The sequence below is a fragment of the Nocardiopsis endophytica genome (assembly GCF_027706725.1).
In the GTDB taxonomy this organism is placed as follows: domain Bacteria; phylum Actinomycetota; class Actinomycetes; order Streptosporangiales; family Streptosporangiaceae; genus Nocardiopsis_A; species Nocardiopsis_A endophytica.
Window position 1 is genome coordinate 1 of sequence record NZ_JAQFWQ010000026.1, and the last position, 57,671, is coordinate 57,671.

44 protein-coding genes and 2 tRNA genes (1 of these 46 running past the window's edge) are annotated in these 57,671 nt (G+C 73.9%); 27 read left to right on the forward strand and 19 right to left on the reverse strand.

Going from position 1 to position 57,671, the window contains the following annotated elements; genetic code table 11:
• Window positions 1-628 precede the first annotated feature (628 nt).
• On the reverse strand, window positions 629-2,596 hold the full coding sequence (locus O4J56_RS11305) for a serine/threonine-protein kinase (protein WP_270685680.1): 1,968 nt from the start codon (window positions 2,594-2,596) through the stop codon (window positions 629-631).
• 232 nt (window positions 2,597-2,828) lie between these two features.
• Here O4J56_RS11305 and O4J56_RS11310 point away from each other — a divergent pair, with 232 nt between their 5' ends.
• A complete protein-coding gene (locus tag O4J56_RS11310) occupies window positions 2,829-3,791 on the forward strand; it encodes a 4-(cytidine 5'-diphospho)-2-C-methyl-D-erythritol kinase (protein ID WP_270685681.1) in 963 nt (320 codons plus the stop codon).
• On the opposite strand, the gene soxR is transcribed toward O4J56_RS11310, so the two are convergent.
• Window positions 3,788-4,249, reverse strand: coding sequence for a redox-sensitive transcriptional activator SoxR (soxR, locus tag O4J56_RS11315; protein ID WP_270685682.1), 462 nt, complete (start codon window positions 4,247-4,249; stop codon window positions 3,788-3,790). The two genes, O4J56_RS11310 and soxR, sit on opposite strands and share 4 nt — an antisense overlap.
• Before the next feature lie 74 nt (window positions 4,250-4,323).
• Here soxR and O4J56_RS11320 point away from each other — a divergent pair, with 74 nt between their 5' ends.
• From O4J56_RS11320 to O4J56_RS11330, 3 genes are all read left to right on the forward strand, one after another.
• Window positions 4,324-5,016: a thiamine pyrophosphate-dependent enzyme gene (locus O4J56_RS11320; RefSeq protein ID WP_270685683.1), complete on the forward strand. Its 693-nt coding sequence runs from the start codon at window positions 4,324-4,326 to the stop codon at window positions 5,014-5,016.
• Window positions 5,017-5,111: 95 nt separating this feature from the next.
• Window positions 5,112-6,011: a transketolase family protein gene (locus O4J56_RS11325; RefSeq protein ID WP_270685732.1), complete on the forward strand. Its 900-nt coding sequence runs from the start codon at window positions 5,112-5,114 to the stop codon at window positions 6,009-6,011.
• 107 nt (window positions 6,012-6,118) lie between these two features.
• Window positions 6,119-7,930, forward strand: coding sequence for an ABC-F family ATP-binding cassette domain-containing protein (locus O4J56_RS11330; RefSeq protein ID WP_270685684.1), 1,812 nt, complete (start codon window positions 6,119-6,121; stop codon window positions 7,928-7,930).
• Between the two features lie 88 nt (window positions 7,931-8,018).
• Here the strand turns inward: O4J56_RS11330 and O4J56_RS11335 are convergent, their stop codons facing one another.
• The 4 genes from O4J56_RS11335 to O4J56_RS11350 all read right to left on the reverse strand — a co-directional run bounded on the left by O4J56_RS11335 (window position 8,019) and on the right by O4J56_RS11350 (window position 11,438).
• The gene (locus O4J56_RS11335; protein WP_270685685.1) at window positions 8,019-9,092 is read right to left on the reverse strand and encodes an SGNH/GDSL hydrolase family protein; all 1,074 of its coding nucleotides are present in this window, start codon (window positions 9,090-9,092) and stop codon (window positions 8,019-8,021) included.
• A gap of 161 nt (window positions 9,093-9,253) precedes the next feature.
• Complete coding sequence (locus tag O4J56_RS11340; protein ID WP_270685686.1) at window positions 9,254-9,742, reverse strand: MarR family winged helix-turn-helix transcriptional regulator; 489 nt, start codon at window positions 9,740-9,742, stop codon at window positions 9,254-9,256.
• A 71-nt stretch (window positions 9,743-9,813) separates the two neighbouring features.
• Window positions 9,814-10,473, reverse strand: coding sequence for a TetR/AcrR family transcriptional regulator (locus O4J56_RS11345; protein ID WP_270685687.1), 660 nt, complete (start codon window positions 10,471-10,473; stop codon window positions 9,814-9,816).
• A gap of 14 nt (window positions 10,474-10,487) precedes the next feature.
• Window positions 10,488-11,438 (reverse strand): acyl-CoA desaturase, encoded by a 951-nt coding sequence (locus O4J56_RS11350; protein ID WP_270685688.1) that lies wholly within the window; start codon window positions 11,436-11,438, stop codon window positions 10,488-10,490.
• Between the two features lie 323 nt (window positions 11,439-11,761).
• Here O4J56_RS11350 and O4J56_RS11355 point away from each other — a divergent pair.
• From O4J56_RS11355 to O4J56_RS11405, 11 genes are all read left to right on the forward strand, one after another.
• A tRNA-Gln gene (locus O4J56_RS11355) sits at window positions 11,762-11,832 on the forward strand.
• Window positions 11,833-12,142: 310 nt separating this feature from the next.
• Window positions 12,143-13,618, forward strand: coding sequence for a bifunctional UDP-N-acetylglucosamine diphosphorylase/glucosamine-1-phosphate N-acetyltransferase GlmU (glmU, locus tag O4J56_RS11360; protein ID WP_270685689.1), 1,476 nt, complete (start codon window positions 12,143-12,145; stop codon window positions 13,616-13,618).
• 25 nt (window positions 13,619-13,643) lie between these two features.
• The gene (locus tag O4J56_RS11365) at window positions 13,644-14,615 is read left to right on the forward strand and encodes a ribose-phosphate diphosphokinase (protein ID WP_270685690.1); all 972 of its coding nucleotides are present in this window, start codon (window positions 13,644-13,646) and stop codon (window positions 14,613-14,615) included.
• 293 nt (window positions 14,616-14,908) lie between these two features.
• Entirely contained in the window at window positions 14,909-15,523 is a 615-nt protein-coding gene (locus O4J56_RS11370) for a 50S ribosomal protein L25/general stress protein Ctc (protein ID WP_270685691.1), read from the forward strand.
• A gap of 17 nt (window positions 15,524-15,540) precedes the next feature.
• The gene (pth, locus tag O4J56_RS11375; protein ID WP_408639103.1) at window positions 15,541-16,215 is read left to right on the forward strand and encodes an aminoacyl-tRNA hydrolase; all 675 of its coding nucleotides are present in this window, start codon (window positions 15,541-15,543) and stop codon (window positions 16,213-16,215) included.
• Between the two features lie 227 nt (window positions 16,216-16,442).
• The gene (locus O4J56_RS11380) at window positions 16,443-17,909 is read left to right on the forward strand and encodes a sugar transferase (protein WP_270685693.1); all 1,467 of its coding nucleotides are present in this window, start codon (window positions 16,443-16,445) and stop codon (window positions 17,907-17,909) included.
• Window positions 17,910-17,914: 5 nt separating this feature from the next.
• Entirely contained in the window at window positions 17,915-18,706 is a 792-nt protein-coding gene (locus O4J56_RS11385; RefSeq protein ID WP_270685694.1) for a 3'(2'),5'-bisphosphate nucleotidase CysQ, read from the forward strand.
• Window positions 18,707-18,757: 51 nt separating this feature from the next.
• Window positions 18,758-19,684: a sulfate adenylyltransferase subunit CysD gene (cysD, locus tag O4J56_RS11390; RefSeq protein WP_270685695.1), complete on the forward strand. Its 927-nt coding sequence runs from the start codon at window positions 18,758-18,760 to the stop codon at window positions 19,682-19,684.
• 40 nt (window positions 19,685-19,724) lie between these two features.
• Window positions 19,725-20,993, forward strand: coding sequence for a sulfate adenylyltransferase subunit CysN (cysN, locus tag O4J56_RS11395; RefSeq protein WP_270685696.1), 1,269 nt, complete (start codon window positions 19,725-19,727; stop codon window positions 20,991-20,993).
• 103 nt (window positions 20,994-21,096) lie between these two features.
• Window positions 21,097-22,005, forward strand: a complete 909-nt coding sequence (locus O4J56_RS11400) for a sulfotransferase (RefSeq protein ID WP_270685733.1) — start codon at window positions 21,097-21,099, stop codon at window positions 22,003-22,005.
• Window positions 22,006-22,599: 594 nt separating this feature from the next.
• Window positions 22,600-23,697, forward strand: a complete 1,098-nt coding sequence (locus O4J56_RS11405) for a glycoside hydrolase family 26 protein (RefSeq protein ID WP_408639104.1) — start codon at window positions 22,600-22,602, stop codon at window positions 23,695-23,697.
• Between the two features lie 221 nt (window positions 23,698-23,918).
• Here the strand turns inward: O4J56_RS11405 and O4J56_RS11410 are convergent, their stop codons facing one another.
• The 8 genes from O4J56_RS11410 to mfd form a co-directional block, all read right to left on the reverse strand.
• Complete coding sequence (locus O4J56_RS11410) at window positions 23,919-25,415, reverse strand: glycosyltransferase (RefSeq protein WP_270685697.1); 1,497 nt, start codon at window positions 25,413-25,415, stop codon at window positions 23,919-23,921.
• Window positions 25,412-25,813: a glycosyltransferase family protein gene (locus O4J56_RS11415; protein WP_270685735.1), complete on the reverse strand. Its 402-nt coding sequence runs from the start codon at window positions 25,811-25,813 to the stop codon at window positions 25,412-25,414. The genes O4J56_RS11410 and O4J56_RS11415 overlap by 4 nt, the downstream gene beginning before the upstream one ends.
• Before the next feature lie 1,728 nt (window positions 25,814-27,541).
• Window positions 27,542-29,134 carry a lipopolysaccharide biosynthesis protein gene (locus O4J56_RS11420; RefSeq protein ID WP_270685698.1) on the reverse strand — a complete coding sequence of 531 codons (1,593 nt, stop codon included), beginning with the start codon at window positions 29,132-29,134 and terminating at the stop codon, window positions 27,542-27,544.
• 76 nt (window positions 29,135-29,210) lie between these two features.
• The gene (locus O4J56_RS11425) at window positions 29,211-30,278 is read right to left on the reverse strand and encodes a sulfotransferase family protein (RefSeq protein ID WP_408639105.1); all 1,068 of its coding nucleotides are present in this window, start codon (window positions 30,276-30,278) and stop codon (window positions 29,211-29,213) included.
• A gap of 126 nt (window positions 30,279-30,404) precedes the next feature.
• Window positions 30,405-31,643: an aminoglycoside phosphotransferase gene (locus O4J56_RS11430; protein ID WP_270685699.1), complete on the reverse strand. Its 1,239-nt coding sequence runs from the start codon at window positions 31,641-31,643 to the stop codon at window positions 30,405-30,407.
• On the reverse strand, window positions 31,640-33,073 hold the full coding sequence (locus tag O4J56_RS11435) for a ligase (protein WP_270685700.1): 1,434 nt from the start codon (window positions 33,071-33,073) through the stop codon (window positions 31,640-31,642). The genes O4J56_RS11430 and O4J56_RS11435 overlap by 4 nt, the downstream gene beginning before the upstream one ends.
• Complete coding sequence (locus O4J56_RS11440; protein ID WP_270685701.1) at window positions 33,073-34,116, reverse strand: Wzz/FepE/Etk N-terminal domain-containing protein; 1,044 nt, start codon at window positions 34,114-34,116, stop codon at window positions 33,073-33,075. The genes O4J56_RS11435 and O4J56_RS11440 overlap by 1 nt, the downstream gene beginning before the upstream one ends.
• 266 nt (window positions 34,117-34,382) lie before the next feature.
• On the reverse strand, window positions 34,383-37,955 hold the full coding sequence (gene mfd, locus O4J56_RS11445; protein WP_270685702.1) for a transcription-repair coupling factor: 3,573 nt from the start codon (window positions 37,953-37,955) through the stop codon (window positions 34,383-34,385).
• 334 nt (window positions 37,956-38,289) lie between these two features.
• On the opposite strand from mfd, the gene cysC reads away from it, so the two are divergent.
• Entirely contained in the window at window positions 38,290-39,804 is a 1,515-nt protein-coding gene (cysC, locus tag O4J56_RS11450; RefSeq protein ID WP_270685703.1) for an adenylyl-sulfate kinase, read from the forward strand.
• A gap of 19 nt (window positions 39,805-39,823) precedes the next feature.
• Window positions 39,824-40,573 carry a nucleoside triphosphate pyrophosphohydrolase gene (gene mazG / locus O4J56_RS11455; protein WP_270685704.1) on the forward strand — a complete coding sequence of 250 codons (750 nt, stop codon included), beginning with the start codon at window positions 39,824-39,826 and terminating at the stop codon, window positions 40,571-40,573.
• Here the strand turns inward: mazG and O4J56_RS11460 are convergent.
• Together O4J56_RS11460 and O4J56_RS11465 are read right to left on the reverse strand one after the other, a co-directional pair.
• Window positions 40,539-41,990 carry an FtsW/RodA/SpoVE family cell cycle protein gene (locus tag O4J56_RS11460; RefSeq protein ID WP_408639106.1) on the reverse strand — a complete coding sequence of 484 codons (1,452 nt, stop codon included), beginning with the start codon at window positions 41,988-41,990 and terminating at the stop codon, window positions 40,539-40,541. The two genes, mazG and O4J56_RS11460, sit on opposite strands and share 35 nt — an antisense overlap.
• A gap of 122 nt (window positions 41,991-42,112) precedes the next feature.
• Window positions 42,113-43,339, reverse strand: coding sequence for an FAD-dependent monooxygenase (locus O4J56_RS11465; protein WP_270685705.1), 1,227 nt, complete (start codon window positions 43,337-43,339; stop codon window positions 42,113-42,115).
• A 256-nt stretch (window positions 43,340-43,595) separates the two neighbouring features.
• Between O4J56_RS11465 and O4J56_RS11470 the strand changes: the two genes are divergently transcribed.
• On the forward strand, window positions 43,596-44,165 hold the full coding sequence (locus O4J56_RS11470; RefSeq protein ID WP_270685706.1) for a TetR/AcrR family transcriptional regulator: 570 nt from the start codon (window positions 43,596-43,598) through the stop codon (window positions 44,163-44,165).
• 73 nt (window positions 44,166-44,238) lie between these two features.
• On the opposite strand, the gene O4J56_RS11475 is transcribed toward O4J56_RS11470, so the two are convergent.
• Window positions 44,239-45,144, reverse strand: a complete 906-nt coding sequence (locus O4J56_RS11475; RefSeq protein WP_270685707.1) for a sulfite exporter TauE/SafE family protein — start codon at window positions 45,142-45,144, stop codon at window positions 44,239-44,241.
• Between the two features lie 240 nt (window positions 45,145-45,384).
• Here O4J56_RS11475 and eno point away from each other — a divergent pair, with 240 nt between their 5' ends.
• The 6 genes from eno to O4J56_RS11505 all read left to right on the forward strand — a co-directional run bounded on the left by eno (window position 45,385) and on the right by O4J56_RS11505 (window position 51,188).
• Window positions 45,385-46,668, forward strand: coding sequence for a phosphopyruvate hydratase (gene eno, locus O4J56_RS11480; protein ID WP_270685708.1), 1,284 nt, complete (start codon window positions 45,385-45,387; stop codon window positions 46,666-46,668).
• 11 nt (window positions 46,669-46,679) lie between these two features.
• The gene (locus tag O4J56_RS11485; protein ID WP_270685709.1) at window positions 46,680-47,507 is read left to right on the forward strand and encodes an FtsB family cell division protein; all 828 of its coding nucleotides are present in this window, start codon (window positions 46,680-46,682) and stop codon (window positions 47,505-47,507) included.
• A gap of 119 nt (window positions 47,508-47,626) precedes the next feature.
• A complete protein-coding gene (locus O4J56_RS11490; protein ID WP_270685710.1) occupies window positions 47,627-48,238 on the forward strand; it encodes a DUF501 domain-containing protein in 612 nt (203 codons plus the stop codon).
• Window positions 48,235-49,251 (forward strand): Ppx/GppA phosphatase family protein, encoded by a 1,017-nt coding sequence (locus O4J56_RS11495; protein ID WP_270685711.1) that lies wholly within the window; start codon window positions 48,235-48,237, stop codon window positions 49,249-49,251. Before O4J56_RS11490 ends, O4J56_RS11495 begins: the two co-directional genes overlap by 4 nt.
• Before the next feature lie 343 nt (window positions 49,252-49,594).
• Window positions 49,595-50,977, forward strand: a complete 1,383-nt coding sequence (locus tag O4J56_RS11500) for an NAD(P)/FAD-dependent oxidoreductase (RefSeq protein WP_270685712.1) — start codon at window positions 49,595-49,597, stop codon at window positions 50,975-50,977.
• Window positions 50,978-51,114: 137 nt separating this feature from the next.
• Window positions 51,115-51,188 (forward strand) — tRNA-Leu (locus O4J56_RS11505).
• Window positions 51,189-51,205: 17 nt separating this feature from the next.
• Here O4J56_RS11505 and O4J56_RS11510 read toward each other — a convergent pair.
• Entirely contained in the window at window positions 51,206-52,972 is a 1,767-nt protein-coding gene (locus tag O4J56_RS11510) for a PucR family transcriptional regulator (RefSeq protein WP_408639107.1), read from the reverse strand.
• A 135-nt stretch (window positions 52,973-53,107) separates the two neighbouring features.
• Between O4J56_RS11510 and pruA the strand changes: the two genes are divergently transcribed.
• Together pruA and O4J56_RS11520 are read left to right on the forward strand one after the other, a co-directional pair.
• Window positions 53,108-54,733: an L-glutamate gamma-semialdehyde dehydrogenase gene (gene pruA, locus O4J56_RS11515; RefSeq protein ID WP_270685714.1), complete on the forward strand. Its 1,626-nt coding sequence runs from the start codon at window positions 53,108-53,110 to the stop codon at window positions 54,731-54,733.
• 134 nt (window positions 54,734-54,867) lie between these two features.
• Window positions 54,868-55,794 (forward strand): proline dehydrogenase family protein, encoded by a 927-nt coding sequence (locus tag O4J56_RS11520; RefSeq protein WP_270685715.1) that lies wholly within the window; start codon window positions 54,868-54,870, stop codon window positions 55,792-55,794.
• A gap of 170 nt (window positions 55,795-55,964) precedes the next feature.
• Here the strand turns inward: O4J56_RS11520 and O4J56_RS11525 are convergent, their stop codons facing one another.
• A complete protein-coding gene (locus tag O4J56_RS11525) occupies window positions 55,965-56,921 on the reverse strand; it encodes a LysR family transcriptional regulator (protein ID WP_270685716.1) in 957 nt (318 codons plus the stop codon).
• Window positions 56,922-56,992: 71 nt separating this feature from the next.
• On the opposite strand from O4J56_RS11525, the gene O4J56_RS11530 reads away from it, so the two are divergent.
• Window positions 56,993-57,671: the 5' portion of a dihydrodipicolinate synthase family protein gene (locus O4J56_RS11530; RefSeq protein WP_270685717.1), read on the forward strand. The gene runs 242 nt beyond the window's last position; the window shows 679 of its 921 coding nt (coding positions 1-679); the start codon lies at window positions 56,993-56,995; the stop codon falls past the right edge of the window.

A 57,671-nucleotide genomic window follows, 5' to 3' on the forward strand; every position in this document is an offset into this window, starting at 1 on the left:
GTTCTGGTGTCGCCGTGTTCGTCGCCGCGGGGTCTTGGCGGGTGTCGCGGAGGGCATTTCTCGCCCCTCCGCGCCCCTAACGCGGAGTGTTCGCCCAGGTCATAGCCGTGCTGGGGGTTGCCGTGCGGGACCGCCGACCGCCACCGGCGCGGGAGAGCGCGAACCTCGCCCACCGCCCCGCTCGCCCGGACCATCCGGGGCCTGCCGGACGGCCGACAGGGCCGGGGAACCGGCAGGCGTCCCGCCGTCGCTGCCATTCACGGTGACTGCGCACACGCCGGACGGCCGACAGTGCTGCTGGAAGGGGCGCCGGCCTCTCTTCGTCGCCGCCCTCCACCTCACACTCCGGCGGGCCGCCGGCCGGCTGGGGCCCTCAAGTGGGGGACCTGCGCAGCCGCCCGCCCACCCGGACCGCGAGGGGCCGGACGGACGGCAGGCAGGGCCCGGGAACCGCCCCGCTTGTGCCGTCGCTGCCATCCCCGGTGACCACGCACACGCGCCGCGGCCGACGGCGCTGTGGTACGGGCCGCCGGCCTTCGTCGCCGAGCTCGACCCGGCGCTCCGGTGGCCTGCCGCTCGGGCGGGGTCCGGGAGCGGGGGACCCGCCCAACCGCCTGCCGCCCCGCCCTCAGTTGGACTCGGTGAACTCCTCGATCGGGAGTTCGGCGTCGTCGCCCCGGTCGTTGCTGGTCAGCATCAGGACGCCGCCGCGCACCCGCTCCGCGTCGGGGACCGTGAACACCAGCTCGCCGCGTGCGCTCTCGCCCGGGGCGACCGGGTCCCACAGCGGGGCCTCCGCCTCCAGGTCGGACGGGCGCTCGGCGATCACCTCGCCCACGCCCGGCGCGCTCAGGCGCTGGCGGCGGTGGTCCAGCCGCACCGGCTCGTCGCCGCCGTTGAACAGCTCCAGCTCGAACACGCAGTAGGTGCCGTTCTCCACCCGCAGGTGCCGTCCTTCGACGCGGTCGGAGCAGCGGTAGTCCCCGGCGGTGAACGCCGACAGGCCGTCATCGGCCACGCCGGGGTCGCCCGAGTCCGGGGCGTCGGCCTCCGTGTCACCGGCTCCGCCCGCTCCGTCCTGGCCCTCCGGCTCCTTCTGCGCTCCTTCGCCGGCGTTCTGGTCCCGGCCCTGGTCCGCCGCCGCGTCGGCGTCGTCGCGGCCGCCCCAGGGCACGGGCAGACCCGATCCGCTGAGCAGGGTCAGCACCGCCACCAGCAGCACCACCAGGAGCACCGCCACAGCGGCGGTGATCGCGACCCACTTCATCCTGCCCTTGGAGGGCTGCAGCGGGCGGTGCGGCGGGGGCGGCGCCGGGGGCACGTAGGGCTGCGCCTGCTGCTCCTGCGGGGGCAGCGGGATCGGCCCGGTCTGCTGCGGTCCGGGGGGACCCGGCGGGGGCATGGGGCCGCCCTGCTGGGCGAACTGGCCGGTCTGCCCCGCGGGCGCCTGCTGGGCCACCCCGGCCGGGCGCTGGATCGGCTGGCTCGTGTGCGGGCCCGGGGGAGGCGGCGGCGGGCCCTGGGGGCCGTTCGGTGGGCCTGCGTGGGGGCCGGGCGGGGGACCGCCCGGCGGGGGGTACGGCCCCGGCGGCGGGCCCTGCGGGGGCCCCTGGGGGACCATGTTGGTCATGTTCGGGTTGGGGCCCGGGTGCGGGGGCATGGGCGGCCCGGGCGGCGGCATCGGCGGCAGGTTGGGCCGCCACGACTGGTGCAGCGCGTGGCTCACCATGTCGTTGGGGTCGTTGGCGCTGCCGCCGGTGTCCTCGCCCCCGGCCAGCTCCAGCAGGAGGTCCTGGGCCTTGGGGCGGCGCTCGGGCTCCTTGGCCAGCGCGCGGGCCACCAGGCGGTCCAGCGGGCTGTCGAGGTCGCCGATCTGCGGCTCGGCGAACAGCACCCGCTTGCCGAGGGTCATCGCGTCGCCGTTGCCGAAGGGGTGCGTGCCGTTGCCCGCGAAGGCGACCAGGCACCCCCAGGCGAAGATGTCCGCGGCGGTGGTCACCTTCTCCTCGAGGAGCTGCTCGGGCGCCATCCACCCCGGGCTGCCCATGACGATGCCCGTCTGGGTGTGGTTGGTGGCGGTGTTGATCGCCCGCGCGATGCCGAAGTCGATCACCCGGGGCCCAGACAGCGACAGCAGCACGTTGGCCGGCTTGAGGTCGCGGTGGACCAGCCCCGCCCTGTGGATGGCGGCCAGCGCCGCGGCCACCCCGAGGGCGAAGCCGTGCAGCGTGCTGGAGTCCAGCGGCCCGTGCTGGGAGATGTGCTCGGCCAGCGCGGTCCCGGAGATGTACTCGGTGACCATGTACGGCCGGTTCTCGAAGGTGCCGTGGTCGAGCACCTTGGCCGTGCAGAAGGAGGCGACCCGGCGGGCGTTCTCCATCTCGTCGTGGAACCGCGCCCGGGTGGCCTCGTCGAAGGCCAGCTCCGGGCGGATCACCTTGATCGCGACCTGGGCACCCTTCTCAGGGGCGCGGCCCAGGTAGACCGTGCCCATCCCCCCGCTGCCCAGCCGTCCGGCCAGCACGTAGGGACCGATGGTCGCCGGATCTCCGGCGGCCAGCGGTTCCAGGTCCTTTGGGAGCCCATCCGACGGCAAGCGACCCTCCCCGACGGTGTCCACACTCCGTCTGGCCCCAAGGTAGCGGGGATCGCGGCCCTATACCCACCCGCGCAGGCCAAAGCGGCCCAGAGCAGACCACTCTGGGTGACCGGTGCGGAAGGGATCGGTGAGGGAACGCCCCGGGTGCCGGGGCGCATGCGGGGCGCGGATGGCCTCGCTTCGGCGTCCGGGCTCACTGGCAGGGGGGTTCCTCTATGATCTAGGGCTCATGACCGCTGTTACCGCCGTGACCGTACGGGCGCCCGCGAAGGTCAACCTGCTACTGGCGGTGGGGCCGGTACGCGAGGATGGATACCACGATCTCGTGAACGTGTTCCACGCTGTCTCACTGTTCGACGAGGTTACCGTCCGTCGGGCCGACCCGGGCCCGGCAGGGGCCGGTGAACCGGTGATCGACGTGCACGCGGCGGCCGGCGGCCTGGACGCGCACCTGGCCGGAGTGCCCCGCGACGGCGACAACCTGGCGGCCCGGGCCGCCCGATTGGTGGCCCGCGAGGCGGGGCTGTCCGAGGAGCGGGCGCGGGTGCGCATCCGCATCGACAAGGCGATCCCCGTCGCCGGGGGCATGGCCGGGGGCAGCGCCGACGCGGCCGCCGCCCTGCTGGCCTGCGACGCCCTGTTCGGCGCGGGCCTGGACGCCGCGGCCCTGCAGGCGCTCGCCGCCGAACTCGGCAGCGACGTCCCCTTCCCGCTGCTGGGCGGCACCGCCGTCGGCACCGGCCGGGGCGAGGTCCTGGAGCCGGTCCCGTCCCGGGGCCGCTTCCACTGGGTGTTCGCGCTGTCCGAACGCGGCCTGTCCACCCCCGCGGTGTTCGGCGAGTACGACCGGCTCCGCCCGGACGCGCCTCAGCCGCGCGGAGACGCCGCGCTGACGGCGGCCCTGGGGGCCGGTGACCCCCCGGCGCTCGCGGCGGCCCTGCGCAACGATCTGGAGCCTGCGGCGCTGTCCCTGCGGCCGGACCTGGCCCGGACCCTGGACGCGGGCCGCGAGGCGGGCGCCCTGGCGGGCATCGTCTCCGGCTCGGGCCCCACCTGCGCGTTCCTGGCGCCCGATGCGGACGGTGCCGCCGAGGTCGCCGAGGCCCTGGAGAAGTCCGGGACGTGCGAGCGCGCGCTCACCGCCCACGGCGACGTCCCCGGCGCGGAGACCGTCACGCCCGCGGTCTCCTAGAGCCCGCCCTCGCGTGCGGGCTTCAGGCCCGGCGCGCCGGGCCCCTGGGAGGCCAGGACGTCGTCGTGGTTGTTCAGGTGGCAGTCCTTCAGGGACAGGCACCCGCACCCGATGCACGAGGTCAGGCGGTCCCTCAGGCGCTGCAGCGCGTCGATGCGCGCCTCCAGCTCGTTCCGCCACTCCTCGGACAGGCGCGCCCAGTCGCTCACCGTCGGCGTGCGGTTGTCGGGCAGCGTGCTGAGCGCATCCTGGATCTGCCCGAGCGACAGCCCCACCCGCTGGGCCGTGGCGATGAACGCCAGGCGCCGCAGCGTGTTCCTGTGGTACCGGCGCTGGTTGCCCGAGGTCCTCTCCGAGTGGATGAGCCCCCGTTCCTCGTAGAAGCGGAGCGTCGTGCGGGCGATCCCGCTGCGCTCCGACACCTGGCCGATGGTGAGCCTGACCGGCAAGTGGGCCATGTCACATCCCCTTCGCGTCGACGGCGTCCGCGGACGGTTGACCTCAAGTTAACTCGAGCTTACAGACTAGCGCCATGACGACGACGGCACTGAGCCGGTACGCCGACCTCCCCGCGCTGGTCGGCCTGATGACCGGTGACGAAAAGCACCGCGCGGCCGCCGAGTCCACGCTGGACGTGCTCTGGGTCCTCTACGACCGCGTCCTGCGGGTCTCGCCGGAGACCGCCGACGCCCCCGACCGCGACCGCTTCCTGCTCTCCAAGGGCCACGGCCCCGCCGCCTACTACGCCGTGCTCGCCGCCAAGGGCTTCCTGAGCGTCGCCGACCTGCGCTCATGGACCCGGTTCGACTCCCCGCTGGGCCACCACCCCGACCGGGTGCTGGTCCCCGGCGCCGAGATCGGCAGCGGCTCCCTCGGCCACGGCCTGGGCCTGGCCGTCGGCACCGCCCTGGGCCTGCGCGCCCAGGGCCGCACCGGGCCCCGCGTGGTGGTGCTGGCCGGCGACGCCGAACTCGACGAGGGCAGCAACCACGAGGCCATCGCCGCCGCCGCGCGGCTGGGCCTGGGATCGGTCACCGCCGTGGTGATCGACAACCGGTCGGCCACCCACGGCTGGCCCGGCGGCATCGCCGCCCGCTTCGAACAGGAGGGGTGGACCACCCGGACGGTGTGGGGGCGCGACCACGACGCCCTCGCCGACGCCTTCTCGGTCCGCGACCCCCGCACCCCGCACGCCGTGATCGCCCGCGTCCAGCCCAAGGAGTGAGTCCCATGACCGCGACCGCCACCGAGGCCCCCCGGGGCACGGCCGCCCGGGGCGCCACCGCCGCCCGCCCGGTCCCCGCCGTCACCCCGCAGCCGATGCGCGACGCCTTCACCCGCGCCGTCACCGAGTCCATGGACGCCGACCCGCGCCTGACCGTGGTCCTCGCCGACATCTCCACCGACCGCTTCGCCGCCGCGGCGGCCCGCCACCCCGGCCGGGTCGTCAACGTCGGCATCCGCGAGCAGCTCCAGATCGGCGTCGCCGGGGGCCTGGCCCTGACCGGCCAGCGCCCGGTGGTGCACACCTTCTCCTCGTTCCTCGTGGAGCGGCCGTTCGAGCAGGTCAAGCTCGACCTGGGCCACCAGGGCGCGGGGGCGGTGCTGGCCGGCATCGGCGCCTCCTACGACTACGCCGGCGCCGGACGCACCCACATGGCCCCCGGTGACGTCGCCCTGCTGGACACGCTGCCCGGCTGGACCGTGCACGTGCCCGGCCACGCCGACGAGGCCGACCGCCTCGTCCGCGCCGCGCTCACCGGCGACGACCGGGTCTACGTCCGCCTCAGCGAGTACGGCAACGCCGCCCCGCGCCCGGTCGGCTCCGGCCTGGTCCCGGTACGCACCGGATCGCCCCGCGCGGCCGGGGTGGTGGTCGCGGTCGGACCGATGCTGGACCGGGTGCTGGCCGCCACCGAGGGACTGGACGTCACGGTCGCCTACACCGCGACCCCGCGCCCCTTCGACCGCGCCGGGCTGAACCGCCTGGTCGCCTCCGTCGGCGGCGCCGACGTCCTGCTGGTCGAGCCCTACCTCGCCGGGACCTCCGCGCACGAGGTCGCCGCCGCCCTGGAGGACCGGCGCCACCGCCAGCGCGCGCTCGGCGTCTCGCGCGAGGCCGAGCTGCGCAAGTACGGGACCCCGGGGGACCACGACCGCGCCCACGGCCTGGACACCGAGGGCATCGCACGCTCGGCGCGCGACTTCTTCCTGGTCTGAGCGCCCATGACGAGCGCGGGACGGGGCGGGCACCGGACCCCTTGAGGGCGGTCCGGCGCCCGGGGCGTGTCATTCCAGTGGGGGACAGCCCACAGAATGGGAAGACGATGAACCTCGTCAATCTTCAGGAAGTCTCGCTCGCCTACGGCCCGCTCGTCCTGCTCGACGGCGTCTCACTCGGCGTCGACGAGGGCGACCGGATCGGCGTCGTCGGCCGCAACGGCGGCGGCAAGTCGACCCTGGTCTCCGTCCTCGCCCAGACCACCGAGCCCGACTCCGGCCGGGTGATCCACAACCGCGGACTGCGGGTGGGATTCCTGCACCAGCGCGACAGTTTCCCCGACACCACCGTCGGCGCCTACGTCCTGGGCGACCGCGCCGAGCACGAGTGGGCCGGCGACCCGCGCGTCCGCGACGTGCTGCGCGGCCTGCTCGGCGGCTGGGACCTGGGCGCCGGGATGGACACCCTCTCCGGGGGCGAGCGCCGCCGCGCCGCCCTGGCCCGCCTGCTCACCGGCGAGCACGACCTCATCGTCCTCGACGAGCCCACCAACCACCTCGACATCGAGGGCATCGCCTGGCTGGCCGACCACCTCAACGCCCGTAAGGAGGCGCTGGTGGTCGTCACCCACGACCGGTGGTTCCTGGACGCGGTCACCAACCGCACCTGGGAGGTGGTCGACGGCCGGGTCGAGCGCTACGAGGGCGGGTACGCCGCCTACGTGCTGGCCAAGGCCGAGCGGGAGCGCCTGGCCGCCGCGGCCGAGGAGCGGCGGCAGAACCTGATGCGCAAGGAGCTGGCGTGGCTGCGCCGCGGTCCCCAGGCCCGCTCGTCCAAGCCCAAGTTCCGGGTGGACGCCGCCAACGCGCTCATCGCCGACGTCCCGCCGCTGCGCAACACCGTCGAACTGGTCGGCTTCGCCAGCGCGCGCCTGGGCAAGACCGTCATCGACCTCGAACACGTGGACCTGAGGGCGGGGGACACCACCCTCCTGGAGGACCTCACCTGGCAGCTGGGTCCCGGCGACCGCGTCGGCCTGGTGGGGGTGAACGGCGCCGGGAAGACCAGCCTGCTGCGCCTCCTGGCGGCCGAGCGCGAGGCCGACGGCGGCAGGGTGCGCCGGGGCCGCACCGTCAAGCTCGCCCACCTCTCGCAGAACCTCGCCGAGCTGGACCCGGGGATGCGCCCCCTGGAGGCCGTCAACGAGGTCCGCCAGTTCGTGACGATCGGCAAGCGCGAGTTCACCGCCGGGCAGATGCTGGAGCGGTTCGGCTTCCGGGGCGACCGGCAGTGGACGCCCATCGGCGACCTGTCCGGCGGCGAGCGCCGCCGCCTGCAGCTGCTCCGGCTGCTCATGGACGAGCCGAACGTGGTGCTGCTGGACGAGCCCACCAACGACCTCGACATCGAGACCCTCAACGAGCTGGAGGACCTGCTCGACGGCTGGCCGGGCTCGCTCGTGGTGGTCAGCCACGACCGCTACTTCCTGGAGCGCGTCACCGACCGCACCCTGGCCCTGATGGGCGACCGGACGCTGGCCTTCCTCCCCGGGGGCGTCGACGAGTACCTCGCGCGGCGCGCGCGTCAGGAGGGGCGGGACACGGTCCCGGGGGTCGCCGCGTCGGGGTCCGATGCTTCCGCCGACGACAACGTCAGCGGAGGCGCTGAGGAGGCGTCGGACGCGGCGCCCGTGGTCTCGGCCGCCGAGCGCCGCGCGGCGCAGAAGGAGATGCAGCGCCTGGAGCGGCGTATGGACCGCATCGGCACGCGGGAAGAGGAGCTGCACGCCCTCATGGCCGAGGCGGCCGACGACTACACGCGCCTGGCCGACCTCGACTCCGAGCTGAAGACCCTCCAGGCCGAGAAGGAGGAGCTGGAGGAGCGCTGGCTCGCCGAGGCCGAGCGCATCGGCGAGTGACACCGTCGTTGATCCCGGGGAAGTCGGGGTGAGAACGGGCAGCATGAGCCCGACTTCCCCGGGATCGACACAGGGGCGGCGCGGCCGGTTACCCGGCCTCGACCAGCCGCTCGAAGGTCCGCGCTATGTGCTGGGCGCCGGCCTGGTTGGTGTGGATGTCGGGGCCGTCCTGGGTGTTGCACATCCACGTGTAGTCGCAGATGTACTGCACGTTGGTCGGCATGTCCGAGTCGCCGTCCCCGGACTCCTCGAAGTTCTGAGACTCGAAGGCCTCCTCCACGTCGGCCACCTGCATGTCGGCGTCGCTGTAGGAGGAGCGCAGGATGTCGTTCATCTCCAGCAGCACGTCGGTGGCGTAGTCGACGAGCTCGTCGTCGGCGGGGGAGTCCGCGTCGCCTCCGCCGTCACCGCCGTCCCCGTCGCCGCCGTCCCCGTCCCCGTCGCCGTCGCTCTCCGACCCGGAGTCCTCCAGCAGCATCGCCGCGAGGAAGGGGTTGTAGTACGTCATGCCGATGATCTGCACGTCCGGTCCGGCGGCCGCGCGCAGCCGGGAGGTGATCTCGGGGACCTCCTCCTCCAGCCGGTCGAGCCCGTCCTCGACGCAGTCCCGGTCGAGCTCCACGTCCGGGGTGCCGCCGTTGCCGGAGTCCCCGCTTTCCTCGGACCCCTCCGACCCCTCGGGCCCCTCTGACTCCTCGGGCTCCGCAACGGCGCCCTCCGGGGCCTCGGGCCCACCGCCTCCCAGGTCCACGCACCCGGTGAAGTTGTTGCCGCCGATGTCGATCGTCACCAGGTCCACCTGCCCCCGGTGCTCCTCCAGGAACCGCTCGGCCTGGGCGAGCTGCGTCCCCTCGGTGTAGCGCTCCCCGCAGAGCTCCAGCCCGCCGTCCTTGAAGGTCGTGGTGTCCTCGCCGCCGCAGCCCATCCGCTCGTGGCGCAGCGACGGCCGCCCGTCCTTCAGCGTGCGGTACAGCGCGTCGGTATAGCCGTCGGTGGTCTCCTCGAACCCGCCCTCGCCGTCGGGCTGCACGCCCACGGCCAGGGAGTCGCCCAGGGACAGGTAGTACCGCTCCTCGGGCGCCCCGCCGGACTCCTCGGAGGAGCAGGCGGCCGCCGCCAGGAGGACCGCCGCGGCGAGGGCGGCGCTGCGCTTGATGTGCACGTAGATCTCCGCTCGAATCGGACACGTTGCCTGCGCGCCCCGGCGGCATCCCGGTGAGGGGACGGATACCGCCGAGTAACAAGAGTGTCCGAAACGGGGGCGTACGTCGAGGGGTCGTCTCAGAGGTGCCGCCTCAGAGGGGGCGGCTCAGCGGGGGCTCCTCACTCGTCCAGCGGCGACAGCAGCGAGCGCAGCAGGGCGGCCAGCGCCGTGCGCTCGCCTGCGGGCATCGGCTCCAGGATCGACTCCTCGTAGCCGAGCAGGGCCTCCAGGGCGGCGTCCACGCGCTCGCGCCCCTCGTCGGTGAGGCGCACCAGCACCCCGCGCTTGTCGGCGGGGTCGGGGCGCCGCCGCACCAGCCCCGCCGCGGCCAGGCGGTCGATGCGGTTGGTCATGGTCCCCGAGGTGACCAGGGTGGCGCGGAGCAGCCGCCCCGGGCTCAGCTCGTAGGGGGCGCCGGAGCGGCGCAGCTCGGCGAGCACGTCGAACTCCCACGGCTCCAGGCCGTGGTCGGTGAAGACCGCGCGCCGGGCCCGGTCCAGATGGCGCGCGAGCCGCGAGACGCGGCTGAGCACCTGCAGCGGCGCAACATCGAGGTCCGGGCGCTCCGCACGCCACGCCTCGACCAGCCCGTCGACCTCATCACGCATGAGCACACCCTATCTCTTGATATCAAGATAGTGTGCCCGACACGGCGATGCGGGCGACAGGCCGGTCGGCCCTAGCGTTCCGGCCGCTTCCGGTCGACCGACTCCAGGGACGGCTTGGGCTCCAGCGCCGACAGGCCGTTCCAGGCCAGGTTGACCAGGTGCGCGGCCACCACCTCGCGCTTGGGCTTGCGCACCTCCAGCCACCACTGGCCGGTCAGCGCCACCATGCCCACCAGCGACTGGGCGTACATCGGCGCCAGCTTGGGGTCGTACCCGCGCTGCTTGAACTCGTCGGCCAGGATGTGCTCGACCTGGGTGGCGATGTCGCTGATCAGGCTGGCGAAGCTGCCGGTGCCCGAGGCGGCGTGGGAGTCGCGGGCCAGGATGCGGAACCCCTGGCTGTTCTCCTCGACGTAGCGCAGCAGCGCCAGCGCGGCGTTCTCGATCTTGCCGCGGGCGTGGTCGGCGGTGAGCGAACTGCCGACCATGCCCAGCAGCGTGCGCATCTCCCGGTCCACGACGACGGCGTAGATGCCCTCCTTGCCGCCGAAGTGCTCGTAGACCACGGGCTTGGAGACCCCGGCGCGGGCCGCGATCTCCTCCACGGAGGTGCCGTCGAAGCCGCGCTCGGCGAACAGCTCCCGGCCGATGTCCAGGAGCTGCTCACGGCGTTCCCTGCCGGTCATCCGCTTCTTGCGGGACCGGACCTTCTTCTCGCCCACGGCTTCCATGATGGTTCCCGACTCTAGACGCTCACGCGCTTGGCCGCGAGGCGTTCGGCGTTGGGCCAGCGGACCTTGGTGGCCCACCCCAGCTTCTCGAAGGCCCAGATGATCCTGGCGGAGATGTCGACCTGCCCCTTGAGCACGCCGTGCCGGGCGCAGGTGGGGTCGGCGTGGTGCAGGTTGTGCCAGGACTCCCCGAAGGAGGGGATGGCCAGCCACCACACGTTCCGGGAGCGGTCCCGGACCTCGAAGTTCTCCTCGCCGATGGTGTGGCAGATGGAGTTGATCGACCAGGTCACGTGGTGCAGCAGCGCCACCCGGACCAGCCCCGCCCAGAAGAAGGCGGTGAACGCGCCCCACCACGACATGGTCACCAGGCCGCCGATGGCGGCCGGGGCCAGGAGGGAGAACAGCACCAGCGGCACGAAGAGCTTGTCGACCCGGACGATGTCCTTGTCCTTGAGCAGGTCCGGCGCGAAGCGCTTGGGCGAGGTCTTCTCCTCGCTCAGGAACATCCACGCCATGTGCGCGTAGAAGAGCCCCTTGGCGACCGAGCGCCAGTCGTCGCCGAAGCGCCACGGCGAGTGCGGGTCGCCCTCGGCGTCGGCGTACTTGTGGTGGCGGCGGTGGTCGGCCACCCACTTGATGACGCTGCCCTCGATGGCCAGGCTCCCCGCCACGGCGAGCGCGATGCGCAGCGGCCGGTTGGCCTTGAAGGAGCCGTGGGTGAAGTGCCGGTGGAAGCCGACGGTGATGCCCAGCCCCGACACCAGGTAGAAGGCAGCGCCGATGCCCACGTCCAGCGGGGACAGCCCCCAGCCCCAGGCGAAGGGGACCGCGGCGACCAGGGCCAGGAGCGGCACCAGGACGAAGACGAAAACGGTGATCCGCTGGGCCTTGCTGGCCCCCTCGGGGTCGAGCTCGGGCTCGGGCGCCCGCTTCGGTGCGGGCTCGGCGACTACTGCGGTCATCTACTCCACCTGCGTTCTCGTGACGGCCGTGCGGGGCGCACGTGCGGAGACGCCTCCGCCCGCGCCGCCCGACCGCCCGGCGATCGCGTCGACAACTTATACCTACGTAACCGTAACCTACGAAGGCGTAGGTTGCGCAAGACCCGTCGCGGCGGTCCGCGCCGGCCGGGTGCGGACCGGTGCGGCGCGCGGTGCGCCCCGGTGCCGCGCGACCCGGCCGTGCACGGCGGTGAGCGCCGGGGCGGAGGGTTTTCGGGATGACCGGATGTCGGGGAGCGGCTATCGTGTGCCGTGGAGGCGTGCGCGGACCGCGCCGCAGTCCATCCCGGGTGGTGTAATGGCAGCACTGCGGTTTTTGGTGCCGTTTGTCCAGGTTCGAGTCCTGGCCCGGGAGCCCTTCCCCACCGGTCCCTCGGGGTCCATCGCGGCCCCCTCCCGCGGCGCCGATGGCCGATCTCACACCCGGCCCGCGCCCCCCGGCGCCCCTGGGCCCCTGCGCAGGTCCGCCCCGGGGTGCGCCCCGAGGCCCCCGGGCGCCGCATGTATCCTTCCCCTGTCGGCCCCTGATCCCGCTCCCATCAGCGTGCGCGCAGGGCGATGTTCAGCCTCGCCGACCGGTCGCGTCGGCCGCGCGGGGGACCCGCCCGGCGGCGCCGGCGCGACGACGCATCCGATACCGCCAGCGACATGAGGAGTCTCCGCCCGTGAGCGTGAGCCGTCCGGCTGCCGTCATCGTCCTCGCGGCGGGCGAGGGCACCCGAATGAAGTCCAGGCTTCCCAAGGTCCTGCACGAGATCTGCGGGCGGGCCATGCTGGGCCACGTCCTCGCCGCCGCCGGGGAGCTGGATCCCGAGCGCACCGTCGCCGTCATCGGCCACGCCCGTGAGCGCGTCGGCGCCTACCTGGCCGAGGCCGCGCCGGAGGTGGCCACCGCCGTGCAGGCCGAGCAGAACGGCACCGGCCACGCGGTCCGGGTGGCGGTGGAGGAGCTCAAGGCGCAGGGCGCCCGGCTGTCCGGGACCGTGGTGCTGGCCTACGGCGACACCCCCCTGCTGCGCGGCTCCACCCTGGCCGGCCTGGTCGAAGCGCACGAGTCGGCGGGCAACGCGGTCACCGTGCTCTCGGCGAAGGTCCCCGACCCGGCCGGGTACGGCCGCGTGGTGCGCGACGCCGACGGGGTCTTCACCGAGATCGTCGAGCACGCCGACGCCACCGCCGAGCAGCGCGCCGTCGACGAGATCAACTCCGGCATGTACGCCTTCGACGGCGACCTGCTGGCCGAGGTGGTGCACCGGCTGTCCACCGACAACGCCAAGGGCGAGGAGTACATCACCGACGCCGTGGCGATCCTGCGCGGCGACGGCCACCGGGTCGACGCGGCCCTGGCCGCCGACTGGGTGGAGATCCAGGGCGTCAACGACCGCGTGCAGCTCGCCGAGGCGCGCCGCCTGCTCAACGACCGGCTGCTCGAGGCGCACATGCGCGCCGGGGTGACCGTCGTCGACCCCGCCACCACCTGGGTCGACGTCCAGGTCGAGGTGGGCCGCGACACCGTGCTCGAACCCCAGGTGCGGCTGCGCGGCGGCACCCGCGTGGGCGAGGGCGCCGTGGTCGGCCCGAACACCACGCTGACCGACACCGCGGTCGGCGACGAGGCGCAGGTCCGCGAGGCCTACGCGGAGGGGGCCGAGGTCGGCCCCGGCGCCTCCGTCGGCCCCTACGTCTACCTGCGGCCCGGGGCGGTGCTGCGCGACGGCGCCAAGGCCGGCACGTTCGTCGAGGTCAAGAACTCGACCGTCGGCCCCCGGTCCAAGGTCCCGCACCTGACCTACGTCGGCGACGCCGACATCGGCGAGGGCGTCAACATCGGCGCCTCGTCGGTGTTCGTGAACTACGACGGCGTCCACAAGCACCGGACCACCATCGGCGACCACGCGCGGACCGGGAGCGACAACATGTTCGTCGCCCCGGTGAGCGTGGGGCCGGGCGCCTACTCGGGCGCCGGGACGGTGGTCCGCGATGATGTCCCGCCCGGTGCGCTGGCGGTCTCCGCCGGAGGCCAGCGCAACATCGAGGGGTGGGTGCAGCGGAAGCGCCCGGGCACCGCCGCGGCCGAGGCCGCCGAGCGCGCGCTCCGGGACGCCGAGATCCGCGACGAAGACGCCGGCAAAGGCGAATGACATGTGTCTGTGGGGGATCTGAGAAGTGACCGGCATTAAGGCCGCGGGTCAGAAGAAGCTGATGCTCTTCTCCGGGCGCACGCACCCGGAGCTGGCCGAGCAGGTGGCCGAGCAGCTCGGCATCCAGGTGGTTCCGACGAAGTTCCAGGACTTCGCCAACGGCGAGATGTACGTCCGCTACCTGGAGTCGGCCCGCGGGAGCGACGCGTTCGTTCTCCAGTGCCACTCCGACCCGATCAACGAGTCCATCATGGAGCAGCTCATCATGGTGGACGCGCTCAAGCGGGCCTCGGCCAAGCGCATCACGGTGATCACGCCGTTCCTTGGCTACGCCCGGCAGGACAAGAAGCACCTGGGCCGCGAGCCGATCACCGCCCGGCTGATGACCGACCTGTTCGCCACCGCGGGGGCCAACCGCCTGATGGCGGTCGACCTGCACACCGACCAGATCCAGGGCTTCTTCAACGGGCCGGTGGACCACCTGTTCGCGCTGCCGCTGCTGGCCGACTACATCAACGGGCGGATCGAGGGGGCCGAGGCCACCGTGGTCTCGCCGGACGCCGGGCGGGTGCGCACCGCCGACCGCTGGGCCGACCGCCTGGGGCTGCCGCTTGCCATCATCCACAAGCGGCGCGACCCCGAGGTCGCCAACGAGGTCAAGGTGCACGAGGTCGTCGGCGAGGTCGAGGGCCGCACCTGCATCCTGGTGGACGACATGATCGACACCGCCGGTACCATCGTGAAGGCCGCCGACGCCCTCTACGAGCAGGGCGCCAGCAACGTCATCGCCGCCGCCACGCACGGCGTGCTCAGCGGGCCGGCCGCCGAGCGGCTGCAGAACTCGCGCATCTCCGAGGTGGTCATCACCAACTCGCTGCCGGTGCCCAAGGAGCGCGACTTCGACAAGCTGACCCAGCTGTCCATCGCGCCCCTTCTGGCCAGGGCCATCAACGAGGTGTTCAGCGACGGGTCGGTCACCAGCCTCTTCGACGGCTGACCGGTCCGTGCAGGGTGCAGGGGAGGGCTCTGGGCCCTCCCCTGGACACCGATGTGTACGGAAGACGTCGGGCGAGGCATTAGACTGGACCGAGTGTCCCCGTGTCCGCGGGGTTCCACTGCGGCCACCGGGTCGAATGCCGCGTGGTCGCCGTGCCCGGGCGCGGCGCGCTTCGGCGTCTCCGCCTGCCTGCGGGACCGATCCCGTGCAGTTCTCCCGTGTCCCGCGGGAGTCGTTTCAGAGAAGTCGTGTTCCCCGTGTCGTGCGGGGACGAACCTCCGAGGAGTTTTGTCGTGTCCGAGGTACGCATCGCTGCCGAGCCGCGCACGGAATTCGGCAAGGGCGCCGCACGCCGCGCCCGCCGCGCGGGTAAGGTGCCGGCCGTCCTCTACGGCCACGGCACCGAGCCCCGTCACATCACCCTTCCGGGCCACGACCTGATGCTCGCCCTGAAGACCCCGAACGTGCTGCTGCGCGTCGACGGCGTCGAGGGCAGGGAGAACCTGGTCCTGCCCAAGAGCGTGCAGCGCGACCCGATCAAGGGCTTCCTTGAGCACGTCGACCTGCTCGTGGTGAAGAAGGGCGAGAAGGTCAACGTCGAGATCGCGGTCAACCTGACCGGCGACGTCGCCTCCGGCAACTCGGTCTACCAGGAGCTGGTGACCGTCGAGGTCGCCGCCGAGGCCACCCACATCCCCGAGGGCGTGGAGCACTCGGTCGAGGGCCTGGAGGACGGCGCGCACGTCAGCGCGGGCGACCTGAAGCTGCCCGCCGGCGTGGAGCTGGTCACCGACCCCGAGGCGTGGGTCGCGTCGGTCTCCGCCGACCAGGCCGCCGAGGCCGAGGAGTCCGCCGAGGGCGAGTCCGAGGGCGAGGGCGAGTCCGCCGCGTCCGAGTCCGCCGAGTAGTCGGCCCTCGAACGCGAATGGGCATGGGTCCGGTGCGTGGTCTCCTTGAGCGCCTGCTCGGGGGCCGCGCATCGGGTGTGTCCGGGGCCGATGCGGGCGGGGACGAGGGAACGGGCGTGGCCGAGACCGAGCGCTGGCTGGTGGTGGGGCTGGGCAACCCCGGCCCCAAGTACGCCGGGAACCGGCACAACGTGGGGTTCATGGTGGTGGACGAGCTCGCCGAGCGCGGCGGCCACCGCTGGAAGGCGCACAAGGCGCACGCCGACGTCGCCGAGGGCCGCCTGGCGGGCACCCCGGCGGTGCTGGCCAAGCCCCGCAGCTACATGAACCTCTCCGGCGGGCCGGTCGCCGGGCTGAGCCGGTTCTACAAGGTCCCGATGGAGCGGGTCGTCGTCGTGCACGACGACATGGACATCGCCTTCGGGGCGCTCAAGCTCAAGCGGGGCGGCGGCGCGGGCGGCCACAACGGCCTGCGCTCGATCACCTCCTCCCTGTCCGGGCCGGACTACCTGCGCGTGCGCGTGGGGGTGGGGCGCCCGCCCGGGCGCATGGACCCGGCCGCCTACGTGCTCAAGGACTTCTCCTCCACCGAGCGCAAGGACCTCCCGCTGGAGCTCGCGCGCGCCGCCGACGCGGTGGAGTCGCTCGTCACCGAGGGGCTGGAACGCGCCCAGAACTCCTTCCACACCTGAGGCGCACCACCGGCGCCGCCGCCGACCGCGCGCGGCACCGGGAAGGGGCCCGGCCGACGGCCGGGTTTTTTCTTTACCCGATTAGGTCACGTCACGCGACTGAATGAACACTCTTGGCTACTGTTGGCCCATCGGAGCGAGTTTTCGCGCCTGCCGATTCCCCGCTCTTCACGGGCCGGTTCCGCCGGGCCGCGGTCGGCGGCGCGCCCAGGGCGAGGGGAGGGGTCATGGCGGTGGTCGCCGGCGTGCGGAACGGGGCCGGTGAGCGCCGGGACGTGCGCGCCCCGGCCGCGTGGGTGCGCGGCTACACGCGCGGACTGGTGGCGCTGGACGCCGCGGCGGCCGGGATGTCCGGAGCCGTCACCCACCAGCTGCACTTCCAGGGGCAGGTGCAGGAGCCGTCGGCGGCGGCGCACGCCGGGCTGTCGCTGGCGCTCCCGCTGCTGTGGGTCGCGGTGGTCGGCATGGGCGGCGGGTACGCCCGCCGCTTCCTGGGGGTGGGGACCGAGGAGTTCCGCCGGGTGCTGGGCGCCGGGGTGGTGCTGACCGCGGCCGCCGCCATCGCCGGGTTCGCCGCCGTGCCCGCGCTGGCCCGCGGGTTCGTGCTGGTGGCGCTGCCCGCCACGGTGCTGGCGAGCCTGGTGCTGCGGTACGGCTGGCGCAAGCGCCTGCACCGGCTGCGCCGCTCGGGCCGGTGCATGGGCGGGGCGGTCGCGGTGGGCCACCGCGACGCCGTCGCCGCCCTGATCCGCCAGCTGCGCGGCGAGCCCTACCACGGCATGCGCGTTGTGGGGGCGTGCCTGCCCGACGGGCGCGAGGGCGCGCGGGCGGACTCGGTCGACGGTGTCCCCGTGCTCGGCGACTTCTCCGACGCGGCCGAGGCCGCCGCCGCGGTGGGCGCCGAGACGGTGGCGGTTCTGGCCTGTCCGGAGATGGACGGGGTGGAGCTGCGGCGGCTGGCCTGGCGGCTGGAGAAGTGCGGCACCGACCTGACCGTGGCCCCGGCGCTGATGGAGGTGGCCGGGCCGCGCACCACCATCCGGGCGGTGGCGGGCCTGCCGCTGCTGCACGTGGAGCACCCGGAGCTGGAGGGGGCGCGACGGGTGGTCAAGGGCCTGTTCGACCGGGTGGCGGCGGGGGCGGCGCTGCTGCTGCTGGCGCCGGTGTTCGCGGTGCTGGCCGTGGCGGTCAAGGCGGCCGACGGCGGGCCGGTGCTGTTCCGGCAGACCCGGGTCGGCAAGGACGGGGCCCACTTCCCTCTGGTGAAGTTCCGTACCATGGTTCCGGCGGCCGAGGAGATGAAGAGCGGTCTGCTCGGCGCCAACGAGCACGACGGAGTGCTGTTCAAGATGCGCGCGGACCCTCGCGTGACGTCGGTCGGGGCCTGGCTGCGCCGGTACTCGCTGGACGAGCTTCCCCAGCTCGTCAACGTGGTGCGCGGCGAGATGTCGCTGGTGGGCCCGCGGCCGCCGCTGCCCGAGGAGGTCGCGCGCTACGGGCGCGACGTACGCAGGCGGTTGGTGGTGAAACCGGGGATGACCGGTCTGTGGCAGGTGAGCGGGCGGTCCGACCTCTCCTGGGAGGAATCGGTCCGCTTGGACCTGCGTTACGTGGAAAACTGGTCGCTGACCCTGGACGTGCAGATTCTCTGGAAGACGTGGTCAGCGGTGATCCGCGGGGCGGGAGCGTACTGAGGCCGGTGAGCAGCATCCGAAACGATCATGAAGTCGCACGTGACCTTGCGGGCGAGGCGGGGCAGCAGCTGTTGCGGCTGCGGGCCCGGCACGGGTTCGAGGAGCCCGACGTCCTGCGCACCCTCGGCGACCGCACGTCGCACGAGTTCCTCTTCTCCGCCCTGGGGCGGCTGCGCCCCAGCGACGCGGTGCTGTCCGAGGAGGGGGTGGACGACCCGGCCCGGCTGAGCGCCCGCCGGGTGTGGATCATCGACCCCCTGGACGGGACCCGGGAGTTCGCCGAGGCCGGGCGGACCGACTGGGCCGTGCACGTGGCCCTGTGGGAGAACGGGCGTCTGGCCGCGGGGGCGGTGGCGCTGCCCGCCCAGGGGTCCACGCTCTCCACCGCCGAGCCGCCGTGGCTGCCCGAGGAGCGGCCCAGCGGGCAGCGGCTGCGGATCACCGCCAGCCGCACCCGGCCGCCGGAGTTCGTCCAGAAGATGGCCACCGCGCTGGGCGCCGAGATCGTGCCGATGGGCTCGGCCGGGGCCAAGATCTGCGCGGTGCTGCTGGGCATGGCCGACCTGTACGTGCACGCCGGCGGGCAGTTCGAGTGGGACAGCGCCGCGCCGGTCGCGGTCGCGCGCGCCGCGGGGCTGCACGCCTCCCGGATCGACGGTGCGGACCTGGAGTACAACGCGCTGGACCCGTCCTTGCCCGATATCCTTGTATGTCGACCAGAATTGTCGGGTATGTTGTTGGGGAGCATCCGCGACGTGGCGGATCTGGACGGGGCGGGCCCCCAGGCCGCCGGGTAGGCGGCCGGGCCGCGGCCCGCCGTCGGACTTCACGGGAGCGAGGCGCAATACATGGGCACGGCAGCGGAGCTCGGACGGTACCGGCTCTCCCAACTGGACCACCTCGAGGCCGAGGCCGTCTTCATCATGCGCGAGGTGGCCGCCGAGTTCGAGCGGCCGGTGCTGCTCTTCTCCGGGGGCAAGGACTCCCTCGTGCTGCTCCGCCTGGCCGAGAAGGCCTTCTTCCCCGGCCGGGTGCCCTTCCCCGTGATGCACGTGGACACCGGGCACAACTTCCCCGAGGTGATGGAGTTCCGCGACCGCCGCCTGGCCGAGGCCGGGATGGAGCTGGTGGTCGCCTCCGTCCAGGACCAGATCGACCAGGGCAAGGTGGTCGAGCCCACCGGCCGCTGGGCCAGCCGCAACCGGCTGCAGACCGCCGCCCTGCTGGAGGCCATCGAGGAGCACGGCTTCGACGCCGCCTTCGGCGGGGCCCGCCGGGACGAGGAGAAGGCCCGCGCCAAGGAGCGCGTCTTCTCCTTCCGCGACGAGTTCGGCCAGTGGGACCCCAAGGCCCAGCGGCCCGAGCTGTGGAACCTGTTCAACACCCGGATCGACCGCGGCGAGCACATCCGGGTGTTCCCCATCTCCAACTGGACCGAGCTGGACGTGTGGGACTACATCCGGCGCGAGGGGCTGGAGCTGCCCTCCATCTACCACGCGCACCAGCGCCCGGTGTTCGAGCGCGACGGCATCCTGCTCGCCGACGGCCCCTACATCAACCGCGACGAGGACGAAGAGGTCTTCGAGGCGACCGTCCGCTACCGCACGGTCGGCGACATGACCTGCACCGGCGCGGTCCGCTCCACCGCGACCGAGATCGACGAGATCATCGCCGAGATCGCCGCGACGCGCATCACCGAGCGCGGCCAGACCCGCGCCGACGACCGCGCCAGCGAGGCGGCCATGGAGGACCGCAAGCGCGAAGGCTACTTCTGACCGGCCCCACCCGCACCGATCCCCGAGGAACGCGCGCACCATGACCAACGACATCCTGCGGTTCGCCACGGCCGGATCCGTCGACGACGGCAAGAGCACCCTCATCGGCCGCCTTCTCTTCGACTCCAAGTCCATCTTCGAGGACCAGCTCGACTCGGTGGAGCGCACCAGCCGCAGCCGCGGCGAGGAGCAGACCAACCTCGCGCTGCTCACCGACGGCCTGCGGGCCGAGCGCGAGCAGGGCATCACCATCGACGTCGCCTACCGGTACTTCGCCACCCCGCGGCGGACCTTCATCATCGCCGACACCCCCGGGCACATCCAGTACACCCGGAACATGGTGACCGGCGCCTCCACGGCCGACCTCGCGGTCATCCTGGTCGACGCCCGCAAGGGGCTGCAGGAGCAGAGCCGCCGGCACGCCTTCCTGGCCACCCTGCTCCAGGTGCCGCACCTGGTGGTGGCGGTCAACAAGATGGACCTGGTGGACTACTCCCAGGAGCGGTTCGAACAGATCCGGGCCGAGTTCACCGACTTCGCCGCCAAGCTGGACGTGACCGACCTGGCGTTCATCCCCATCTCCGCGCTGCACGGCGACAACGTGGTGGAGCGGTCCATGGAGATGCCCTGGTACGAGGGCACGTCGCTGCTGCACCACCTGGAGAACGTGCACATCGCCTCGGACCGCAACCTCATCGACGCGCGGTTCCCGGTGCAGTACGTGGTGCGCCCGCACAAGGCCGACGACCCCGAGCTGCACGACTACCGCGGCTACGCCGGGCAGATGGCCGGGGGCGTGCTGCGCAGGGGCGACGAGGTCGTGCACCTGCCCTCCGGCATCACCTCGCGGGTGTCGCGGATCGTCACGGCCGACGGCGACCTGGACGAGGCGTTCAGCCCGCAGTCGGTGACGGTGCTGCTGGAGGACGACATCGACATCTCCCGGGGCGACATGATCTGCCGCCCCAACAACCGCCCGCGCGAGGCGCGCGACCTGCAGGCGATGGTCTGCTGGATGGCGGAGGCGCGCACCCTCACCCCGCGGTCCAAGCTGCTGCTCAAGCACACGACGCGGACCACCAAGGTGATGGTCAAGGACCTGCTGTACCGGCTGGACGTGAACACCCTCAGCCGCGATGAACACCCCGCCGAGCTGGGGCTCAACGAGATCGGGCGGGTGGCGCTGAAGGCGGCGCAGCCGCTGTTCGTCGACGAGTACAAGCGCAACCGCACCACCGGCGGGTTCATCCTGGTCGACGAGGGCACCAACGCCACCGTCGCGGCGGGGATGGTGCTCGACACCGACTGACCGCGGCGCGCCCGCTCAAGGGCGTGACCGGCCTAAACCACGGAAAGCAAGCAATCTGTCACAGGGCGTACTAGTGTTGCGTCCTGTGAGCGGATTTCGTCTGGTGTTCGTCGGGGGGATCGGCCGGTCCGGATCCACGCTCATCGAGCGGCTCCTGGGGGAGCTGCCGGGGGTGTGCTCCATGGGCGAGGTCGTGCACATGTGGCGCCGCAGCCTCGTCGACGACGAGGTGTGCGGCTGCGGCGCGCCGTTCGCCCGCTGCCCCTTCTGGGCGGAGGTGGGCCGGGAGGCCTTCGGCGGGTGGGGGCGGGTCGACCCCGCCCGGGTCCTGGAGCTCAAGGCGGCCGTGGACCGGACCCGGTTCGTCCCGGGGCTGCTCGCCGACGACCCCCCGCCGGACCTGGCCGCGCGCGCGGCCCGCTACACCGACTTCTACGACCGGCTCTACGCCGCGGTGGCCCGGGTGAGCGGGTGCCGCACCGTCGTCGACTCCAGTAAGCACGCATCGCTGGCCGCGTGCCTGCGGCTGCGCTACGGGGCGCGGATGCGGCTGCTGCACATCGTGCGCGACCCCCGGGCGGTCGCGCACGCCTGGGGGAAGCGGGTGCCCCGGCCCGACGCCCGGCCGAGCAGCCCCGAGCAGTTCATGGCGCGCTACTCGCCCACCCGGGCGGCCGTGCAGTGGGTGGCGCAGAACGGGGTGCTGGCGGCGCTGGAGCGGGGCGGGCTGCCCACCCTGCGGGTGCGGTACGAGGACTTCGCCGCCGATCCGCTGGGGGAGTTGCGCGGCATCGCCGAGTTCGCCGGGTGCGCGGCCGACGGGCTCCCGCTGGGGGCGGACGGGTCGGCGGAGCTGTCCCCGGCGCACACGGTCTCGGGGAACCCGATGCGGCTGCGGACGGGGCCGGTGCGGGTGCGCGCGGACGTGACGTGGCGCTCCCAGCTGGCGGCCCCGGCGCGGGTCGCGGTGTCCGCGCTGACGCTCCCGGTTCGGTGGAGATTCGGGTACTGAAGCCGACACGCCCGATTCGCTCACCTTTCGTGGTGAATTGATTGCGTACTGTGAATATCCCATGGTGTCCCAAGGGGGGTTCCAGGACGACCCGGGAGGGGGCCGATCGTGGAGCGGGAACACGGGCGCGGGGGAGCGCACGGGGGAGGACCCGCGAGGAGCGGGGCGGTCCGGGTCGGTGCGGCGCTGGCGGCCCTTCTCGTGGCGACGGCGGCGTGCGAGGAGAAGGAAGGGCTCGAGGGGCTCGAAGGGCTGGGAGCCCTGGAGTCGGGGGAGCCGGTGGCCCAGGCCTCGGAGGGGCCGGGGGGCCTGGTGATCCCGCGGCAGCCGACGCCGAGCCCTTCGCCGAGCGCGTCACCGGACGGGTCGGGCGGGTTGGTGATCCCGCAGCAGCCGACACCGTCCCCGTCGCCCAGCCCGTCGCCTTCGCCTTCGCCGAGCGCGTCTCCGGAGGGACCGGGCGGTCTGGTGATCCCCCAGCAGCCCACACCGAGCCCGTCTCCTTCGCCAAGCCCGTCCGCGAGTCCTTCGCCGAGCCCGTCACCCAGCCCATCGCCCTCTCCGGTCCCGTCGCCGACACCGCAGACCCCGCCCGTGGCGCCCTCGCCGAGCCCGTCGCCCAGCGCGTCGCCGGAGCCCACACCGTCGCCGGGCACCACCCCGGAGCCGCCCGGCGACGACCCCCGCTGCGACGTCAGCGAGATCCTGGAGCCCACCTGCGGCCTGTGGTGGGGCGCGAGCCCGTGGCAGGGCGACCCGGAGCCGCTCGAGCGGGCGGTCGACCGCAAGCTCGACATCGTCTACACGTGGAACGGCATCGACCAGTCGGAGATCCCCACCGACGCCGAGCTGGAGTACGCCGAAGAGGGGCGGCTGATCCACGCCAACATCGAGGCGAAGCGGTTCAACATGCGGGGCCACCCGGAGCAGGACTACAAGGACATCGTGGTCGGGCGCTTCGACCGCTCGCTGACCGCCCAGGCGAAGCGCATCGCCGAGCTGGAGCACCCCGTCTTCGTGACCTTCGACCACGAGGCCGACGCGAACAAGCGGTACAACCGGCGGGGCACGCCGGAGGAGTTCGTGATGGCGTGGCGGCACATCGTCGACGTGTACAGGAAGAACGGCGCGGACAACGCCGTGTGGGTGTGGAACGTGACCGGCTGGGCCGACAACCTGTCCCGCCTGCCGCGGCTGTGGCCGGGCAACGAGTACGTGGACTGGATCAGCTGGGAGGCCTACAACATGACCGGGTGCGAGCTGATGCCGCACTGGGACGACGTGGTGTCGTTCGAGGAGGCGCTGCGCCCGGCCTATGAGTGGGTGCAGGAGGAGGGGCCCAAGCACGGCATCGATCCGGAGAAGCCGGTGATGATCGGGGAGATGGGGACGGTGCCGATCCCGGGCGACCCGATGGCGACGGCCAAGTGGTACGCCGACATCCCCGAGGTGCTCAAGCGCTATGAGCGGGTGAAGGCCGTGAAGATGTGGGACGGGATGACCGCGCCCACCTGCGACTTCCGGGTCGGGCAGGACGCGTACGCGCAGTGGGGCTACGGCCTGGCGGGGCGGCACCCCTACGTGGCGGTTCCCGACCGGGTCCAGGAGATCGTGGACCGGGCGCTGAAGACCAAGGAGCACCTGCGCAAGGCCCAGGAGGAGATCCAGGGCCGACCGCGTCGGGGGGAGTGACCCGGCGGCCGCCTCGTGGTCCCGGCGCTGTCGTCAATGGCGGGCCTGAGACGGCGCCCGGCGACGAGCGGTCCCGGCAGGTCGGTGTCGGTCTCGGGGGAAGCGACGCTGCCGGGCCACTCTCAGGGGCGCTCTTCCCGAGATCAACGAGGCAGGGGCGGCGCTCGGCGGCGGAGTCGGCGGGGCTGGGCGCCCGGCGGCGAGCGGTCGCGGCGAGTCCTCTACAGGCCCTTGCCGTGGCGGTGCAGAGTACGGATCACCCACGGGGCGGGCAGGCCGCAGGCGACCGCCAGCGCCAGCGGGGTCCGCGGCTCCAGGGCGCGGGCCCGGAAGGTGCGGCCGACCCATCGCAGGGCGGCGCGGCGGCGCCCCGCGGCGGCCTCCGCGAAAGCGATCTGCCCGGCCACGCGCGCGTAGCCGCTGGGCACCAGGCGGAACTCGGGATAGCGGTCGAGCAGCCAGCGCAGGGCGGTGGCGATGGTCTGCCACCGGCCGGCGAAGTGCGAGCGGCGGTGCCAGAGCACCCGGACGCCCGGCGCCGGGATGTTCCGGATGGGCGCGCGGCGGGCCATGCGCAGCAGCAGTTCGTAGTCTTCGGCGTAGCTGCCGGGCAGCTCCTCGCTGACCGGGCCGCCGCCTTCGAGCAGCGCCTCGCGCCGGATGAGGAAGGTGGAGGGGTGCAGCTCGGTGAGGCGCGAGCCGAGCAGGTCGGAGAAGGAGACGGCGGTGCGGTCGAGCATCCGCTCGGCCTCGGTCCGGTCGTAGACGACGCGGATGCCGCAGCAGACCATCTCCGTCCCCGGGTCGGCCAGCAGCACCTCCACCTGGGAGCGGAGCTTGCCGGGGAACCAGGTGTCGTCGTCGTCGCAGAAGGCCACGTACTCGCCGCGCGCGGCCATGATGCCGGTGTTGCGGGCGCCGGCCAGGCCGGGGCTGTGGTCGTTGGCCACGACCGCCACCGGGCGCCGCGGGTCGTCGGAGGCCAGGGTGGTGTCGGGGTCGTCGTTGTCGAAGACGACGACGGTGCGCAGCACGCCGGGGTAGTCCTGTTCGGCGATCGAGCGCAGGGTGCGGCGCAGCAGGTCGGGCCGGTCACGGGTGGGCACCACGGCGCACACCTCCGGCCAGGTGCCCGGGGTCTTCTCCAGCGCGGGCAGCGGGTGGTCGGGGCGCGGCGGAGGGGCCAGCAGGTCGATGAGCTCTCCGGCGCGGCGGGCGGCCGCCTCGGAGCCGCCGGCCCCGGGGGCGCCGATGCGGAACTCGCCGGGGTGGGCGACGGCCTTGTCCAGGGCGGCGGAGAGCTGTTGGGCGGTGGTGCAGGCGCGCACCAGTCCGGAGGCGTCCAGCCGGGTGACGAAGCGGAGCTGGTGGTCGTCCACGTGCTCACCCAGCTCGGGGTCGCGGGCGGCGGCCAGCGGCAGGTGGCCGGCGCGGCGGGCGGCGGTGATCGACCCGGGGCCGCCGTGCGTGACCACGGCGGCGGCCGAGCGCATCAGCTCCTCCAGGCGGTCGGGCGGCAGGAAGGGCTCGCCCTCGGCGGCCGCGGGGGCGGGGGAGTGGCCGTGCTGCACCAGGACCCGGACCTCGGGGCGCTCGCGGGCGTAGGCGTCGGCCCACTCCACCAGGCGGCCGAACGGGTGGTGGTCGGTGCCCAGCGTGACGAGGACCAGCGAGGTGTCGGAGGGGACGGGGGCCGGGGAATCGGGCGCGTGGGTCACAGCAGCGGTCCTACGGTGATGGCGGTGGGCATGAACGAGCGCTGCTCCTCCCACTGGGCGAGGAAGAGCCGGGTGAAGGGCCGGCACAGACGGGCCGTCAGGGTCGGGGTCTCGATGCGGTCGTAGACCTCGATGTAGACGGTGGGCACCCGCAGCAGCCGGGCCAGGACGAAGAACGGCAGGGCGACCCCGGCGCCGGTGGAGACCACCGCGGCGGGGCGCCGGGCGGCCAGCACGCGCACCGCGAGCGCCGTGTTGCGCAGCAGGTTGGGCACGTTCCGGGTGGTGGGGTGGTGGGCCCAGTGCACCTCCTCGCCGTTCAGCAGCGACTCGGCGTCGGGGGTGCGGAAGGTGACCCAGGTCCGCTCGCGGTTCGACCACCACGGGCGCAGGGCCATGAGCTGGGCGAGGTGGCCCCCGCTGGAGGCGACCAGCAGCACCGGGGAGCTCTGGGCCGGGGCGTCCTCCTCGGCCCGAACCCCTGCGGTCAGATTCGAAGCGCGCCCGGAGGGCGCGATGAACGCGGTTGGCACGGAGACATCATTGCATAACTGAGAGTAATTTCTTCATTGCCTTGTGTGGTTTCGTAAGGAAATCCGGGAGTTGGGCCGAACGAGAGCCTCGACACACCCCCACCCGTCGGATGAGCCCACATCCGGGAAGAGGTCGTCGCGTCCATCCCTTGCCCACGGTCGGCCGCCGCCTGGTGGGCCCACCCCACACCGGGGAACGCGGTGGCGCGGGGCGCCGGTCTCCTCGCGGCCCCATCGGGGCGGCCCAGCAGGTACCCCGCTTATGGCCCCGGCCGGGTGGCAGGTCGGGTGGAGTGCAAGGGAAATGGCGGCGACGAGGAAGGTCGGCGGCCCTTCCGGCAGCGTCGTCGGCCGTCCGGCGTGCGGATGGTCGGCGTGGTTGGCGGCGACGGCACAAGAGGGGCGGTTCCCGGGCCTTGCCTGCCGGGCGGCGGGTTCCTCGCGGTCCAGGCCCGGCCGGAACCCCCGATCCGGGTGCCTTGGGCACCTGCCCGTCCCCCTCGGCGATGATCTCGGGAAAAACGCCCCTACCGGGCCGGTTTTAGCGTCCTTTTCCCCGAGATCAACGAGGGAACGGCGGCGCGGGGGTGCGCTGGTGTTGATCTCGGGGGAGTCGGGCTTATCGTGTCCGTTTTAACCCCGACTTCCCCGAGATCATCGCGGAGGGGGCCGCCCGGGCAGTGCATACCGGGCATACCGGACAGCAGGTGAAGGGGCCGGGCATCCCGCGTCGTGAAATCGACGCTTTTACGCAGATCAGGCGTCGATTCCACCACCCAAGTTCGCCCCCGCCTCCCTCGCCCGCCCCCTCTGTGATGATCTCGACGGAAGTGCTGCCATTCCGGCGGTTTTGACAGCACCCTTGTCGAGATCATCGCCGGGCAGGGGCGCACCGGGTCGACGGCCGCCACGAACACGGGGGTACCAGCCGAGCCGCCGCCGACCTGGACCGCGAGGAACCTGGCGCCCGGCAGGCGGGGCCGGGGAACCGCCCTGCTTGTGCCGTCGCTGCCAACCACGTCGACCATCCGCACGCGCCGTGGCCGACAGCGCTGCGGCGAGGGCCGCCGACCTTCATCGTTGCTGCCCTTGCGGCCTTGTGCTCCGGCGGTCTGCCGCCCGGGCGGAGTCCGTGAGCGGGGTACCTGCCGTGCCGCCCGCCGACCTGGACCGCGAGGGGCCCGCCGCCCGGCAGGCGGGGCCGGGGAACCGCCCTGCTTGTGCCGTCGCTGCCAACCACGTCGACCATCCGCACGCGCCGTGGCCGACAGTGCTGCGGCGAGGGCCGCTGGCCTGTCCTCGTCGCTGCCCGCCACCTCACACCCCAGCGGCCTGCTGCCCGGGCGGAGTCCGTGAGCGGGGTACCTGCCGTGCCGCCCGCCTACCCGGACCGCGAGGAACCTGGCGCCCGGCAGGCGGGGCCGGGGAACCACCCGGCTCGTTCCGTCGCCGCCCTCTCCGGTGACCACGCACACGCGCCGCGCCCGACGGTGCTGCCGTATGGGTCGCCGACCTGTCCTCGGCGCCGCTCGACACCTCTCACTCCGGTGGCCTGCCACTCGCCCAGGGCTTCGGAGCGCCGGGGCGCGGCGGTCAGTGAGCCTCAGTGGGGGCCGGGGTGGGCTTCTTCCAGCGTTTCGGGAGGAGGCCGTCCAGGTCGAGCACGGTGCGCATCCGCCACACCGTCGCCGCCCAGCCACTTCCGCCGAGCATCAGCGCCAGTACCAGCGACGGGCCGGTCGTCCCCAATACCCCCGCACACACCGCCGGCACCGCGCCGAACCACGCCAGCGCCGCGCCCGCGGCCGCCGTCCATCGGGGGCTGAACGGGTGCACCCCGATCATCCGGTGCAGCTGGACCAGCGGCAGCAGGTTGCGCACCCCGATCGCCGCCGCCCACGCCAGGGCGGCCCCCACCGCGCCCAGCGGCGGGATGAGCACCACGCACAACACCACGTTCGCCGCCAGCGACATCAGGTTGTTCGCCAGGTTCCACCCGGTCCGCCCGGCCATGGTGAGCAGCAGGTCCCCCATGCCCAGCGACGCCGAGGCCATCTGCGCCACCGCGACCACCACCAGCACCCCCGTCCCGGCCGCGCCCGCGTACCCCGGCCCGAACAGCTCCATCACCAGCGGGGCGTACACCACCGCCGGGAGGAACAGCGGCCACGTCAGGCAGATCAGCCACGCCGTCGCCGACCGGTACAGCCGCGCCGTGCCCTCCCGGTCGTCCACGGCCAGCATCTCGGCCATCCGGGGCCCCGCCGCGAACTGCACCGCCTGGGTCGCGAACTGCCCGGCCACCAGCAGCCGCGTCCCGGCGGTGAACACCGCCGCCGACGCCGCCCCCTGCACCGCCGCAACCAGCACGATCCCCGCGCGCTGGTTCCCGATCTGTGCCACCTGCGCCACCGACCTCGGCAGCGTGAACCCCCAGAACTCACGAGGAGTGGTGGGGGCGGTGGCGGGGCGCTGGTCTTGTGGGCCCGTACCTGCCGCCAGCGGTGGCGCCCCCTTGCGCACCACCCGCCGCAGCCACAGCGCCGCTACCACCGCCGCCGGCAGGTACGGGCCCGCCCACGCCACCGCGAGCAGCCCCGCCGAGCCGACCCCCGCCGCTCCGAGGACCAGCAGCACCTGTCCCAGCGGGCGGCCGACCTTCTCCACCACGGCGGTCGCCGCCATGTCGTGGTGGGCCCGGGTCGCCGCCAGCAGCGCCTCGGTCACCGCCGCGAACGGCAGGAACGCGGCCAGCAGCCTGAGGTACACCGCCGCCCCCGGCTCGCCCGCCGCCTCCGCGACCGGTCCGGCGAACACCGCCATCGCCGCGGCGAGCGCCAGCGACGCCGCCGCCACCGGCACCAGGGCCGTGCGCAGCAGGTGCCGGGCCTGCCCCGCGGCGCCCAGCGCCCGCGTCCGGGCCAGGAAGTACACCAGCCCGTTGGCGGTGCCCAGCTGCGCCACGGCCGAGGCGATCAGGAACACCGACGTCGCCGCGAACAGCAGCCCCGCGGTGTCCTGGGAGAACCCGCGCGCCACCGCCACCACCAGGGCCAGGTTGAGCCCGGCCCCGGCGACGGCGGCCGCCATGTTCAGCGCCCCGCCCCGGGCCGTGCGCGCGACGGCCTCGGCCCCGCCCCGGTCCTCGCCGCCGCCGCGGGTGGGTGTCGGGCTCTCGGTGGCCATCGTGCTCCGCTCGGGTCGTCGGTGTCGGGGGCAGGGGCGGTGCCGACCGGTGCCGGGCGGCACCGGTCGGCGCAGGTCAGTGCCGCTCGGAGGCGTACTTGGGGGAGGAGGAAGTGCCGGAGTCCCCCGTGCCCTCCCCGCTGGAGCCGTTGCTGGAGCCATCGCCGGAGCCATGCCCGTGGGTGGCGTCGGAGGCGCCGTCGGCGGCCTCCTCGGAATCGGCCTTCCCCTCGGAGCGCCCTTGCGCCCTGCTCCCCCTTCCCCCCTCCGGCTCGCGCCAGGACGGGGTGCGCCCCCACCACTCCGCCAGGCGCTCGTCGGAATCGGCGAACGCCTCCTCCAACCGCCTGCGCAGCCGCTCGGGCAGCTCCGCCCTGGGCCGGGCGTTGTGGTGGCCGAACACCACCCCCGGGCAGTGCCGCACCCCCAGGAACTCCTCCAGCTCCGGGAAGTGCCGGTCGGGGTCGGCGAAGAAGCGCTCGGCGTCCACCACGAACATGCGCTCGCGCCCCACGTGCCGCTCCAGGCGCAGCAGCTGGTCGATGTACCGACCCCGCGCCACATAGGCGTGGTGCTGGTGGTGGAACGACCGCTCCGAGGGGCCGGCCGCCGCCAGCCGCTCCTCCTCGCCCGCGATGCGCTCGGCCTCCAGGTCCAGCGCGCGCTCGAACGGCTCGGTCTCGTACCCCCGCGCGCTCTCGTGGCTGTGCGCCGAGTGCGCCCGCTCCACCGGGTCCCGCAGCATCACCACCACCTTCGCCTCCGGCAGGTCCGCGGCGATCCGCTCCGCGCACAGCGGGTGGAACAGGTAGTACGGGCTGGACTCGCCGACCACGCCGCCCGCGCCCCCGGCGGCCGCCCGCACGGTGCGGCGCAGCGGGAACCGGCTCCGGTACCAGTCGGTGCCGCGTCCGTAGGCGGTGTCGAAGAAGTGCACCCCCTTGCGCAGCGTGGGTCCGAACACCTGGGGATGCTGCATGAGCGCCTTGTACAGGGTCGTGGTGCCGCAGCGCTGCGCCCCGACGATGAGGAAGTCGGGGAGCGCCCGTGAGCGGCGGCCGACCCGGCCGGCCGCGTCGGCCGCGGTGAGAGCGGCGTTCTTCAGGGGGGTCGGAACGGACCGTCCGGCCAAAGGCAAGCGCATGGGTGTCCTCACGTGGTCGGGATGGAGCCCCGCGCGGGGTGCGGGGTGCGGGGTCGGGCGGCCGGAGCGGGCGGGGCCCGGTGCGGGTGCGGGGCCGACGGCGCCCGGGAGAGGCGCCGCCTGCGGTCATCTGCGGGGTCCGGCCTCGTGCGCCGCGCGCTCGCCGAGCCCCTCCAGGGCGGGCAGGAGCCAGTCGTCGACGGCCGCGAGCGGGCTCCCGGCCTCGTCCTGGCGGTCCTGCAGGTACCGGGTGGCCAGGTCGACCAGGTACAGCGCCATCACCACCGGCACGGCGTGCGGGCGCAGCCCCGCCTCGGCCACCAGCGGGTCGCACAGCAGCCGCGCCCCGCTGTCCAACCACCGCTGCACCCCCGCCTGCACGCCGCCCTGCACGCACTCGTTGAGCTCGTAGTGCAGCGCGTCCATGCCCAGCGGGACACCCGACTCCAGGCGCTCCCAGTCCCACACGAACGCCCGGCGCGGCGTCCCGGCGATGTTCCACCGGGTCAGGTCGCCGTGCCAGGCGCCGAACGGGATCCGCACGTCCGGCAGCGCCTCCAGGGCCTTGCGCAGCCGCGGCGCCTCCGGCCGCCCCGCCAGCACCTCGATGCGCCGCTCCAGGTGGGCCCGGTAGGGGCCGGTGCGCAGGTCCCCCTCACCGATCCCGTCCATGGCGGCGATCTGCAGGACGCACCGCAGCAGCTGGCGCCGGGTGGGCCGGTCGGTCTGGTCGCCGACCGGCAGCGCCTCCTGCACCAGCAGGGGCCGCCCGTTCCACTCGCCCTCGTACATCAGCCGCGGCACGGTGACGTCCGGCAGGTGGGCCTCGGCCAGCCGTCTCAGCGCCCGGGTCTCGGCCCGCACCAGGCGCGAGGTCAGATCGTTGACGCCCACCTTGGCGTAGCCCACCGCCCGCCCGGCGGGGGTGAGCAGGAGCAGCACCGGTTTGCGGTTGGCGCGCGGCGGCCCCACGTGGATGGCGATGACCACGTCCCGGTCCAGGGCGGCGCCCAGGGCGTGCTCGATGGTGTGGCCGGTGCCCACGTGCAGCCGGTCGCGCAGCAGCAGCGGCGCCACCCCGCTGGCGAAGGCGGTGGTGAGCAGGGCGGCGCGGACCCGTTCCCGGAAGGAGTGGCGCTGGGCGAAGGCGGCGATGCCGCGGGCGGCCGCGTACCGGTTGGTGACAGGCAGGATCACCCGAGGATTGTGCGCGGACGGGACCGGAAGGTACTCGCGCACGTGCGCGGCGGGGTGGTCGGGGGCGGGCACGCGTCTCTCCGCGCACTCGGCGCCGCGCCCCAGGAGCCCTCCGCAGGGCCACAGCACCTCGGCCAGGTCCGTCAGATAGGTGGTCTCCCCGTTCACCGCGCGACACCCCCTGCCGCCGTCGCCGCCACGGCACCGGGGGCCCGCCGCCAGAGCAGTGCGATGCCGGTCATCGTGACCGCCAGCGGTGCCGTCAGCGCGACATAGAAGAACATGTACCAGAAGAGCAGGAGAACCGATAGAAGGGCGGCGGATCCCACCGCGTCCCGTTCTCCCCGGTGGCGCCAGGCGGCCGCGGCGAAGAAGCCGAGGAACAGCCCGGTGCCCACCCACCCGTTGGAGATGAGCGTCAGCCAGAACTGGCCGTTGTTGCCGATGGTGTGGTTGCCGCAGCCCGGGCACTCGGGGGAGGTGCCGATCGCGATCGAGTCCGAGCTGCCGAGCATGTCGCGGGTGGTGCCCCAGCCCAGCACCGGTGACTGGGCGGCGGCGTCGACGGCGGCCCAGCTGGTGGCGGCCCGCCCGTCGTCGCTGTGCGGGTTGGCGATGCGCTCGCTGACCAGGTCCATCAGCGGTGAGGCGGCCAGCGCGACGCACAGGCCCGTGACCGCCAGCACGCCCGCGAGCGCCGCGGCGACCCGGCCCGACCGCACTAGCTGCACCAGGGCGAACACCGCGGTCAGCGCCAGGCCCACCCACAGGGCCCGGTTGAGCGAGTGCACGATGGGCAGCAGGGACACCGCCACCGCCGCCAGACCGGCCCAGCGGCGCCACCCGCCCCGCCCGCGGCCGGTGAGGATCCACCCCGCCGCCAGCCAGGGCAGCAGCAGGGACAGCATGTTGCCCCAGGTGTTGGTGTAGGGCCACGGCGCCTTGGGCCGCGCCGTCTCGTACCCCAGGACGTCGTCCATGACCTGTGACGACGACGGGTGGATGAGGGCTTGGACGTAGGAGTCGGAGGCGACGGCGCCGGGCAGCAGCGCCTCCAGCGGGGAGGTGAACCCGAAGTTCGGGGCGGCCATGCCGAGCAGCCCCCCGGCCGTCGTCGCGAGGAACAGCCACCCGAGCGCGCGGGCGATCCGCGCGTCCGACAGCTCGTCGCGGCCGGTGTTGCCGATGTAGAGCAGCAGTACCGTCAGCGCCAGGTAGTGGCCGAGCCGCACCAGTGCCCCGAGCACGCCGCCGGACCCGGGCAGGGCCCCGTCCGGCACCATCCCGATCAGCGCCATCCCTGCGGCCGCCCACAGCAGGAACAGCGCCCACAGCCCGAACCCGGGCGGCAGCCGGAGCCCGCGCTCGCGGTGGCGCCGGAGGAGTCCGGCGGCCATGGGCACGGCGAACACCCAGAAGGCGAAGGGGCCCAGCCCCAGCGCCCACCAGAGCGGGTACCCGGCGAACAGCCAGATGACCGGCCACCCGGGTGCGAGGAGCCGGAAGGCGGACGGGGCGGCGGCCTTCTCATGGGCCGCACCTACTCCGGCCGCCCCTTCTCCGGGCGGCCCGGCCCCCGACCGGGTCGAGGCCCCCATCAGCGGCGCGCCCCGGCCTCGGCGGGCTCCTCCTCGCGGGACCGGTCCGCCGACCCCTCGTCGGCGTCGGCCCCCTGGTCGGCGCCCTCCTCCTGAGCGCCCTCGTCCTGAGCGCGCTCCCCGTCCGAGGCGGGCGGGACCGTCCCGGACTCCCCGGCGACGGCCTCCGCCGCGGGTGCCTCCTGCGCTTCCTGGGACTCTTCCGCCCCCTGCGGCCCCTGGACGGCCGCGTCGGCCCCGGCCCGCCCGCGCGCCCTGCGCTCCAGGGCGAACGCCGCGCCCGCGCCGACGGCCAGCCCCAGCATGCCGCCGCCCGCCAGCCACAGCACCGGCTGCGGCGACGCCGGGCCGTCCGGCAGCGCGGCCGGGGTGAGCACCTGCCCCGGGATCAGCGACGCCTTCGCCGCGGTCAGCGGCCCGGTCTCGGCGTTGAGGTCGGAGATCTCGCTCTGCACCGCCTCCAGCCGCGCCTCGGCCCGCGCCCGCTTGGCCGCCCCGCCCTTGGCGGCGTCCTCGGCCAGCTCCTCCATGTCCTCGGTGCGGGCCTCGGTCTGCTCGTCCAGGGCGGCGAGCCGGGCGTCGATCAGCTCGCCCACCCGGGCCCGCCGGTCGGCCAGGTAGGCGTCGGAGAAGGCGGTGGCGCCGTCGCGCGCGGCCTCCGGCGTCGGCGCGGTGTAGGAGATCTCCAGCACGCTGCTGTTGGGCGGGACCTCCACCTCCACCCGCTCGCGCATGGAGGCCGGGTCCGCCCCGCCGAGCTCCCGGCCGGCGGCCGAGGCGACCCGTGCCGAGGCCACCACCTGCGCCTCGGTGTCCAGGTTGACCTCCCCGTTGGTGCGCCCGGACAGCTCGCCGGTGAGTTCGGCGACCCCGGTCGGGCGCACCTGGACCGCCGTCGTCGCGGTGTAGGCGCGGGGCGCCAGGGCCAGCCCGGCCCCCGCGATCGCCAGCCCGGCGGCGGTGGCGGCGGCCACCGCCCTCCAGCGTCGGCGCAGCGTCTGGGCGCAGTCCTTCAGGTCCGGTCCGGCGGCGGAGGTCTCCATGCGGCCCTGGTCCTTCCTTGACTACCACTAGTGGTGAATTTTCGAATACCTAGAGTAGTCGTTTTCGGGCCCAGGGGAGGGGAGCTCCGCACGTGATTCGAGGACAACCGAAACGGGCGGCCCTCGTGGCGTGTCCCGGAATGGACCGCGGGACGGCCCGGGGACCCCTCTACAGGACGCCGAAGGGCCGCCGCGGACGTCCGCGGCGGCCCAGGAGCACCGGGTGGGCCCGGCCTGCCCGGCTCTGGCCTGCCGGGCCCACCCGGTCAGCCGGCCGGCTCCTTGGCGGCCACCGGCTGGAACAGCGCCTTGACCAGCTCGGCGCACCACTCCAGCAGCTCCAGGTCCTTCAGCGGACGGCCGCCCAGCCCCCCGGACTTGGGCACCGGGACCAGCAGGGTGTCCGTGGCCTCCTTGAACACCGCCTTGGGGTACAGGCGCCGCATCCGCAGCATCTGCGACTCGCGCATCCGCGCGGGCGCGAACCGGATCTGGGACCCCTGCAGCACCACGTCGGTCAGCCCCGCCGCCTTGGCCAGCACCCGGAACCGCGCCACCTGCAGCAGGTTCTCCACCGGCTCCGGCGGCGTCCCGTACCGGTCCACCAGCTCCTCGCGGGCGGCGGCGATGTCCTCCTCGCCCGCGACCCCCGCGATCCGCTTGTAGGCCTGCAGCCGCAGCCGCTCGCCCGGGATGTAGTCGTGCGGGATGTGCGCGTTGACCGGCAGCTCGACCTTGGTCTCGACCTCCTCGGCCGCCCCGTCGCCCTTCAGCTCGCGCACGGCCTCGCCCACCATGCGCACGTACAGGTCGAAGCCCACCCCGGCGATGCTGCCGGACTGCTCGGCCCCCAGGATGTTCCCGGCCCCGCGGATCTCCAGGTCCTTCATGGCCACGTACATCCCGGCGCCGGTCTCGGTGTGCTGGGCCACCGTGGACAGCCGCTCGTAGGCCGTCTCGGTCAGCGGGCGCTCCGGCGGGTACAGGAAGTAGGCGTAGGCCCGCTCCCGCCCCCGGCCCACCCGGCCGCGCAGCTGGTGCAGCTGGGACAGCCCGTAGGTGTCGGCCCGGTCCACGATCAGCGTGTTGGCGTTGGGCACGTCCAGGCCCGACTCGACGATGGTGGTCGACACCAGCACGTCGAAGTTCTTCTCCCAGAAGTCCACCATGACGCGTTCGAGCTGCTGCTCGTTCATCTGCCCGTGCGCGTAGGCCACCCGCGCCTCGGGCACCAGGCGGCTCAGCGTCGCCGCCACCTTCTCGATCGACGCCACCCGGTTGTGCACGAAGAACACCTGTCCCTCGCGCATCAGCTCGCGCCGGATGGCCGCCGCGATCTGCTTCTCCTCGTAGGGCCCGACGAAGGTGAGCACCGGGTGGCGCTCCTCCGGCGGGGTGAGGATGGTGGTCATCTCCCTGATGCCGGTCAGACCCATCTCCAGGGTGCGCGGGATCGGGGTGGCCGACATGGCCAGCACGTCCACCTGGGTGCGCAGCTTCTTCAGCGCCTCCTTGTGCTCGACGCCGAAGCGCTGCTCCTCGTCGATGATGACCAGCCCCAGGTTCTTGAACCGGGTCTCGCTGGACAGCAGCCGGTGGGTGCCGATGACGATGTCGATCTCGCCGGTGCGCAGCCCCTCCCGGGCGGCGTCCACCTCGGCGTCGGTCTGGAACCGCGACAGCGGGCGGACCGTCACCGGGAACGAGGCGTACCGCTCGGTGAAGGTCGACAGGTGCTGCTGCACCAGCAGCGTGGTGGGCACCAGCACCGCCACCTGCTTGCCGTCCTGCACCGCCTTGAACGCGGCGCGCACCGCCACCTCGGTCTTGCCGTAGCCCACGTCGCCGCAGATCAGCCGGTCCATCGGGACCGACTTCTCCATGTCCTGCTTGACCTCCTCGATCGCGGCGAGCTGGTCGGGGGTCTCGGCGTAGGGGAAGGCGTCCTCCAGCTCCCGCTGCCAGGGCGTGTCCGCCCCGAACGCGTGGCCGGGCGAGGCCTGCCGCGCCGAGTACAGCCGGATCAGGTCCCCGGCGATCTCCCGGACGACCTTGCGCGCCTTGCTCTTGGTCTTGGCCCAGTCCGACCCGCCCATCTTCGACAGCGTGGGCGCCTCCCCGCCGACGTAGCGGGTGACCTCCTCCAGCTGGTCGGTGGGGACGAACAGGCGGTCGCCGGGCTGCCCGCGCTTGGACGGCGCGTACTCGATGACCAGGTAGTCGCGGGTGGCGCCCTGGATGTTGCGGCTGACCATCTCGATGTAGCGGCCCACGCCGTGCTGCTCGTGCACCACGTGGTCGCCGGACTTGAGCTGCAGCGGGTCCACCGCGCCGCGGCGGCGGCTGGGCATCTTGCGCATGTCCCGGGTGGACGCGCGCTGCCCGGCCAGGTCGGTCTCGGTGAGCACCACGGTCCGCACCGACCGCCACACGAACCCCTGCTGCAGCAGCCCGGTGGCGACGGTGGCCAGCGCGGGCTCCGGCGGCTCGGGCAGGTCGGAGCTGAGCCGGGTGCCCAGCCCGGCGCCGCGCAGCATGTCCGCCAGCCGCTCGGCCGGGCCGTGCCCCTGGGTGACCATGACGACCCGCCAGCCGTCGTGCAGCCACCCCTTCACGTCGGCCAGCGCGCGCTCGGTGTCGCCCCGGTAGGCGTCGGCGTCCGAGGCGCCCAGCGTCAGCGTGGTCTCCGCCTCCTCCTCGTCGCCGGACTCGAACGGCGACAGCGTCCACCAAGGCTGGCCCAGCTCGGCCGCCTGGGAGCGCACGTCGGAGATGGACATGTAGGCCGAGGCGCCCAGGTCGATGGGGGCCTCGCCGCCCGAGGCGGCGTTGATCCACGACGCCTGCAGGAACTCCTGACTGGTGGCCTCCAGCTCCAGCGCGCGCGTGCGGATGCGCTCGGGGTCGCAGGCGACGATCTGCGCACCGGCGGGAAGGTAGTCCAGCAGCGGCTGCATCCGCTCGGCCAGCACCGGGGCGAAGGCCTCCATGCCCTCCACGGCCACGCCCTCGGCGAGCTTGTCGAGCACGTCGGCGAGCTGGGGGTGCTCGGCGGCCAGCGCGGCGGCGCGCTCGCGCACCTCGGGGGTGAGCAGCAGCTCCCGGCACGGCGGGGCGAACAGGCCCTCCGCGGCCCGGCCGTCGCCGCCCTCGGGCAGCGACCGCTGGTCGGCCACCTGGAAGTAGCGGACCTCCTCCACCTGGTCGCCCCAGAACTCCAGGCGCAGCGGGTGCTCCTCGGTGGGCGGGAACACGTCCACGATGCCGCCGCGCACCGCCACATCGCCGCGCTTCTCCACCAGGTCGACCCGTGCGTACCCGGCGTCGACCAGGCCGGAGACGACCTCCTCCAGGTCCGCCTCGTCACCGGGGCGCACCCGCACCGGGACCAGGTCGCCGAGCCCGGCCACCAGCGGCTGCAGCACGCTGCGCACCGGCGCCACGACCACCTTCAGCGGCGCGGCCAGCGGGTCGGACGGGTCGGGGTGGGCCAGGCGGCGCAGCACCGCCAGCCGCTGGCCGACCGTGTCGGAGCGGGGGGAGAGCCGCTCGTGCGGCAGCGTCTCCCAGGCGGGGAACAGCGCCACGGAGTCCGGCGGCAGCAGCGAGCCCAGCGCCTCGGACAGGTCGGAGGCCTCGCGCTCGGTCGCGGTCACCGCCAGCACGGGCCGCCCGGCCCCGGCGGGGGCGTCCGCGGCCAGCGCGCCGACCAGGAACGGGCGCAGCGACCCGGGCGCGACCAGGTCCAGGGCGGGACCGGCCCCGGAGCGGGCGGTCTCGACGGCCCGGGTGAGCGCCGGGTCGCCGGCGACGGTGGCGAGAAGTCCAGAAAGGCTCATGGCACCAATCAGGGGCGTGTGACGACAGGTCCGGTGGCGCTGGCGGGCGCGCGGCGCTCCGCGCGGGTGCGGTGGAGGCCGGGCGGCCGTGCCGGTGCGCGGCCGCGGGGCGCCGTCGGGCGGTTCAGCGGGCTCCCCCGTGCCAAGACTACTGCCGCCCGGCGACGGAGGAGGGCGGCCCACGGGGTCCCGCAGGGGCGGGAGCGGCGCGGTCCGCACATGCCCGTCAACACCTCGGCGGCCCCCTGTGTTCCCGGCCCGGGAGCGGCGCCCCCTACGCTGTGCTGCGACGGGACACCCAGGCGCCCTCGGGCGCGGGCGAGCGGAGGTCGCAGTGCACACGGGCACCGAGAACGGGAACGGGGCGCCGGTCCACACGCCGGACCACGCCGCCCTCGCCCACTTGGAGCTGATCCTGAGCGGGTCCTACCCGCTCCCCGGGTTCATGGGCGAGGCCGAGGCGCGGGCCGCGGCCGGCGGCGCCCTGCCGGACGGCACCCCGTGGCCGATCCCGGTCACCCTGCCGGTTCCGGCCGACCTGGCCGGTGCCGAGCGGGTGGTCCTGGCCGACCCCGAGGGCGCGCCGCTGGCCGAGCTGCGGGTGAGCGGGGCGTGGGAGGCCGGGCCCGACGCGCCCGACGGTCTGGGCCCCGGCCACCGGCTGGCCGGGGAGGTGCGGCTGGCCGGGCCGCCCGCCTACGGGGCCCTGCGCCACCTGCGGCTGGCCCCCGCCGAGCTGAGGGCCCGCCGCGAGGCCCAGGGCGCCACCGGCCCGCTGCTGGCGGTGGTGGCCCGCGGTCCCCTGCACCACCGGGCGCTGGCCCGCATCCGCGACGCCGCCGACCGGATCGGGGGCGAGGCCCCCGCCGAGGTGCTGCTGCTGGTGGACGTGCCGCTGGAGTCGCAGGGGTGGGCCCCGGCGGTGCTGGCCGCCGAGCCGCTGCTGCCGCCGCGCACCTGGACCGCGGCGCTGACGCTGCCGCCCGGAAGCGACGGCGACCGGGTGGCGCCCTTCGTCGCCCGTGCCTTCGGCGCCACCCACCTGCTGGGCGACGGCGGCGCGGGGGAGGACGCCTCCCCGCTCCCGGTGGTCGACCCGGGGCGGTGGCGCTACGACACCGCCAAGGGGGCCTGGCGCCCCGCCGACGAGGTGGAGGACGGCGACGCCGCCGACGAGCCCTCCGCCGAGGAGGTGGAGGAGATGCTGGCGCGGGGCCGCACCCTGCCCGCGTGGTTCACCCCCGCGCGGGTGGCGGCGGAGCTGGCGCGGCTGCGCCCGGCCCGCACCCGCCGCGGGCTGACCGTCCTGTTCACCGGCCTGTCCGGGTCGGGCAAGTCCACCGTCGCGCGCGCGGTCGCCGAGGGGATCCGCCGCTCCGGCCGCACGCTGACGCTGCTGGACGGGGACGTGGTGCGGCGCATGCTCTCCAAGGGCCTCACCTTCTCGCGGGAGGACCGCGACATGAACGTGCGGCGGATCGGCTACGTCGCCGCCGAGATCACCCGCCACGGCGGCGTGGCCGTGTGCGCCCCGATCGCGCCGTACGCCGCCACCCGGGCCGAGGTGCGCGCCATGGTCGAGGAGAACGGCGACTTCTTCCTCGTCCACGTCGCCACCCCCCTGGAGGAGTGCGAGCGGCGGGACCGCAAGGGCCTGTACGCCAAGGCCAGAGCAGGCGAGATCCCGGCGTTCACCGGGATCTCCGACCCCTACGAGGAGCCCGCCGACGCCGACCTGGTGCTGGACACCACCGGTCAGGACCCCGCCGATTCGGCGGCCGAGGTGCTCACGGCGCTGCGCGCCGGGGGCTGGCTGCCGGGCGGTCCGGACGGCGCCGAGCAGGCCTGAGAGGAGCGCAGAGGAGCACATGGGCACCGAGTCCCCCGAAACCGGTTCCGAGGCGGCCCCTGGCGGGGGCGCGGCCCCGGGCCACCGGGTGCAGGCCCTCGTCGCGACCATGGACGAGCTGCGGCGGCGCTGCCCCTGGGACGCCGAGCAGACGCACGAGTCGCTGGCCAAGTACCTCATCGAGGAGGCCTACGAGACGCTGGAGACCATCGAGCGGGGCGAGTACGCCACCCTCCGCGAGGAGCTGGGCGACGTGCTGCTCCAGGTGGTCTTCCACGCCCGCATCGCCGAGGAGCGCGGCGAGGAGGGCTTCACGGTCGACGACGTCGCCGACGGCATCATCGACAAGCTGGTCCGCCGCCACCCGCACGTGTTCGCCGACACCCGGGTCGACGGCGCGGAGGAGGTGCGCGGCAACTGGGAGCGCATCAAGGCCGCCGAGCGGGCGGGCAAGGGCGAGCACGACGCCTCGGTGCTGGAGGGCGTGCCCTTCGCCCAGCCCGCCGCGCTGCTCGCCTACGAGCTGCAGAAGCGGGCCGTGCGCAACGGGCTGCCCGAGGACCTGGTGGACGCGGGGGAGGGGCCGGGCGCGGAGCTGTTCGCCGCCGTGGACGCCGACCGCCGCGCGGGCGGCGACCCGGAGATGGACCTGAGGACCGCCGCCCGCCGCTTCGACGCCCGGGTCCGCGCGGCCGAGGCCCGCGCCCGCGCCGACGGCCGCGACCCGCGCGCGCTCAGCGCCGGGGAGTGGCGCCGGTACTGGGACTGACGCCGTCCGTCCGGGCGGGCAGCGCGATCAGCTCGGTGGCCTCCTGCCCCGGCCCGGCCACCGGGTCGGGCGGGGGCCGCCGGCAGGCGTCGCTCACTCGCAGCCAGAGCCCGATCACCAGCCAGCTCGACACCAGCGACGAGCCGCCCGCGGCCAGGAACGGCGTGGTCATCCCGGTGAGCGGGATGAGCCGGGTGACGCCCCCGGCCACCACGAACACCTGGAACGCGAAGAGCATCGCGAACCCGGTCACCAGCAGCTTGGTGAACACCTCCCGGGCGTCCAGCGCGGTCCGCGCCGCCCGCTCGACCAGCAGCAGCAACAGCACCAGCACCGCCATCAGCCCGGTCAGGCCCAGCTTCTCGCCGATGCTCACCAGGATCAGGTCGCTGTCGGCGGCGAAGATCTCCCCGGCCCGCCCCGCGCCGAAGCCGGTGCCGGTCAGCCCGCCCTCGGCCAGCGCGTACAGGCCCTGCACGAGCTGGTAGCTGCCGCCCTGCGCGGCGTTGTACACCTCCGGGTCGAAGGCGTTGAGCCAGATGTCGACCCGCTGGCGCACGTGCGGGAAGAGCCACCAGGCGGCGGCCGCCCCTCCGGCGAACATGACCAGGCCGATGCCCACCCAGGACTTGCGCCCGGTGGCGGCGTACAGCATGGCCAAGAAGACCAGGTACAGCAGCAGCGAGGTGCCCAGGTCCTTGGTGCCCACCAGCACGAGGATGGCGAACCCCCAGGCGACGGTCATCGGCCCCAGGTGGCGCATGCGCGGCAGGCTGAACACCTTGACGCCGCGGACCGTGATCTGCCGCCCGGCCGCCGCCAGCACCTCGCGCTTCTGCCCCAGGTAGGCGGCGAGGAACACGATCAGCGGGAGCTTGGCGAACTCCGAGGGCTGCACGGTGTACCCGGACACCGCCACCCAGCGCCGCGCCCCGTACAGTTCGATGCCCAGGCCGGGCACCATCGGCAGCAGGAGCAGGACCAGGCCGCCGACCGCCAGCAGGTAGGGGTAGCGCTGCAGCCGCCGGGGGTGGGCCACCGCGAGCAGCACGGCCAGGCACCCGGCCGTCCCGATCACCGCCCACATGAGCTGGCGCCAGGCCTCGCCGTGGCCCTCCGGGCCGCCCAGGCCCCAGATCATGGTCAGCCCGGTGCCGGTGAGCAGGACGGCCAGCGGCAGCAGCAGCGGATCGGCGAAGGGGGCCAGGAAGCGCACCGCCAGGTGCGCGGCGAGGGCCGAGGCCCCGAACAGGGCGGCGTACAGCGGCAGGCGGTCGGGCACCGCGCCGGCGGTCTGCCACCCGGCGGTGCACATCCCCAGCACGAAGACGCCGAAGGCGGCGGCGAGGAGCCATGCCTCGGTACGGCGCGGCCGCGCCGCCGCTCCCGATCCGGCCGCTGCTCCGGGTCTGGCCATTCCGCCTCGCTGGGGTCCGGGCTCTCGTCACTTCCGGCGAGGGGAGCCGGACGGTATCGAACTATAGGCAGGCGGTCATGGTGTTCCCCGCAGGCGCGGCCGAAAACGGGATCATCGGGGCCTCAGCGGCCGGATGCGGCGGAGGCGGCGGAGGCCGCGGACAAGGGGTAGTCCTTCAGCGCGATCGCGTTGGCGGCCTTGCTGATCCCCCCGCTGAGCCGGTTCAGCGCGGGGACGTACGGCGCGGCGCGGACGGCGGCGTCGCGCACGAGGATCTGCACGCGGTCGCGGGGGACCAGGAACGACATGCCGTTGGTCGCGATCGCCTGGTTGCGCCGCACGAAGCCGCGCATGGCCTCCTCGTAGGCGGGGAAGGCGCGGTGGTGGTCGCCCCCGGCGGCGGCCAGCTCCCCGGCCAGCACGTAGGCCCCGACCAGCGCCAGGCTCGACCCCTGGCCGGACAGCGGGGAGGGGCAGTGGGCGGCGTCGCCGAGCAGGACCGTGCGCCCCTTCGACCAGGAGCCCGCGTGCACCTGGGCGATGGAGTCGAAGTACAGGTCGTCGGTGGCGTCGAGGGCCTCCAGGATCTCGGGGGCCTTCCAGCCCATTCCGGACAGGCGGGCGCGCAGGTACCGGCGGCGGGAGGCGGCGTCGCGCAGGCGCGAGGCGGCCTCGGTGCGCGACCGGAAGGCCACGAACGCCTGGGCGGGGCCGTCCGGGTCCCCGGCGTACAGGCCGACCGTGCGGCCGGGGTCGCTGTGCAGGACGGCCCGGTGGTCCAGGCCGAACCGGTTGGGCAGGTCGAAGATGGACACGTGCGCCTTGAGGAAGCGCAGGTACCGCTCCTCGGGGCCGAACACCAGGCGGCGCACGTTGGAGTGCAGCCCGTCGGCGGCCACGAGCAGGTCGAAGTCGCGCGGCGCCGACCGGGCGAAGGACACCCGGACGCGCTCGCCGTCGTCGTCGGCGGCGGTGACGGAGTCCCCGAAGACGTACTCGACCCCCTCCTGGGCGGCGTCGAAGACGATCCGGCTCAGGAGGGTGCGCCGGATCTCCAGGTCGTCCGGGCTGGACGCGGTCAGCTCGGTCCCGGCGGCGGCGCGGACGCGGCCGCGCGCGTCGACCAGGTCCAGGCCGCGCAGGTTGTCGGTGGCGGCGCGGAACGCCTCGGCCAGGCCCATCCGCTCGGCGACGGTGAGGGCGGCGCCGCGGACGTCCACGGCCCAGCCGCCGGTGCGCAGCCGCGGGGCGTGTTCGACGACGGTGGGGCGCAGGCCCAGACCGCGGAGCCAGAAGGCGAGGGCGGGGCCCGCGATGCCCGCGCCGGAGATGCAGACGGTGCGTGCCATGACGCACTCCTTTCGCATCGGGGCCGCACACCGCGGCCCGGTACGGACGACGCTACCCGTCAAACTAGCCGGGCGGCAAGTAACTTACCGGGCGACTAGATACTTACCGACCGGCAGGCGGGTAGGATCGCCTTCGACAACGGCGCACGGCTCTCGTCGAACCCGGCGGAACGGCCCTTGAAACCGCACCGGTAAGGGCGCTTCTCCCGGGATCGACGGAGGGGCCGCGCAGGAGGAGAGAGCGGAAGGGGCGCGCGTGCCCAGACAGCGGACCGACACCCGGGCCGAGATCCGCGAGACGGCGCTGGAGCTGTTCGCGGAGAAGGGCTACACCGCGACCAGCCTGCGGGAGATCGCCGAGGGCCTGGGCATCACCAAGGCGGCGCTGTACTACCACTTCAGGTCCAAGCAGGACCTGTTGGCCGACATGATCCGGCCCATGATCGACGACGGGGAGCGGACCGTCAGGGAGCTGGAGGAGGAGCCGGGCGTCACCGCGCGGCACGTCCTGGAGGCGTTCTACGACACGGTGCGCCGCCACGGGGCGCTGTTCCAGGCGGTCATCGCCGACACCGCGGCCCTGGGCGACCTGGGCGACGTGGTGCCCAAGCTCTTCGACTGGCGGGAGCGCCTGCTCCGCCTGATCTTCGGGGCCGATCCCACGGAGCGCCAGCGCGCGCTCGCGGTGCTGGCCGTGGGGGGCCTCCAGGACGCGGCGGTGATGGCCGGGGACGAGCTCGGCCCGGACGGTTCGGGTGACGGCGTCGACCTGCGCTCCGTCGTCGTCGAAGGCGCCCTCCGCGCCCTCGACCTCCCGGCCTCCTGACCGCCTCCCCCTCCTCGTTGATCTCGGGGAAGTCGGGCTTATGGCGTCCGTTTTTACCCCGACTTCCCCGAGATCAACGCGAGGGGGCGGGCTCCTCCGTGTGCGGGGCGGCCCGGCGCTCGGCGAAGTGCAGCCGCCAGCAGTGCGCGACGGCCGCCGCCCACGCCAGCAGGATCCCGGCGTACAGCGCGTAGGTGGGCAGCGGCGGCAGCTGTGCCCACTCGGCGCCGAGCACCACGCGGGTGTTGGTGAGCACGATGAGCCCGCCGACCATCGCCCCCAGCGGCCGTGCGGGCACCGAGCGGGCCAGCCAGGCGGCGACGGGCGCGGCCAGCAGCCCGCCCAGCAGCATGACCCCCACCCACGCGAAGTCGATACCGCCCAGGCCCAGGCCGACCGCGAAGCCGAGGCTGCCCGCCACCACCACGGCGAACTCGCCCACGCTGATCGACCCGATCACCTTGCGCGGCTCCAGGCGGCCGGTGGCCAGCAGCGCGGTCGTGCCGACCGGCCCCCAGCCCCCGCCGCCGGTGGAGTTCATGAACCCGGCCACCAGCCCGAGCGGGGCCAGGAAGACGGTGCTCAGCGGGCGCGCGCCGGTGGGGCGCGGCAGGTCCCGCAGGGTGAAGCGGAGCAGCAGGTACAGCCCCAGCGCCAGCAGGATGGTCGACATGAGCGGGCCCGCGGCGTCGGTGGACAGGCGGCTGAGCAGCAGCGCGCCCGCGAACGCGCCGACGGCGCCGGGGGCGGCGATGCGCAGCACCACGTGCCGGTCGACGTTGCCGAAGCGCCAGTGCGCGAACCCCGAGGCGAGCTGCGATCCGACCTGGGAGAGGTTGACGGTGGCCGAGGCGACGGCGGGGCTGGTGCCGATCATCAGCAGCATGGTCGTGGAGGTGACCCCGTAGCCCATGCCCAGGCTGCCGTTGATGAGCTGGGCGGCCAGTCCGACGAGTCCGAGGAGGATCAGGGTCTGCATCGCGCGCCTTCGCTGACGGTGACAGGGGCGGGGCCGCCGCGGGACGACGCGGCCTCTTTCTCCTACTTAGTTAGTGGGAATAGTAGGCACAGGGGACGGGGCGGGGCAAGGGGCGACACGCCGGGCACCGGCGTCGGGCGAGGTCGGGCCCAGGAATTCCGGGCCGCCCCCGCGCCCGCGGGCGCGGGGGGTCGCTAGGCTCGGAGGCGGTCCGCCAGTGAACGAATAAGGAGGGCGACGGTGTCGTCGATCGAGGCAGTACAGGCGCGAGAGATCCTTGACTCCCGCGGGAATCCGACGGTCGAGGTCGAGGTCCTCCTCGACGACGGGACGACGGCGCGCGCCGCGGTGCCCAGCGGCGCCTCCACCGGGCAGTTCGAGGCGGTGGAGCTGCGCGACGGGGGCGAGCGCTACGGCGGCAAGGGCGTGGAGAAGGCCGTCACGGCCGTCAACGACGAGGTCGCCGACGAGCTGCTCGGGTTCGCCCCCGAGGAGCAGCGGATGATCGACCGGGCGCTCATCGACCTGGACGGCACCCCGAACAAGTCCCGCATCGGCGCCAACGCGATCCTCGGCGCCTCCCTGGCCGTCGCGCACGCCGCCGCCGAGGCCTCGGGCCTGCCGCTCTTCCGGTACCTGGGCGGCCCCAACGCGCACGTGCTCCCGGTGCCGATGATGAACATCCTCAACGGCGGCCAGCACGCCGACAACAACGTCGACATCCAGGAGTTCATGATCGCGCCGATCGGCGCGGCGAGCTTCCGCGAGGCCGTGCGCTGGGGCGCCGAGGTCTACCACGCCCTCAAGTCGGTGCTCAAGGGCCACGGCCTGTCCACCGGCGTCGGCGACGAGGGCGGCTTCGCCCCGGACCTGGACAGCAACCGGGCCGCGCTGGACCTGATCGTCGAGGCCATCCGCAAGGCCGGGTACACCCCCGGCACCGACATCGCGCTGGCCCTGGACGTGGCCGCCTCGGAGTTCTTCGAGGACGGCGTCTACCGCTTCGAGGGCTCCGAGCGCAGCGCCGAGGACATGGCCGCCTACTACACCGAGCTGGTCGAGGCCTACCCGCTGGTCTCCATCGAGGACCCGCTGGACGAGGAGGACTGGAAGGGCTGGACCGCCCTGACCGCCTCCATCGGCGCCAAGGTGCAGCTCGTCGGCGACGACCTGTTCGTCACCAACCCCGAGCGGCTGCGGCGCGGCATCGACGACGGCGCCGCCAACTCGCTGCTGGTCAAGGTCAACCAGATCGGCACCCTGACCGAGACCCTGGACGCGGTCGCGCTGGCCCAGCGCAACGGCTACACGGCGATGATCTCGCACCGCTCCGGCGAGACCGAGGACACCACCATCGCCGACATCGCGGTGGCCACCAACGCCGGCCAGATCAAGACCGGGGCCATGGCCCGCAGCGAGCGCGTGGCCAAGTACAACCAGTTGCTGCGCATCGAGGAGGAGCTGGACGAGGCCGCGATCTACGCGGGCGCGTCGGCCTTCCCGCGCTTCAGGGCCCAGGGCTAGGCTGCCTCTCCATGCCCAAGGAGCCGGAGAAGCCGAAGCGGCCGTCCTCCGCGCGCGGCGGCGGGCCGCGGCGCGCGGAGGACGGCCGTGGGCCCCGTTCCGCCGGGGGCGCGAGCGCCCGCGGCGCCCCGACGACGGGGCCCAGGGCCTCCGGTGCCCGCGGACGGCCGGCCGACGCACCGGGCCGCCCGTCCGCGGGCAGGGATCCGTCCAAGGACGGGGCGAAGAAGGAAGGCGCGAAGAAGGCGTCCGCGAAGGGCGCCCCCGCGGGGAGCACCGCCAAGAGCGCGGCCAAAGGCACCGCCAAGAGCACCGCCAAGGGGGCCAAGACCGCCAAGGCGTCCACGGGCGGCGGCGGGACCGCCGGAAAGGCCGGGAACGGCAAGGGCGGCTCGGGCAAGGGCTCCGGCTCGGGCGGGCGCCGCGGGCTGCGCCCCGCGCTCACCAGCCGCGCCGCCATCCTCGCCCTGGTGGTGTGCGCCATCGCGCTGAGCCTGGCCTACCCGCTGCGCGAGTACGTCGCCCAGCGCTCCGAGATCGCCCAGCTCCAGGACGAGCTCGCCGAGCGCAAGGAGGGCGTCGAGGACCTGCAGGAGCGCAGGGAGCAGCTCCGGGACCCCGACCACATCGAGCGGGAGGCCCGCACCCGGCTGCACTACCAGTACCCGGGCGAGCAGGCCTACGTCGTCGTCTCCGGCGACGACCCCGAGTACGGGGAGCAGGGCGGGGAGGGTCCCGAGGACCCCTGGTTCACCAAGCTGTGGAAGTCGGTGGAGGCCGCCGACGACCCGGGCGCCGGCCGGGAGCGCATCCCCGACGCCCAGCCGCCGGGCCGCTGACCCCGAAGGCCGCCGCCCTCGCCGATGATCTCGACAGAGGTGCTGTCATCCCGCCGGTTCTGACAGCACCTTCGTCGAGATCATCGCGGGGTCCGCGCACCGGCTAACCTGAGACCGCCATGACTTCCGCAGAACACACCACCGGCGGCCCCGCCGTGCCCGGGCACGCGTCCCCTGAGCCCGACCCGTCCGGGGCCGTGTCCCCCGAGGACGTCCGGGCCGTCGAACGCCAGCTCGGCCGCGCCCCGCGGGGGCTGCGCGCCGTCGCCCACCGGTGCCCGTGCGGGCTCCCCGACGTGGTGCGCACCGCGCCCCGCCTGGAGGACGGCTCGCCCTTCCCCACGCTGTACTACCTGACCTGCCCGCGCGCGAACTCGGCGATCGGCTCCCTGGAGGGCGGCGGCGCGATGCGGCGGATGCAGGAGCGCCTGGGCGAGGAGCCCGGACTGCGCGAGGCCTACCGGTCGGCGCACGAGGCCTACATCGCCGAGCGCGACGCCCAGGCCGCCGCCGACGGCCTGGAGCCGCTGCCGCGCGGGATGCAGAGCGCAGGCGGCATGCCCGACCGCGTCAAGTGCCTGCACGCCCTGGCCGCCCACGAGCTGGCCGAGCCGGGGACCAACCCCGTCGGCCGGGAGGCGCTGGACGCCCTCCCGGACTGGTGGGAGAAGGGGCCGTGCGTGTGTGCCGGCCCGGACAGCGAGGACACCTCTGGGGGAGGCCGACCGTGACCACCGTGGCCGCCATCGACTGCGGGACCAACTCCATCCGTCTGCTCATCAGCGATGTCGCCGTGCACGACGGCGACGAGGTCGGCCTGGTCGACCTGGAGCGCCGGATGGAGATCGTGCGCCTGGGCCAGGGCGTGGACCGCACCGGCGCCTTCGCCCCCGAGGCCCTGGAGCGCACGTTCGAGGCGCTGCGCTCCTACGCCAAGCTGATGCGCGAGCACGGCGTCCCCTTCGACGCCGAGCACGTGCGCATGGTCGCCACCAGCGCCACCCGGGACGCCTCCAACCGGGAGGAGTTCATCTCCGGGGTGCGCGGGATCATCGGCGTCGAGCCCGAGGTGATCAGCGGCGAGGAGGAGGCCGAGCTCTCCTTCGTCGGCGCCACCGCCGAACTGGAGGCCGAGGGGGACGGCGGCGGGCACCCCCGCCCCTACCTGGTCGTCGACATCGGCGGCGGCTCCACCGAGTTCGTCCTGGGGTACCCGCAGGACGCCGGGGAGGCCGACGGCGTGGTGCGGGCGTCGCGGTCGGTCGACATCGGCTGCGTGCGGATGACCGAGCGCCACCTGTCCTCCGACCCGCCCACCGCCGAGCAGGTGGCCGCCGCCACCGCGGACATCGACGCGGCCCTGGGCGAGGCGGCCCAATCGGTGCCGATCGGGGAGGCGGCGACCGTGGTGTGCGTGGCCGGGACCGCGACCACCGTGGCCGGGATCGCCCTGGACCTGCCCGAGTACGACTCCGAGCGGATCCACCTGACCCGGGTCAGCGCCGAGCGCACCGGCGAGATCGCCCGCGAGCTGCTGTCCATGCCGCACGGGCGCCGCGCGGAGCTGGGCGTGATGCACCCCGGACGGGTGGACGTGATCGGCGCGGGCGCGCTGATCCTGGACCGGGTCCTGGCGCGGACCGGGGCCGAGGCCTTCTACGCGGGCGAGCACGACATCCTCGACGGCATCGTGTGGGGCCTGTGCCTGGGCGTCCCCGACCTTTCCGGGGACGCCGAGGGGTGATCCGCGCCCCTCGGGGGCGAGGGGCCCACCACCCGGGAACGGGCAGGTGAGCCGTGTCACCCGCCTGACCTGTGTGAAAGCCTTAACACCCGGCCTGACCAGGTACGACAGGCCTTACGTCGGCTTTATGATGGTCTAAACCTTTCATGGGCGGCGCTTCCCTGTCGGGAACCGCTTGTGAAAGAATGCACAAGCAGGCGGCGAGGAGGGCGAGCTCCACGCCGAGGCAACGAACGCGAACTTTCCGGTCGGAACACGACGGGGATATGCCAGTCAACGAAGACTTACCGATCTTCACTCCCCAGGCCAGGGGCGGGGAACGGGACTTTAGGGCGGATATGCGATGACCGAGAGCAGGAACTACCGGCTGGTCCACGGCGGCGGCGATGAGGCGGAGATCCCGCACATCCTCATCGTCGGCGGCGGTTACCTGGGCATGTACACCGCGCTGCGGCTGGAGAAGAAGCTCGGCGCCGGCGAGGCGCGCATCACGGTGGTCGACCCCAACTCCTACATGACCTACCAGCCCTTCCTCCCCGAAGCCGCCGCGGGCAGCATCAACCCGCGCAACGTGGTGGTGCCGCTGCGCAAGGTCTTCAAGCGCACGAAGGTGCTCACCGGCCACGTGGTCAGCATCGACCACGCCCACCGCACGGTCGGCTTCGAGCCCGAGGTCGGCGAGCCCCGCGAGATCTCCTACGACCACCTCGTCATGGCGGCCGGCGCGGTCTCGCGCACCCTGCCCATCCCCGGCCTGGCCGAGTGGGGCATCGGCATCAAGACCGTCGAAGAGGCGGCCTACCTGCGCAACCACGTGCTGGAGCAGCTCAACATCGCCGACTCCACCGAGGACGAGGCGGTCCGCCGCAAGGCGCTCAACTTCGTGTTCGTCGGCGGCGGGTTCGCCGGGGCCGAGGCCATCGCCGAGCTGGAGGACCTGGCCCGCGACGCCACCCGGATCTACCCCTCGATCAGCGTCGACGACCTGCGGTTCTACCTCATCGAGGCGGCCGACAAGATCCTGCCCGAGGTCGGGCCCGAGGTCGGCACCAAGGCGCTCAACCAGCTCAAGCGCCGCGGCGTGGACGTGCGGCTGCAGACCTTCCTGGAGTCGGCCGAGAACCAGGTCATCAAGCTCAGCGACGGCGCCGAGTTCGAGGCCGGGACGCTGGTGTGGACCGCCGGCGTCAAGCCCAACCCGGTGGTCTCGGCCAGCGACCTGCCGCTGGGCCCCAAGGGGCACATCGACACCAGCGAGTACCTGACCGTCAACGGCGTGGAGAACGCCTTCGCGGGCGGCGACAACGCCCAGGTGCCCGACGGCAAGGGCGGCTTCTACCCGCCGAACGCCCAGAACGCGGTCCGCCAGGCCCCGGTGCTGGCCGACAACGTCATCGCGGCGGTGCGCGGCAAGAGGATGACCGCCTACCGGCACGACAACCTGGGCGCGGTGGCCGGGCTCGGCCTGCACAAGGGTGCGGCCCAGCTGTTCGGCAAGGTCAAGCTGAACGGGCGGATGGCCTGGTACGCGCACCGCGCCTACCACCTGTTCGCGGTGCCCACCTTCAACCGCAAGATGCGGGTGCTGGCCGACTGGACGCTCGGCCTGTTCCTGCGGCGTGACTACGCGGCCCTGCCCGAGATGGGCGAGCCGCGCCAGGCCTTCGAGGAGGCCGCCCAGCCGCAGCCGGTCGAGAACGGCCGCCTGCTGCGCCGGGTCAGCTGACACCGGACCCGGGGCGCGCCGACACGGCCACGGCCCGCGCCCCCGCCCAGCGGCGGGGGCGCGGGCCGTTTTCGGCCGTCCGGGTACGGAAGCGGCGGGAATCCTGCGGAATCGGCCTCCACTTGTATGATGGTCGCGCCCTCGTAGCCCAATGGAAGAGGCAGGCCCCCTAAAAGGGTCACAAGTGTCGGTTCGAGTCCGACCGGGGGCACTCGCCTCCCCGCCGGCTCACCGGTCGCGCTCCATCAGGAGCTGCAGGTGGGTGAAGAGGCGCTGGTCCGGTTCGGCCAGGTCGATGCCGCTGACCGCCTCGGCCCGGCGCACCCGGTAGCGCAGCGTGTTCGGGTGGATGTGCAGGTGCTCGGCGGCGGCCCGCACGTCGCCGAAGGCCTCCAGGTAGGCCAGCAGCGAGCGGACCAGGTCCGAGTCGCTCTGCGCGTCGTGCCGCAGCAGCGCCTCCACGCGCGGGTCGCGCAGGCCCGGGTTGGCGCGCAGGTGCGCCAGGGTCTCGCCGACCAGCACCCGCGCCCGCACGTCCCCGATCGTGGCCACGTCGGCGTCCAGGTCGCGCCCCATGGCGTCGAGCACGCGGTCGGCCTCCTGCCGGGACTGGGAGATGTCGTCGGGCGACTCCACCGGGGAGCCCACCGCCGCCTGCACCCCCGACCCGATCAGCCCGCGCGCCGCCTCCACCGTCTTGCGGGCCAGCGCCAGCACCGATGCCTCGGCGGCCGCCGCCGGGGTGCGCAGGTCGGGCACCAGCACGTAGATCCGCCCGCCGAGCACGGTCACCAGGGCGTTCTTGCGGTAGGCGGCGGTGTGCACCGCGATCAGGTCGGCCATCCGGCGGCGCTGCAGCTCCAGGCCCGAGCGGTTGCGCTCGGACTTCGGGCCGCGCCCGGCGCCCAGCGAGAACGCCGCCACCAGTGCGGGCCGCTCCGGTGAGACCTCCACCGAGTCGGCCAGCGCGGCGGCCTCGATCCGGCCCTCCAGCAGCCCGGCCAGCAGGTCCTCGCGCAGCCGCAGCCCGGCCGTCACCTCGGTGCGGTGGCGCAGCATGTGCAGGGCGGTGATGCGGGCGGCCCCGAGCAGCGCCTCCTCGGCGCCCTCGGCGAAGGGCCCCGAGCCCTTCTGCACCCAGATGGTGCCCAGCGGCTGGTCCCCGGCGTGCACGCCCACCGCCATGCGCGGCCGGATGCCCAGCTCGGGGTGCTCGGCGATGTGCACCACCTCGTGCCCGGCGCGCAGCCGGGAGAACACCCCCCACTCGCGCAGCAGCGCCAGGTACTGCTCGGGGCCCTGGCGGCCGAGCACCGACAACCGCCGCAGCTCGTCGACCTCCTCGCCGCTGGAGTAGGCCAGCACCCGGCTGGCGGCGTCCTCGATCGCCACCAGGCCGCCGGTGAGCGAGGCGATGGTCTGGGCCAGCGAGAACAGGTCCCCGGCCGACTCGCCCAGGTCGGTCTCGCCGGTGAGCCGGGCGTCGTCGACCACGCTGCGGCACAGCGCCTGGAGCTGGTCCCAGCGCACGTCCGGGCGGACCGCCAGCAGCGCCACCCCGGCGTCGCGGGCGGCGCCGCGCAGCAGGCCGACCTCGTCGGCGGAGGGGCGGGCCGGGGCCGGTGCCCCCCAGCCCTGCGGGGGCGGGTAGCTGGGCTCCTCGGCCTGGGCCCGGGCGGCGGCGTTCACCTTGACGGCGACGGCGGCGGCGCCGCGCTCGGCGGCGGCGCGCACGAGCTGGCGGGCCGCCGCGCCGCGGGCGCCGATGAGCAGGACGAGGTCGCCGGCGAACGCGTCCACCTCGTCCTCGGGGTCGGCGATGACGACGTTGTCCACTTGCACATCCAGCCCGGCGGGGGCGGCGAGCACGTCGACCAGCGGGTCGCCGACCGCCAACAGGAGTTGGCGGAGGGGGACACCAGGGTTTTCTCCGGCTTTGTCTGGGTCTGGTGGCGTATGTTGCTGCTGTGGTGTTCCGTGGTCGCTGAAGTCCATGGCCCTATCAGTTTGTCGTATCGACCAAGTGTCCTCGACAAAAAGTGGCCGTGTCCACAACGCCGCACCCTGTCGGGTTCGCTTACGTTTGACCGGTTCGATGGAGTTGACGACGCTGTCCCGACGGAGGTGCCCATGGACGCGGTGACGAACGTCCCCGTGCCGGCGAACGAGCCCGTGCTGACCTACGCACCCGGCAGCCCCGAGCGGGCCGAGCTGGAGACGAGACTGGCCGAGCTCGGCAAAGAGCCGGTCGAGCTGCCGATGACCATCGACGGCGAGCGCCGCATGGGCGGCGGGTCGCGCATCGACGCGGTCCAGCCGCACCGCCACTCCGCCGTGCTGGGCACCATGGGCAACGCGACCCACGACGACGCCCGCGCCGCTGTCGCCGCCGCCAAGGGCGCCGCGCAGCAGTGGCGGGACCTGCCCTTCGACGAGCGCGCCGCGGTCATCCTCCGCGCCGCCGACCTGCTCGCCGGCCCCTGGCGCCAGACGCTCAACGCCGCCACCATGCTCGGCCAGTCCAAGACCGCGATCCAGGCCGAGATCGACGCCGCCTGCGAGCTGATCGACTTCTGGCGGTTCAACGTCGCCTACGCCCGCCAGCTCATGGAGCAGCAGCCCTACAGCCCGGCCGGGCAGTGGAACCGCCTGGAGCAGCGGCCGCTGGAGGGCTTCGTCTACGCCATCACCCCGTTCAACTTCACCGCCATCGCGGGCAACCTGCCCACGGCCCCCGCGCTGATGGGCAACACCGTCGTGTGGAAGCCCTCGCCCACCCAGCAGTTCGCCGCCGACCTGACGATGCGGCTGCTGGAGGAGGCGGGCATGCCCCCCGGCGTCATCAACATGGTCACCGGCGACGGCCTGGCCGTCTCCGACGTCGCGCTGGCCGACCCGGAGCTGGCCGGCATCCACTTCACCGGCTCCACCCGCACCTTCCAGCACCTGTGGAAGTCGGTCGGCGAGAACATCGCCAACTACCGCTCCTACCCGCGCATCGTCGGCGAGACCGGCGGCAAGGACTTCATCGTCGCCCACTCCTCGGCGAACCCGGACACCGTCCGCACCGCCATCGTCCGCGGCGCCTTCGAGTTCCAGGGCCAGAAGTGCTCGGCCGCCTCGCGCGCCTTCGTCGCCCGCTCGGTCTGGGAGCGCATGCGCGACGACCTGATCGCCGAGACCGAGGCCCTGACCATGGGCGACGTCACCGACCTGCGCAACTTCATGGGCGCGGTCATCGACCGCCGCTCCTTCGACCGCCTGTCCGCGGTGCTGGAGCGGGTCAAGGGCGACCCCACCCTGACCGTGCTGGCCGGAGGCACCGCCGACGACTCCGAGGGCTACTTCGTGCGCCCGACCGTCATCGAGGGCACCGACCCCTCCAACGACGTCTTCCGCACCGAGTACTTCGGCCCGGTCGTGGCCGTGCACGTCTACGAGGACGGCGACTACGACCGTATCCTGGAGGTCGTGGACCAGGGCTCGGACTACGCCCTGACCGGCGCCGTGATCGCCGACGACCGCGCCGCCGTGCAGAAGGCCCAGCACGCCCTGCGCTTCACCGCCGGCAACTTCTACATCAACGACAAGCCGACCGGCTCGGTCGTGGGCCAGCAGCCCTTCGGCGGCGCCCGCGCCTCCGGGACCAACGACAAGGCCGGCTCCGCGCAGAACCTGGCCCGCTGGGCCAGCCCGCGCTCCATCAAGGAGACCTTCGTTCCGCCGAAGACCTCCGCCCACCCGCACCAGGGCTGATCGGCCCGGGATCACCCCCCGGCCCCGGGCGGCGGTGCCCGGGGCGGTCAACATCGGTCCCGCGGCGCCGCCCGGTCCGGACCTCCACGCGGGGTCCGGCCCGGGCGGCCCTCGGAGGAAACGCGAGGTCATCCATGCTTCGTACGCCACTGCTGGCGGCGGCACGCTCCACCGCGTGCCGACGGCTCGTCGAGCGAACCCCCGTGACCCGGGGGCTGGTGGACCGGTTCGTCGCCGGGTCCACCCAGGAGCAGGCGCTCCCCAAGGTCGCCGAGCTCACCAGGGACCGCTACGTCACCCTCGACCACCTGGGCGAGGACACCACCGACGCGGCGCAGGCGCAGGCCACCGTCGACGCCTACACCCGGCTGCTGGCGGCCCTGGCCGAGCAGGGCCTGGCCGGGCGGGCCGAGGTGTCGGTGAAACTCTCGGCGGTCGGCCAGTTCCTTCCGGCCGACGGCGAGAAGATCGCCCTGGACAACGCGCGGGACATCTGCCGCGCGGCCGAGGCCGCGGGCACCACGATGACCCTGGACATGGAGGACCACACCACCGTGGACTCCACCCTGTCCATCCTGCGCGACCTGCGGGTGGACTTCCCCTGGGTGGGCGCGGTGCTGCAGGCGTACCTGCACCGCACCGAGGCCGACTGCCGCGACCTGAGCGGCGCGGGCTCGCGGGTGCGGATCTGCAAGGGCGCCTACGACGAGCCCGCCTCGGTCGCCTACAAGGACAAGGCCGAGGTCGACAAGGCGTACGTGCGCTGCCTGAAGATCCTGATGGCGGGGGAGGGCTACCCGATGGTGGCCTCGCACGACCCGCGCATGGTGGCGATCGCCCAGAGGCTCGCCGCCACCGCGGGCCGCTCCGATGACGACTACGAGCACCAGATGCTCTACGGCATCCGCGACAACGAGCAGGTCCGCCTGGCCGCCGAGGGCAAGCGCATGCGCGTGTACGTGCCCTACGGCGACGAGTGGTACGGCTACTTCATGCGCCGCCTGGCCGAACGCCCGGCGAACATGATGTTCTTCGCCCGCTCCCTGATCACCCGCGGCTGACCCCGCGGGAGTCCCCCCGCCCCGGCCCGCGGCCGATCCCGCAGGCCGTGGAAGGGGAGACGCCCCCTAGCACCGACCGGCCCCGAGGCCTGCCCAGGCAGCCCGGGGCCGTCGTCGTGCGAAGGCCCTCAAACAGCACGCCGGGGCCGCTTGGGGCGGGACGCCTGGGCCTACTCGTCGGTGCCGGGTCTGCCGTTCACGGCGGCCCTGGCCGCCGCCACGAAGGCGGCGACCGCCGGGTGCTCACCGCCTCCTGCCCGGAAGGCGACCTTCGACCGGCGGAAGACCGGGAGCCGGGTCAGCACCGCCCCCTCGGGGGTGGGCGTGGTGGCGATCTCCGGCACGAACCCGACACCCTGCCCGATGGCGGCGAGGGACAGCACCGTGCGGAAGTCGTTGACCTGGTGGCGGATCCTCGGCTGGAACCCGGCCGCCTGGCAGGCGCGCACGACCATCGCGTGGCCGGTCGTCCCGTCCCGCGCGGTGATCCACGGCGCGTCGGCGTAGGGGCCGAGCAGTTCGGCGAGCGTGGCGGGGTGGTCCGGGGCCTCCGGTGAGGCTTCGCTGCCGGCGGTGGCACGGGCGGTACCGGATTCGGCGCCGGTGGCCAGGTACATCGGCTCTTCCAGCAGGGACACCTCGTCCACCGTCGTGTCCGGCGACGCCGGGACGAAGTCGTAGTCGTGCACCAGCGCCGCGTCGAGGTCGCCCGCCCGCAGGCCGTCGGAGACGCGCGCCGAGTCGATCTCCTGCGCCATCGGCTCCAGCGCCGGGTGGCGCCGGGCCAGCTCGGCCAGTGCGGCCGGAAGGATCGTGTGGCCTCCCGAGGGGAACGTGCCCACCCTCAGCGGGCCGCCGATGCCCTCCCGCGCCCCGGCGAGCTCGGCGACCGCCAGTTCGAGCCGCTCCAGTACGGCGTCGGCGTGCGCGACGAGGGTCCGCCCCGCCGGGGTGAGCACCACCCGCCTGCCGCTGCGCTCCAGCAGCGGTACCCCCGCCTCCCGTTCCAGGGCGCTCAACTGCTGGGAGACGGCGGACGCGGTGAAGGTCAGGGCCTCGGCCACGGCCGCGATGGTGCCCCGCCGGTCCAGTTCGCGGAGCAGGTGGAGGCGGCGGACGTCGAGCATAAGAACAGCTTAGGTGTTTCGCCAGAAATCGGAAATGGACCTACCGGGTCGGCCTCGGCGAGGCTGGGGGCATGGACTCCGAACCGATCCTCACCGGCCTGTACGTCCCGCTGATCACCCCCTTCACCGACGACCTGCGCCTGGACCGGGGCGCGCTGGCCCGCCTCGCCGACGACGCACTGGCGGCCGGGGCCTCCGGCCTCGTCGCGCTCGGCACCACCGCCGAGGCGGCCGCGCTGACCCCGGAGGAGAAGCGCACCGTGGTCGGTGTCTGCGCCGCCGCCTGCCGTGAGCACGGCGCCCCGCTCATCGTCGGGGTCGGCACCGGTGACACCGCCTCCGCCATCGCCGCGTTGCGCGAGCTCGCCGGCACCGGCGACGCCGCCGCGGCGCTCGTCCCCGCCCCGCCCTACATCCGTCCCGGTGAGGCGGCCACGCTGGCCCACTTCACCGCGCTGGCCGAGCAGGGCGGCCACCCGCTCGTCGTGTACGACGTCCCCTACCGCACCGGGCAGACCCTCGGCGCCGACACGCTCGCGGCGCTCGGCCGCCTGCCCGGGGTGATCGCGGTCAAGCACGCCATCGGCGCGATCGACGCGACCACGGTCGACCTGCTCGGCCGCCCCGCGCAGGGCTTCGCCGTGCTCGGCGGCGACGACGTCGTCCTGTCGCCGCTCCTCGCGGCCGGCGCCCACGGCGCGATCGCCGCCTCCGCCAACGTCCGGACCTCCGACTTCGCCGAACTGGTCG

Coding starts and splice junctions, on each gene's coding strand:
- O4J56_RS11340 (WP_270685686.1), bottom strand. CDS start 9,742: ATGCGTGATGAGGTCGACGGGCTGGTCGAGGCGTGGCGTGCGGAGCGC.
- O4J56_RS11330 (WP_270685684.1), top strand. CDS start 6,119: ATGAACCTCGTCAATCTTCAGGAAGTCTCGCTCGCCTACGGCCCGCTC.
- O4J56_RS11345 (WP_270685687.1), bottom strand. CDS start 10,473: ATGGAAGCCGTGGGCGAGAAGAAGGTCCGGTCCCGCAAGAAGCGGATG.
- O4J56_RS11380 (WP_270685693.1), top strand. CDS start 16,443: ATGGCGGTGGTCGCCGGCGTGCGGAACGGGGCCGGTGAGCGCCGGGAC.
- O4J56_RS11310 (WP_270685681.1), top strand. CDS start 2,829: ATGACCGCTGTTACCGCCGTGACCGTACGGGCGCCCGCGAAGGTCAAC.
- O4J56_RS11475 (WP_270685707.1), bottom strand. CDS start 45,144: ATGCAGACCCTGATCCTCCTCGGACTCGTCGGACTGGCCGCCCAGCTC.
- O4J56_RS11500 (WP_270685712.1), top strand. CDS start 49,595: ATGACCGAGAGCAGGAACTACCGGCTGGTCCACGGCGGCGGCGATGAG.
- O4J56_RS11460 (WP_408639106.1), bottom strand. CDS start 41,990: ATGGCCAGACCCGGAGCAGCGGCCGGATCGGGAGCGGCGGCGCGGCCG.
- cysN (WP_270685696.1), top strand. CDS start 19,725: ATGACCAACGACATCCTGCGGTTCGCCACGGCCGGATCCGTCGACGAC.
- O4J56_RS11440 (WP_270685701.1), bottom strand. CDS start 34,116: ATGGAGACCTCCGCCGCCGGACCGGACCTGAAGGACTGCGCCCAGACG.
- cysD (WP_270685695.1), top strand. CDS start 18,758: ATGGGCACGGCAGCGGAGCTCGGACGGTACCGGCTCTCCCAACTGGAC.
- O4J56_RS11415 (WP_270685735.1), bottom strand. CDS start 25,813: ATGGCCCTGCGCCCGTGGTGGTCGAACCGCGAGCGGACCTGGGTCACC.
- O4J56_RS11465 (WP_270685705.1), bottom strand. CDS start 43,339: ATGGCACGCACCGTCTGCATCTCCGGCGCGGGCATCGCGGGCCCCGCC.
- mfd (WP_270685702.1), bottom strand. CDS start 37,955: ATGAGCCTTTCTGGACTTCTCGCCACCGTCGCCGGCGACCCGGCGCTC.
- mazG (WP_270685704.1), top strand. CDS start 39,824: ATGGGCACCGAGTCCCCCGAAACCGGTTCCGAGGCGGCCCCTGGCGGG.
- O4J56_RS11425 (WP_408639105.1), bottom strand. CDS start 30,278: ATGCGCTTGCCTTTGGCCGGACGGTCCGTTCCGACCCCCCTGAAGAAC.
- O4J56_RS11325 (WP_270685732.1), top strand. CDS start 5,112: ATGCGCGACGCCTTCACCCGCGCCGTCACCGAGTCCATGGACGCCGAC.
- O4J56_RS11525 (WP_270685716.1), bottom strand. CDS start 56,921: ATGCTCGACGTCCGCCGCCTCCACCTGCTCCGCGAACTGGACCGGCGG.
- O4J56_RS11490 (WP_270685710.1), top strand. CDS start 47,627: ATGACTTCCGCAGAACACACCACCGGCGGCCCCGCCGTGCCCGGGCAC.
- O4J56_RS11420 (WP_270685698.1), bottom strand. CDS start 29,134: ATGGCCACCGAGAGCCCGACACCCACCCGCGGCGGCGGCGAGGACCGG.
- pth (WP_408639103.1), top strand. CDS start 15,541: ATGGGCATGGGTCCGGTGCGTGGTCTCCTTGAGCGCCTGCTCGGGGGC.
- O4J56_RS11350 (WP_270685688.1), bottom strand. CDS start 11,438: ATGACCGCAGTAGTCGCCGAGCCCGCACCGAAGCGGGCGCCCGAGCCC.
- O4J56_RS11320 (WP_270685683.1), top strand. CDS start 4,324: ATGACGACGACGGCACTGAGCCGGTACGCCGACCTCCCCGCGCTGGTC.
- O4J56_RS11435 (WP_270685700.1), bottom strand. CDS start 33,073: ATGGGGGCCTCGACCCGGTCGGGGGCCGGGCCGCCCGGAGAAGGGGCG.
- O4J56_RS11510 (WP_408639107.1), bottom strand. CDS start 52,972: ATGGACTTCAGCGACCACGGAACACCACAGCAGCAACATACGCCACCA.
- O4J56_RS11520 (WP_270685715.1), top strand. CDS start 54,868: ATGCTTCGTACGCCACTGCTGGCGGCGGCACGCTCCACCGCGTGCCGA.
- O4J56_RS11485 (WP_270685709.1), top strand. CDS start 46,680: ATGCCCAAGGAGCCGGAGAAGCCGAAGCGGCCGTCCTCCGCGCGCGGC.
- soxR (WP_270685682.1), bottom strand. CDS start 4,249: ATGGCCCACTTGCCGGTCAGGCTCACCATCGGCCAGGTGTCGGAGCGC.
- pruA (WP_270685714.1), top strand. CDS start 53,108: ATGGACGCGGTGACGAACGTCCCCGTGCCGGCGAACGAGCCCGTGCTG.